General features: G+C 29.4%; 53 protein-coding genes and 1 tRNA gene (1 of these 54 running past the window's edge). 16 read left to right on the forward strand and 38 right to left on the reverse strand.

Going from position 1 to position 57,671, the window contains the following annotated elements; all coding sequences use genetic code 11:
- Positions 1–730 precede the first annotated feature (730 nt).
- Genes nuoF through ABIN73_02780 form a run of 14 tightly spaced genes read right to left on the reverse strand, consistent with a single transcriptional unit; the run spans position 731 to position 14,327 of the window.
- Positions 731–1,984, reverse strand: a complete 1,254-nt coding sequence (gene nuoF / locus ABIN73_02715) for an NADH-quinone oxidoreductase subunit NuoF (GenBank protein ID MEO0268633.1) — start codon at positions 1,982–1,984, stop codon at positions 731–733.
- Positions 1,971–2,408, reverse strand: coding sequence for an NAD(P)H-dependent oxidoreductase subunit E (locus ABIN73_02720; GenBank protein MEO0268634.1), 438 nt, complete (start codon positions 2,406–2,408; stop codon positions 1,971–1,973). The genes nuoF and ABIN73_02720 overlap by 14 nt, the downstream gene beginning before the upstream one ends.
- Entirely contained in the window at positions 2,401–3,516 is a 1,116-nt protein-coding gene (locus tag ABIN73_02725) for a PilT/PilU family type 4a pilus ATPase (GenBank protein MEO0268635.1), read from the reverse strand. The genes ABIN73_02720 and ABIN73_02725 overlap by 8 nt, the downstream gene beginning before the upstream one ends.
- Position 3,517: 1 nt before the next feature.
- Complete coding sequence (gene accB, locus ABIN73_02730; protein ID MEO0268636.1) at positions 3,518–3,988, reverse strand: acetyl-CoA carboxylase biotin carboxyl carrier protein; 471 nt, start codon at positions 3,986–3,988, stop codon at positions 3,518–3,520.
- On the reverse strand, positions 3,985–4,533 hold the full coding sequence (efp, locus tag ABIN73_02735; GenBank protein MEO0268637.1) for an elongation factor P: 549 nt from the start codon (positions 4,531–4,533) through the stop codon (positions 3,985–3,987). The genes accB and efp overlap by 4 nt, the downstream gene beginning before the upstream one ends.
- Before the next feature lie 47 nt (positions 4,534–4,580).
- Positions 4,581–5,696, reverse strand: coding sequence for an aminopeptidase P family protein (locus ABIN73_02740; GenBank protein MEO0268638.1), 1,116 nt, complete (start codon positions 5,694–5,696; stop codon positions 4,581–4,583).
- Positions 5,623–7,212 (reverse strand): tetratricopeptide repeat protein, encoded by a 1,590-nt coding sequence (locus ABIN73_02745; GenBank protein MEO0268639.1) that lies wholly within the window; start codon positions 7,210–7,212, stop codon positions 5,623–5,625. The genes ABIN73_02740 and ABIN73_02745 overlap by 74 nt, the downstream gene beginning before the upstream one ends.
- Before the next feature lie 36 nt (positions 7,213–7,248).
- A complete protein-coding gene (locus ABIN73_02750) occupies positions 7,249–9,018 on the reverse strand; it encodes an NADH-quinone oxidoreductase subunit L (protein MEO0268640.1) in 1,770 nt (589 codons plus the stop codon).
- Positions 9,008–9,280: an NADH-quinone oxidoreductase subunit K gene (locus ABIN73_02755; GenBank protein ID MEO0268641.1), complete on the reverse strand. Its 273-nt coding sequence runs from the start codon at positions 9,278–9,280 to the stop codon at positions 9,008–9,010. Before ABIN73_02755 ends, ABIN73_02750 begins: the two co-directional genes overlap by 11 nt.
- Positions 9,270–9,719 carry an NADH-quinone oxidoreductase subunit J gene (locus ABIN73_02760; GenBank protein ID MEO0268642.1) on the reverse strand — a complete coding sequence of 150 codons (450 nt, stop codon included), beginning with the start codon at positions 9,717–9,719 and terminating at the stop codon, positions 9,270–9,272. The genes ABIN73_02755 and ABIN73_02760 overlap by 11 nt, the downstream gene beginning before the upstream one ends.
- Positions 9,716–10,219, reverse strand: a complete 504-nt coding sequence (gene nuoI, locus ABIN73_02765) for an NADH-quinone oxidoreductase subunit NuoI (GenBank protein MEO0268643.1) — start codon at positions 10,217–10,219, stop codon at positions 9,716–9,718. The genes ABIN73_02760 and nuoI overlap by 4 nt, the downstream gene beginning before the upstream one ends.
- A gap of 1 nt (position 10,220) precedes the next feature.
- Positions 10,221–10,415, reverse strand: coding sequence for a hypothetical protein (locus ABIN73_02770; GenBank protein MEO0268644.1), 195 nt, complete (start codon positions 10,413–10,415; stop codon positions 10,221–10,223).
- 19 nt (positions 10,416–10,434) lie between these two features.
- Complete coding sequence (locus ABIN73_02775) at positions 10,435–14,157, reverse strand: C25 family cysteine peptidase (GenBank protein MEO0268645.1); 3,723 nt, start codon at positions 14,155–14,157, stop codon at positions 10,435–10,437.
- Entirely contained in the window at positions 14,154–14,327 is a 174-nt protein-coding gene (locus tag ABIN73_02780; protein ID MEO0268646.1) for a Trm112 family protein, read from the reverse strand. The genes ABIN73_02775 and ABIN73_02780 overlap by 4 nt, the downstream gene beginning before the upstream one ends.
- A 60-nt stretch (positions 14,328–14,387) precedes the next feature.
- Between ABIN73_02780 and ABIN73_02785 the strand changes: the two genes are divergently transcribed.
- The 6 genes from ABIN73_02785 to ABIN73_02810 all read left to right on the forward strand — a co-directional run bounded on the left by ABIN73_02785 (position 14,388) and on the right by ABIN73_02810 (position 21,761).
- Complete coding sequence (locus ABIN73_02785; GenBank protein ID MEO0268647.1) at positions 14,388–15,158, forward strand: hypothetical protein; 771 nt, start codon at positions 14,388–14,390, stop codon at positions 15,156–15,158.
- Positions 15,136–15,915, forward strand: coding sequence for a zinc ribbon domain-containing protein (locus ABIN73_02790; GenBank protein MEO0268648.1), 780 nt, complete (start codon positions 15,136–15,138; stop codon positions 15,913–15,915). The genes ABIN73_02785 and ABIN73_02790 overlap by 23 nt, the downstream gene beginning before the upstream one ends.
- A 12-nt stretch (positions 15,916–15,927) precedes the next feature.
- Positions 15,928–17,571 carry a tetratricopeptide repeat protein gene (locus ABIN73_02795; GenBank protein ID MEO0268649.1) on the forward strand — a complete coding sequence of 548 codons (1,644 nt, stop codon included), beginning with the start codon at positions 15,928–15,930 and terminating at the stop codon, positions 17,569–17,571.
- On the forward strand, positions 17,568–18,569 hold the full coding sequence (gene coaE / locus ABIN73_02800; protein ID MEO0268650.1) for a dephospho-CoA kinase: 1,002 nt from the start codon (positions 17,568–17,570) through the stop codon (positions 18,567–18,569). Before ABIN73_02795 ends, coaE begins: the two co-directional genes overlap by 4 nt.
- Positions 18,566–19,780, forward strand: coding sequence for a SpoIID/LytB domain-containing protein (locus ABIN73_02805; protein MEO0268651.1), 1,215 nt, complete (start codon positions 18,566–18,568; stop codon positions 19,778–19,780). Before coaE ends, ABIN73_02805 begins: the two co-directional genes overlap by 4 nt.
- 364 nt (positions 19,781–20,144) lie before the next feature.
- On the forward strand, positions 20,145–21,761 hold the full coding sequence (locus ABIN73_02810; GenBank protein MEO0268652.1) for a diguanylate cyclase: 1,617 nt from the start codon (positions 20,145–20,147) through the stop codon (positions 21,759–21,761).
- Here ABIN73_02810 and accC read toward each other — a convergent pair.
- Genes accC through ABIN73_02840 form a run of 6 tightly spaced genes read right to left on the reverse strand, consistent with a single transcriptional unit; the run spans position 21,758 to position 29,704 of the window.
- Positions 21,758–23,107 carry an acetyl-CoA carboxylase biotin carboxylase subunit gene (gene accC / locus ABIN73_02815; protein MEO0268653.1) on the reverse strand — a complete coding sequence of 450 codons (1,350 nt, stop codon included), beginning with the start codon at positions 23,105–23,107 and terminating at the stop codon, positions 21,758–21,760. The genes ABIN73_02810 and accC overlap by 4 nt on opposite strands.
- Entirely contained in the window at positions 23,104–25,620 is a 2,517-nt protein-coding gene (locus ABIN73_02820) for a S8 family serine peptidase (protein ID MEO0268654.1), read from the reverse strand. The genes accC and ABIN73_02820 overlap by 4 nt, the downstream gene beginning before the upstream one ends.
- Positions 25,617–26,723 (reverse strand): hypothetical protein, encoded by a 1,107-nt coding sequence (locus ABIN73_02825; protein ID MEO0268655.1) that lies wholly within the window; start codon positions 26,721–26,723, stop codon positions 25,617–25,619. Before ABIN73_02825 ends, ABIN73_02820 begins: the two co-directional genes overlap by 4 nt.
- A complete protein-coding gene (locus ABIN73_02830) occupies positions 26,720–27,703 on the reverse strand; it encodes a tetratricopeptide repeat protein (protein ID MEO0268656.1) in 984 nt (327 codons plus the stop codon). The genes ABIN73_02825 and ABIN73_02830 overlap by 4 nt, the downstream gene beginning before the upstream one ends.
- On the reverse strand, positions 27,700–29,139 hold the full coding sequence (locus ABIN73_02835) for a SpoIIE family protein phosphatase (GenBank protein MEO0268657.1): 1,440 nt from the start codon (positions 29,137–29,139) through the stop codon (positions 27,700–27,702). Before ABIN73_02835 ends, ABIN73_02830 begins: the two co-directional genes overlap by 4 nt.
- 1 nt (position 29,140) lies before the next feature.
- Entirely contained in the window at positions 29,141–29,704 is a 564-nt protein-coding gene (locus ABIN73_02840) for an STAS domain-containing protein (GenBank protein ID MEO0268658.1), read from the reverse strand.
- Between the two features lie 47 nt (positions 29,705–29,751).
- Between ABIN73_02840 and ABIN73_02845 the strand changes: the two genes are divergently transcribed.
- Positions 29,752–30,279 (forward strand): NTPase, encoded by a 528-nt coding sequence (locus ABIN73_02845; protein ID MEO0268659.1) that lies wholly within the window; start codon positions 29,752–29,754, stop codon positions 30,277–30,279.
- 18 nt (positions 30,280–30,297) lie between these two features.
- Here the strand turns inward: ABIN73_02845 and ABIN73_02850 are convergent, their stop codons facing one another.
- From ABIN73_02850 to ABIN73_02885, 8 genes are all read right to left on the reverse strand, one after another.
- Positions 30,298–30,624 (reverse strand): hypothetical protein, encoded by a 327-nt coding sequence (locus ABIN73_02850; protein MEO0268660.1) that lies wholly within the window; start codon positions 30,622–30,624, stop codon positions 30,298–30,300.
- 54 nt (positions 30,625–30,678) lie between these two features.
- Positions 30,679–31,935, reverse strand: coding sequence for an SBBP repeat-containing protein (locus ABIN73_02855; protein ID MEO0268661.1), 1,257 nt, complete (start codon positions 31,933–31,935; stop codon positions 30,679–30,681).
- Between the two features lie 182 nt (positions 31,936–32,117).
- Positions 32,118–32,193 (reverse strand) — tRNA-Pro (locus ABIN73_02860).
- A gap of 13 nt (positions 32,194–32,206) precedes the next feature.
- Positions 32,207–32,551, reverse strand: coding sequence for a hypothetical protein (locus ABIN73_02865; protein ID MEO0268662.1), 345 nt, complete (start codon positions 32,549–32,551; stop codon positions 32,207–32,209).
- 146 nt (positions 32,552–32,697) lie between these two features.
- The gene (locus tag ABIN73_02870; GenBank protein MEO0268663.1) at positions 32,698–33,624 is read right to left on the reverse strand and encodes a thiamine pyrophosphate-dependent enzyme; all 927 of its coding nucleotides are present in this window, start codon (positions 33,622–33,624) and stop codon (positions 32,698–32,700) included.
- A gap of 12 nt (positions 33,625–33,636) precedes the next feature.
- A complete protein-coding gene (gene porA / locus ABIN73_02875) occupies positions 33,637–34,836 on the reverse strand; it encodes a pyruvate ferredoxin oxidoreductase (GenBank protein ID MEO0268664.1) in 1,200 nt (399 codons plus the stop codon).
- 19 nt (positions 34,837–34,855) lie between these two features.
- Positions 34,856–36,520: an NAD(P)-binding protein gene (locus ABIN73_02880; protein ID MEO0268665.1), complete on the reverse strand. Its 1,665-nt coding sequence runs from the start codon at positions 36,518–36,520 to the stop codon at positions 34,856–34,858.
- 13 nt (positions 36,521–36,533) lie between these two features.
- Positions 36,534–37,091, reverse strand: a complete 558-nt coding sequence (locus ABIN73_02885) for a 2-oxoacid:acceptor oxidoreductase family protein (protein MEO0268666.1) — start codon at positions 37,089–37,091, stop codon at positions 36,534–36,536.
- Between the two features lie 198 nt (positions 37,092–37,289).
- Here ABIN73_02885 and secD point away from each other — a divergent pair, with 198 nt between their 5' ends.
- The 8 genes from secD to ABIN73_02925 are packed head-to-tail and all read left to right on the forward strand — an operon-like array spanning position 37,290 to position 48,109.
- Positions 37,290–38,828: a protein translocase subunit SecD gene (secD, locus tag ABIN73_02890; GenBank protein MEO0268667.1), complete on the forward strand. Its 1,539-nt coding sequence runs from the start codon at positions 37,290–37,292 to the stop codon at positions 38,826–38,828.
- Positions 38,829–38,839: 11 nt separating this feature from the next.
- The gene (secF, locus tag ABIN73_02895) at positions 38,840–39,721 is read left to right on the forward strand and encodes a protein translocase subunit SecF (GenBank protein ID MEO0268668.1); all 882 of its coding nucleotides are present in this window, start codon (positions 38,840–38,842) and stop codon (positions 39,719–39,721) included.
- Positions 39,722–39,724: 3 nt separating this feature from the next.
- A complete protein-coding gene (locus ABIN73_02900; protein ID MEO0268669.1) occupies positions 39,725–43,063 on the forward strand; it encodes a hypothetical protein in 3,339 nt (1,112 codons plus the stop codon).
- Positions 43,064–43,090: 27 nt separating this feature from the next.
- Positions 43,091–44,236 (forward strand): tetratricopeptide repeat protein, encoded by a 1,146-nt coding sequence (locus tag ABIN73_02905; GenBank protein ID MEO0268670.1) that lies wholly within the window; start codon positions 43,091–43,093, stop codon positions 44,234–44,236.
- Positions 44,237–44,243: 7 nt separating this feature from the next.
- Positions 44,244–44,729, forward strand: a complete 486-nt coding sequence (locus ABIN73_02910; protein ID MEO0268671.1) for a chemotaxis protein CheD — start codon at positions 44,244–44,246, stop codon at positions 44,727–44,729.
- Positions 44,716–45,741 carry a chemotaxis response regulator protein-glutamate methylesterase gene (locus ABIN73_02915; protein ID MEO0268672.1) on the forward strand — a complete coding sequence of 342 codons (1,026 nt, stop codon included), beginning with the start codon at positions 44,716–44,718 and terminating at the stop codon, positions 45,739–45,741. Before ABIN73_02910 ends, ABIN73_02915 begins: the two co-directional genes overlap by 14 nt.
- Positions 45,738–46,598, forward strand: coding sequence for a DUF58 domain-containing protein (locus tag ABIN73_02920; protein MEO0268673.1), 861 nt, complete (start codon positions 45,738–45,740; stop codon positions 46,596–46,598). Before ABIN73_02915 ends, ABIN73_02920 begins: the two co-directional genes overlap by 4 nt.
- On the forward strand, positions 46,595–48,109 hold the full coding sequence (locus ABIN73_02925; GenBank protein ID MEO0268674.1) for a BatA domain-containing protein: 1,515 nt from the start codon (positions 46,595–46,597) through the stop codon (positions 48,107–48,109). The genes ABIN73_02920 and ABIN73_02925 overlap by 4 nt, the downstream gene beginning before the upstream one ends.
- On the opposite strand, the gene ABIN73_02930 is transcribed toward ABIN73_02925, so the two are convergent.
- The 10 genes from ABIN73_02930 to ABIN73_02975 are packed head-to-tail and all read right to left on the reverse strand — an operon-like array spanning position 48,095 to position 57,524.
- Complete coding sequence (locus ABIN73_02930) at positions 48,095–49,441, reverse strand: acetyl ornithine aminotransferase family protein (GenBank protein ID MEO0268675.1); 1,347 nt, start codon at positions 49,439–49,441, stop codon at positions 48,095–48,097. The two genes, ABIN73_02925 and ABIN73_02930, sit on opposite strands and share 15 nt — an antisense overlap.
- 13 nt (positions 49,442–49,454) lie before the next feature.
- A complete protein-coding gene (ricT, locus tag ABIN73_02935; GenBank protein ID MEO0268676.1) occupies positions 49,455–50,237 on the reverse strand; it encodes a regulatory iron-sulfur-containing complex subunit RicT in 783 nt (260 codons plus the stop codon).
- Complete coding sequence (gene gcvT / locus ABIN73_02940; GenBank protein ID MEO0268677.1) at positions 50,234–51,346, reverse strand: glycine cleavage system aminomethyltransferase GcvT; 1,113 nt, start codon at positions 51,344–51,346, stop codon at positions 50,234–50,236. The genes ricT and gcvT overlap by 4 nt, the downstream gene beginning before the upstream one ends.
- Positions 51,328–51,930: a hypothetical protein gene (locus tag ABIN73_02945; protein ID MEO0268678.1), complete on the reverse strand. Its 603-nt coding sequence runs from the start codon at positions 51,928–51,930 to the stop codon at positions 51,328–51,330. The genes gcvT and ABIN73_02945 overlap by 19 nt, the downstream gene beginning before the upstream one ends.
- The gene (locus ABIN73_02950) at positions 51,893–53,569 is read right to left on the reverse strand and encodes a methyl-accepting chemotaxis protein (protein ID MEO0268679.1); all 1,677 of its coding nucleotides are present in this window, start codon (positions 53,567–53,569) and stop codon (positions 51,893–51,895) included. The genes ABIN73_02945 and ABIN73_02950 overlap by 38 nt, the downstream gene beginning before the upstream one ends.
- Positions 53,566–54,579 (reverse strand): Holliday junction branch migration DNA helicase RuvB, encoded by a 1,014-nt coding sequence (gene ruvB / locus ABIN73_02955; protein MEO0268680.1) that lies wholly within the window; start codon positions 54,577–54,579, stop codon positions 53,566–53,568. The genes ABIN73_02950 and ruvB overlap by 4 nt, the downstream gene beginning before the upstream one ends.
- Positions 54,570–55,142 (reverse strand): hypothetical protein, encoded by a 573-nt coding sequence (locus tag ABIN73_02960; GenBank protein MEO0268681.1) that lies wholly within the window; start codon positions 55,140–55,142, stop codon positions 54,570–54,572. Before ABIN73_02960 ends, ruvB begins: the two co-directional genes overlap by 10 nt.
- A complete protein-coding gene (locus ABIN73_02965) occupies positions 55,142–55,897 on the reverse strand; it encodes a hypothetical protein (protein ID MEO0268682.1) in 756 nt (251 codons plus the stop codon). The genes ABIN73_02960 and ABIN73_02965 overlap by 1 nt, the downstream gene beginning before the upstream one ends.
- On the reverse strand, positions 55,894–56,745 hold the full coding sequence (locus ABIN73_02970; protein MEO0268683.1) for a DUF4388 domain-containing protein: 852 nt from the start codon (positions 56,743–56,745) through the stop codon (positions 55,894–55,896). The genes ABIN73_02965 and ABIN73_02970 overlap by 4 nt, the downstream gene beginning before the upstream one ends.
- Positions 56,746–56,777: 32 nt before the next feature.
- Entirely contained in the window at positions 56,778–57,524 is a 747-nt protein-coding gene (locus ABIN73_02975; protein MEO0268684.1) for a ribonuclease Z, read from the reverse strand.
- A gap of 38 nt (positions 57,525–57,562) precedes the next feature.
- Between ABIN73_02975 and ABIN73_02980 the strand changes: the two genes are divergently transcribed.
- Positions 57,563–57,671, forward strand: the 5' end (the start) of a protein-coding gene (locus ABIN73_02980; protein ID MEO0268685.1) for a GntG family PLP-dependent aldolase. The gene runs 911 nt beyond the window's last position; only the first 109 of its 1,020 coding nucleotides appear in the window; the start codon lies at positions 57,563–57,565; its stop codon lies beyond the right edge, outside the window.

Here is a 57,671-nt window from a genome sequence, read left to right on the forward strand (position 1 = left end):
TGGTAATAAATGTTAAAAAATTTAAAAAAAATGGTAGGAATACAACCAGAGAATTAATTTAACGCACCCTAAAGGGTGCGGCCTACCATAAAATTATAGAATTTTTGCTGAAGGGCGGTTACCATAAGATTATAGAATATGGTAATAAATGTTAAAAAATTTAAAAAAAATGGTAGGAATACAACCAGAGAATTAATTTAACGCACCCTAAAGGGTGCGGCCTACCATAAAATTATAGAATTTTTGCTGAAGGGCGGTTACCATAAAATTATAGAATATGGTAATAAATGTTAAAAAATTTTCAAAAAATGGTAGAATTTTTATCTTTTCCCATTATCTAATATTTTATTTTAAATTTAAAACATCAGAATATTTTTTTTAAAAAGGATTCAATTATAATTGCGCAGGATTCACCTAAAGGGCAGGCAAATAGCCCCTTAGTTCTTTTATGAAGCAAAATATTTCGCACCCTAAAGGGTGCGGCTACCATAAAATTATAGAATTTTTACTAAAGGGCGGTTACCATAAAATTATAGAATATGGGAATAAATGTTAAAAAATTAAAAAAATGGTAGGCGCAGGCTTTAGTAAATTGGTAACAATTTTTTTACGCAACCTAAAGGTTGCGGCTACAATAAAATTATGGTAATAAATGTTAAAAAATTTAAAAAAAAATGGTAGGCGCAGGCTTTAGCCTGCGAATTTTTACCTTTTCCCATTATCTAATATTTTATTTTAAATTTAAAACATCAGAATATTTTTTTAAAAAGGATTCAGTTATAATTGCACAGGATTCACCTAAGGGACAAGCACATAAACCCTTCATTTTCTTATAAAGACCATCTATTATTTCAACCCCCTCTTCAATCTGAGTTTCTCTTTTTTCAATTTTTTCTAAAATATCATTTATTGCCCATGTTCCCTCACGACAGGGGGTGCATTTTCCACAAGATTCCTCCTTAAAAAAATTAACTGCACTTTTTAAAAATTTTAAAAGTTCATTTTTTTTATCTTCCTTAAATCCAAAAACAATTATTGCACCTGAACCTGACATAGAACCTTTTTCTATAATTGATTCAAAATCGTAGGTAATATCAATCTCATCAGGTAAAAGAGGAGGTGCAGATATTCCACCTGGTATAACCCCAAGAAGATGATAATTTTCTTTTACACCTTCACCTAAATCTTCAATTATTTCCCTTATTGTTATCTTGCCTTGCTCAATTTCAAAAACTCCTTTTTTTCTCACAATACCGCTGAGAGAAATAAGTCTTGTTCCAGTGCTTTTAGGAACTCCTATTTTTGCATAATTTTCTCCTCCCATCTCCATTATTATTGGAATATTAGCAAGAGTTTCAACATTGTTGATTACGGTTGGGTTACCAAAAAGACCCTTATCTGCTGGATAAGGAGGTTTTAACCTTGGAAAGCCCTTTTTACCTTCCATTGACTCAAGAAGTGCTGTTTCCTCACCACATATATAAGCACCTGCTCCAAGAAAAATTTTTATTCTATGATTGAAGGAACTTCCTAAAATATTTTTTCCAAGAAATCCTATTTCTTCTGTTTCTCTTATTGCCTTATAAATTCTATCATAAATCCACTTATATTCTTTTCTTAAATATATATATGAGACTTCAGCCTGAATTGCATAGGAGGAAATTATTATTCCCTCAATTAAAAGATAAGGTGCATAGAGTAAAATTTCTCTGTCCTTAAAAGTTCCTGGTTCTCCCTCATCAGCATTGCATATTAAAAATTTTTTTTCAGCATCCCTTGGAATAAAAGACCATTTTAAACCTGTAGGAAAACCAGCTCCACCCCTTCCCCTTAATCCACTTTTTTTAACTTCCTCAATAACTTTTTCAGGTGGAATTCCATCACCTAAAACTTTTTTAAGAGATAAAAATCCACCTTTTTGTATGTATTCATCAATATTTTCTGCATATTTTTTCTTTATCAAAAGAGTTTCAGATTTTTTCATTTAATTCCTTTATTTTTTCAATACTCAGATTTTTTAAGGGTTTAAAATCTAAAAGACCTGCGGGTGCAAAATCACATAAACCTATACATTCACATTCCTTGAAATCAAAGTTTAACTTATCCTTATTTTCCTTTAGATATTCAAGAATTTCTTCTGCACCTTCAAGTAAACAGGAAATATTTTTACAAATATAAAGAGTTTTTTTGTCCTTTTTTTCTAAACTTAAAAAATGATAGAAAGTTAATGTTTCATAAATTAAATTTTCTTTAATTCCAAGAAATTCTGATATTTCTTTTATTCTCTCCTCTGATATAAAGCCTTCTTCATCTTGAATAAAGTTTAAAATTGGAATTAAAGATAAAAAGGGATTATTATCGTAATATTCCAGAATTTCTTTAAACTTTTCCTTAATTTTTTCACTCAATTTTAAGCTCAGGTTCGTCCCAGGTTTCTGCAGCTGTTTTTATACCTTTAAGCTTGAGTTTGAATTCATCAGGGTTTGTTACATTTTCAAGAGCATCTTCAAGGGTTATAAGACCTTCTTTATATAACTTCATAATTGACTGGTCAAAAGTCTGCATTTTATATTCATAATGCCCTTCTTCAATTGCCTGGGGTATTTCCACTTGCCTTGTTTCATCCATTATGAGTTCTTTAATCCTCGGTGTGTTAATAAGAATTTCAACTGCAGGAACTCTACCTTTTCCATCTGCTCTTGGTATCAATCTCTGGGAAATTACAGCAACCAAGGTTGAGGCAAGCATAATTCTTATATGCTGATGCTGATGAGGAGGATAAAAGGAAATAATTCTGTTAATTGTTTCTGTTGCATTTAAAGTATGAAGGGTAGACATAACAAGGTGTCCTGTATCAGCTGCCTTTATAGCAGTATCCATTGTTGCCTTATCACGAATCTCCCCAATCAGTATAACATCAGGGTCCTGTCTTAATACATACTTTAAAGCAGACGCAAAAGAAGAAGTATCACTCCCTATTTCTCTCTGGGATATTACTGATTTTTCATCCTTGAATAAAAATTCAATTGGATCCTCAATTGTGATTATGTGTTTTGCTCTGTTCATATTTATGTAGTTAATCATTGCTGCAAGAGTTGTGGATTTTCCGCTTCCTGTTGTTCCTGTAACAAGAATGAGTCCCCTTGGATTTAAACAAATATCTTTTATAACTGGGGGTAAATTAAGTTCTTCAAAGGTTTTTATGTTTGTAGGAATAGCTCTCATTGCAATTGCTATACTTCCCCTCTGTATGAAACAATTAACTCTGAATCTTCCAAGTCCTGGAACACCTATTGCAAAATCAAGTTCCTTCCTTGATATGAACCTTTTCTGCTGTTCTTCTGTCATTATAACCTTCACTATTTCAGTTAAATCCTTGGGTGTTAGTGGTTCCATTTTTGTTCTTATAAGTCTTCCATGAATTCTATAAATAGGAGGAAGTCCTGCTTTTAAATGAAGATCTGAAGCTTCTTCTTCTATCATTTTTTTAAGTAAAAACTTTAAATCAACAGCCATTTTAAGTTAGTTCAATTTTAAATAATTTTTGCCCGTATTCCACGGGCTCACCGTTTTTAACCAAAATTTCTCTAACAATACCATCAACTTCTGATTCTATTTCATTCATAATTTTCATAGCTTCAATTATACAAACAACCTGTCCAGGTTTTATATGACTTCCAACTTCAACATAGGGCTCTGCATCAGGTGCAGGGGCTCTATAAAAAGTCCCCACTAAGGGTGCAGTTATATAATAAAATTTATCTTCCCTTTCTTTTATTTCTTCTTTTTCTTTTACTTCAACTTTCTCTTTTCTCAATTCAGTTGTTTCAGTTTCCTGAGATTTTAATTTTGGTTTTTCGTATTTAACTTTTTCTCCTCTTTTTAAATGGATTTTTAAAAAAGGTTTCTTTATTTCAATCTCAGTAAGACCCTTTTTGTCCATTAATTCTATTAATTTTTCTATCTTCTCTAAATCTTTATCCTTCATGCTCTTTCTATATATTCCCCGGTTCTTGTATCAACTTTTATTTTTTCACCAACCTTTATATAAAGGGGAACTTTTACAACAAGACCTGTTTCAAGCTTTGCAGGTTTTGAACCACCTGAAGCAGTATCTCCTCTCACACCAGGATCCGTTTCAACAACCTCAAGAACTACTGCACTCGGAAGAACTATTCCAACTGGTTTTTCATTAATATAATGAACCCTTACTTCCTGACCTTCTTTAAGATATAAAAGATAATTTTTTATCTGCTCCTTATTTAAAACAATTTCCTCATAGGTTTCAGAATCATAGAAAATGAAATTATCCCCCTCTGCATAAGAAAAAGTTGCTTCTCTTTCTCTCAATTCCACTTCTTCAAAATAATCTGCTTCTCTCAATGTTTTCTCAAGAACTTGCCCTGTTTCTATATTTTTTAATTTTGTCCTTATATGGGCATGACCTCTTCCCATCATTATATGTTGAAAATCTATTACCTCGTAAAATTTTCCTTCTAACTTTATAACCATTCCACGTCTGAATTCAGGCATTTTTTATTTTACTTTTTTTAAGGACTTGAACCCTTAAGGTTATTATTTTAAATTTTTTTAAGTCTTTTTTCAAAACCTGTTAGAATTTCAAGTTCTCCCTTTTTATTTATACAGGCTAAATCCTCAATCCTAACTCCACCTTTATTTTCAAGATATATTCCAGGCTCTATTGTGAAAACCATACCTTTATCAATTATTTCTTTTCCTCTTGGAGAAAGTGAAGGTTTTTCATGAATTTCAATTCCTACACCATGCCCTAAACCATGACCAAATTTTTCTCCATAACCTCTTTCGGTTATATAACTTCTTGCTATATTATCCACATCTCTGACGTGCATTCCTATTTTAATTTTTTCCTCAACCATAGAAAGGGCATTTAATGTAATTTCATAAATCTCCTTAAACCAGTCAGGAGGATTATTACCAACCCAGAAAGTTCTTGTCATATCCGAGTGATATCCCTTGTAAACACTTCCCATATCAATCAGGAGTATAGAATTGTTCTTAATTGTGACATTTCTTGGCTTTGCATGTGGCAAGGCTGAATGTTTACCTGAAGCAACTATTGTGGGAAAAGCAACTTGAAATCCATTTCTTTTCATCTCATATTCAATTTCCAAGGCAAGTTCAATTTCCTTTGTTTTATCTGGTTTTAAAATAGATAGTGCTTTTTTCAATACTTTCTCTGAAAATTTCTGTGCTTTTCTTATTTTTTCAATTTCTTCCTCATTTTTATAAACTCTCAAATCCAGAACAGGTGAACTTATGGGTTTTATTTTTAATTTTTTCTTTTTTAATTCTTCATATAAATCAAGGGTTAAACTTTCCTTTTCACAGAGCAGAGTTTTTCCCTCTTTTAAAAGGTCAAAAATTTCATCAAATTTCTTTATTATTACAATTTTAAAAAGATTTGAGACTTCTTTTTTTGACTGTAACATATACCTGAAATCAGTTAAAAAATAATTTTTATTCCTTGTTATAAGAACATATCCTGAAGAACCTGTAAAACCTGTGAGATAAAACACATTTTGCAAATTGTTAATAAAAAAACCGTCAGCTTCATTAACTTCTAATAAATTTTTTAAAAATTCAACTCGTTTTTTTAAGGAGGTTAATCCACTCAATGAAACTTCTGAAATTTTTTTCAGTGATTTCCTTTTCATCAGTTTTCTCCTTTATAGTTTTTTCCTCATATTTTTCTGGTTCAATTTCCTTTTTTTCTTCTTCAAATTCCTCAAAGAGTTCTGAAACTTCCTCTGGTAATTCTGCTTCTTCAATTTTTTCTTCTTTTATTTCAAGCTTTTGCTCTTTTTCTTCAATTTCTTTCTTTTCTTCAATAAATTTTACCTCTTCCTTTTTCTCTTCAATTAACTCTATAAGTCCCTTTTCTTCTGATTTTTCTATAATAATTTCCTCTATACTCTCAGAAGGTCTTTCAGGTTCTTTAAAAATTTCACTTAAGGGAACCTCTTCTTCAGTTCCAATTATTAATTCTTCTTTTTTTTCTATTTTTTCTTCCTTTTCAATTTCTTCTAAAAATTGAGAAGGATGTCCACTCAATTTTTCTTCTTTTTCTTCAAATATCTCCTTTATTTCAATAGTTTCAGCTTCTTTTATTATTTCTTCTACATCAGTAGTTTCAAACTCTGATTCTTCACTGCTTTTTTCTTCTTTCTTTATATCTTCTATACTAATAAACTTCTCTTCCTTCTTTTCAAGAATATCCTCGACAAACTTAAAATCTTTTAATTTTTCTTCTTCAATAGCTTCTGTTTCTTTTTCAATTTCTTTCAAAATTTCTTTCGCTTCTTCTGGAATTTCAGGTAATTCTAACTCTGTACCTAATACTTCTTTTTCTTCAAGAATATCAAGAAGTGGTTCATCAGGAGGAGTTAAAAGTTCTTCATTAGCTATAGTTTTTTCTTCAATCACAGGTATTTCTTCTTTTAATATTTCTTCACTTTCTAAAATTTTTTCCTCACTTAAAAGTACTTCTTCTTTCAAAATTTCTTCTTTCTCTTCGATGAGTTTTTCTTCTCCTAAAAGGGTTTCTTCCTTTAAAAATTCTTCCTCTATTAATAATTTTTCTTCACCTAAAATAGGTTCTTCTTCTAAGAATTTCTCAGTTAATTTTTCCTCGGTTATAGGGATTTCCTCCTTTAAAAGATCTTCTTCGTCAATTTTTTCTTTACTTAAAATAGGTTCTTCTTTTAAAAATTCCTCGGTTATTTCTACCTTTTCTTCAGAAAATTGAGCACTCTGAACTTTTAATTTCTCTTCAAGAGTCTTTATTTTATCTTCAACCTCTGAAGTTAAAGGGTCAAGGTCATAAAGTTTTTTATAATAATCTAAAGCCTCTTCTTCTCTTCCTAATTTTTCACAGGTTTCTGCTAAAAGTCTTAAAGCCACAAGATGATTCTCATCTATTTCTAAAACTCTTTTTAAACTTTCCCTTGCAAGTTCAAGCTCGTTTCTTTCAAGGTGAACCTTTGCTTTTATAAAATGTGCTACCTGATAATCAGGATGTATTTTTAATCCCTCCTCAAGAACAGCAAGCGCCTCATCATACATTTTTCTTTTTCTATAAGCATCAGCAAGTGCTGCAAAAGTCCTTGACTTTCTTCCTTCCTTTTCCCATTTACTAAATAGCTCTTCAATTTCTTTAAATTCACCGTTCATAATTTAATTTTAAATATAAAATATAAAAATTTCAAATCAAAGTGAAAAAATTATAATAAGGAAAAATACAAGAATTAAAAGGGTAATATAAAAGGAAGGTTTTCTTATGAAAAGATTAAATATAAGCTTTCCTGATAAAATAGTGAATCTGCCGCTTCCTTCTACAATCAAAAAGTCTATAATCCCCCTATCAAATATTTTTGAAATAAATTTTGAAAAGAAAATTATTATCCCATAAATAATTTTAGAAACAAGGAAATCATAAAAATTTAAAATTCTATAAATTCTTTCCTTAAATTGGATAGGCTTTTTCAAATAAACTTTAAGAGCAAGATAAATCCCTGTTATTGATAAAAACAAGGGAAAAAATTGATATAAAAGAGGATTATAAAAAGTAATTTCTTCTCCAAAATTTTTAAAATAAAATTCCTCAAAAATATTAAGACCTGTTAGAATAACAAAAATTGATAAAATTAAAAGAGATATATTCATTGTACCTTCAATTTTTTCGTGAAGTTTTTTTGAGGGTTCACCTTCAAAACATAAGGTATACCCCCTTATTATATAAAAGGATGTTAAAAAAGCACCTATTGAAGCAAGATAAAATAAAAATAAATTTTTAAAAGAAGCATTTATTATAAGTTCTTTACTTATAAATCCACCTGTTAAAGGAAAACCTGAAAGTGCAAGGGAACCTAAAAGAAAGGTATAGGAAGTAAAAGGATGAATTTTTCTAATTCCTCTTGTTTCAAATATATCTATTTTCTTATGAATAATATGCATAACATTTCCAGAGGATAAAAATAAAAGAGCTTTAAAAAAAGCATGGGTTAAAAGGTGAAGAAAGGCAAGAAGGGGATAGGATATACCTATTGCAAAAAACATATAACCAATCTGAGATATTGTAGAATAGGCTAAAATTCTTTTTAAATCCCTTTCAAAAATTGCTATAACTCCTGATAATAAAAAGGTTAAAGTAGATAAAAAAATTATTATATTTAAAATTTGTGGATACAAACTTAACAGTGGGAAAATTTTTATAAGAAGAAAAACTCCTGCTGTTACCATTGTAGCTGCATGAATAAGTGCAGAAACAGGAGTTGGACCTTCCATAGCATCAGGTAACCATACATAAAAGGGAAACTGAGCTGACTTTCCACAGGCTGCCAAAATTCCTGATATTAAAAGAAGGGGTATTAAAGGGTTAGAAGGTTTTTCTAAAAGTACACTTATCTCAAAGGTATTGAATATTTTGAAATAAATTAAAAGGAATAAAATGAAACCAAAATCCGCAAATCTTGTTATAAGAAAAGCCTTTGTTCCAGCATCCCTTGCCTCATTTCTCCAAGATTCATAGGAAATTAGTAAATAAGAGCAAAGTCCAACTCCTTCCCATCCTACAAACATTAGAAGAAAATTTCCTGAATAAACTATAAGGAGCATGAAAAAAACAAATAAATTTAAAAAGGCAAAATATCTGTAAGGGGAATCATCCTTTTTCATATAACCTGTTGAATAAAGGTGAATTAAACCTGAAACAAGTGTTACCATTAAACCCATTAAAAAATTTAGTCTATCAATTAAAAAAGAAAAATTAACCTCTATATCAGAAAAGGTGATAAAGGGAATGTAAAAGTATTCTCCTTCAACACCTCTGAATTTAAAATGAAAAAGGAGAGAAAGGAAAACAAAAAAGGTTGCTAAAAAACCACTTTTTTTAACGTCTTTAAACCCGAAGATACCCTGTAATACAGAACCAATAAGTGGAGAAATAATAAGGAAAAGGAAAATTATTTTATATGTCATAATTATCTTCTCCCCTTTCCTTTGTTAAATTAAGTAAAATAGAAAGTCCTATTGCTGTTTCACCTGCAATTATGGCAAGTATATAAAGGAAAAAGATAGCATTTTCAAAACCCTTTTTTGTTATATTCATAACAAAAAGAAGAAGAAGGGAGTTAAAAGCTATTTCAACTCCAATTAAAAAATAAACAAAACTTCTTTTGAATAGAATTATTAAAAGAGAAAGGAAAAAAGAAAAGATTACTGCAAAACTTTCAAGATTCATCCCTAATAAGCAAAAATGAACCTACAATAGTAACTAAAAGTAAAACTGAAACAAGCTCAAACCCTATGTAATCCTTTATAAGAAAATTGCTCAGTTTTTTGATGTTAAAATAAATTGTTTTTTTATCAAAATAATTTGAAATATTAAAGGAAATAAAAATAAGAATATAGGATAACATAAGATAAATAAAAAGATTAAATTTTTTTTCTTTTAAAGTTTTTTCAATTTTTATTAAGGGTAAAATAAAAACAAAAATTACAAGAATTGTCCCTATATAGAGAAAAATTATCAAAAGTCCAAATAGAGGATTATTCAAGTAAAAATATAGAATTCCTGTTATTAACGAATTTAGGAAAAAATAAAAAAGAAGACGGGATAATTTTTTAGAAATTAAAATTAAAAAGGTGGTAAGTGGTAAAAGTAAAAATAAAATTTTCATTTTTGTGGAGTTTCCTCTTTTGGAATAATAATAGCTCCACCCTTTGGATCACCCCTCCTTTCAAAAGATAGCCATGCTCTCTTTGCAGGAGTTTGGGGTGGATCCAAAAGTTCATCCTTTGTAAGGACCATCCCCCTTCTTGAAGTTCCAGCAAGTTCAAAAAATTTATCCATAACAAGAGCTTCTGTGGGACATGCTTCTACACAAAATCCACATAAAATACACCTTCCATAATCTATTTCGTAAACCTTTGCATATCTTTCAGCATGAGATATAGGATTTTCAGGATCATTTTCTTCAGCTTCAATATAAATGGCATCAGTAGGGCAAGCTCCTGCACATAACATACATCCTATGCATCTTTCAAGTCCATTTTCCCATCTCTGCAATCTGTGTTTCCATCTTGTTCTAAAATACATTTCCTTTTTCTTTTCGGGATACTCAACTGTTTTTTTCTTTTTAAATAAATGCTTAAAAACAAGGATTAAAGGTTTTAACATTTCAGTTTAATTTTATTCCCCTTAATAGATTATTTTCAAAAAGTGTATTTTCTCTTATTAAAAAAGTTTCCCTTTCTGTAAGAAGAATTGTCCCCTTTTTTTTCAATTTTCTATTTTTAATTCTCTTTAAAACTTTGGGTCTTTCAAATAAATTTTTTTCAGGAAATTTTACTGGTATTGATATGAAAAAAACCAAAAAAATAAATTTTAAAAATTTACCTAAAAACAATTATTTTCCCCCTCTTTCTTATTTTTTTAGCACCTTCAAGCTCCCTTGCTTCAAGAACAAAGAAATAAAGTCCATTTGTAAGTTTTTCATCTATTTTCCATTTTATTGAATTGAAACCCTCTGAAAAAAATAATTCTGAAGTTTCAAAAATTTTTACTCCTCTCATAGTATATATTTTTAATTTAAAAAGTCCCCTTTTATTGTTTTTAAATCCTATAAATACAAAATCTGAAGCAGGATTTGGATATGGAATAATATCACTAATTTTTAGCTCTGAAGTGCTTTCTGTTTCTATAAATATATTTCTTGATAAACTTTTCCTGTTATGAAAAAGGTCATAGGCTGAAAGAGTTAAAATTGTTTTACCACCTGGTAGGTTTTTAACTTGATAGTTTATAAAGCCTTCATTAAAGCTATTGGGTTTGTAATAAAAAAAGTCATTCAGTGCTTCCTTAAAGGAACCAATTCTTAAAGTTATTGTATCCACTGCTAAATTTATACCACTTTCATCCTTTATTTCTATAAATAGGCTAAAGTTTGGTGGAAGTGTATCCCCATCTTTAAGTTCCCTTCCATCAATAGAGATTTTAATTTCAGGTGGATTTAAATCAACTTTCTCTTTTTTAGAAATTTTTGCAGGTATTGAATCTCTGTAAGAAATTTCTCCCTGAGGAGAGGTATTTAAAACTGTAACTTTTAATAGATTAGAATTAACATAGGGAATTGCAAAATAAAATTTACTTTCAAGATTTTTGTTTCTTGATATTCCCTGGAAAAGAAGTTTTCCTTTTCTATAAAGAGGATATAAAATATTGTTATGAACATATAAACTTTCAATTTTTGCTGTCCCTTCTATTTTCATAATACTTATTTCAGAATTTTCTGTAAATCTAACTTTAAGAGAATCAGATTCCCCATAGAATTTAAATAGAGTATCAGAAAAATAGGAAAAGTGTATCGTATCAGGAATATAGAGGAAAGTTCCACTTTTTGGAGGTAAAGAATAAAAGGTAGAAGGGTCTCCAAGAAATACATAATCTTTATTTCCCATTGATACAAGGTATGAAATAAAACCAAAGGTATGTTTTTTATAATCAGATAATTTATTAAAAAAGTTGTCAATCACATACTCATTTTCACTGGGGAAAGTTAGATAGGTTGAACCAAGGGCACCTATTCCATTTTTCATGAGCCATTTTTCTCCAATTGCACCACTTGGTCTATCAAAATTCATTGTTTTACAGGAACCAAGAAGAATAAAAGAGGGCTTTTTGTTATAACTTATAAAATCAATATCATCAAGCTTTAATAATTCTTCATGAGCAAGCTGATTTGGGTTCCCATGTATAAAGAAAAAGAAAAATCCGGCTCCCTTTTCAATGTATTTAAGCAAGTCCTTTGTTGCAGATGGCTTTCTTCCCTGAACAAAGGGATAATCAATCATATAAAAGGCGATTTTATCAATAGAATTATTGAGTTTATTAAGAACTCTTGTCACCTGTCTTGTATGATTTATTGGATCAAAATTTCCACCTGCACCCGTTGTATCATCTGCAACACCAATTACAGTGTTTTTAAACATACTTTCAAAATTTCCGGTTTCATAGAAGATGATCCTTTCAAGAAATTCATAGATTTCAGAAGAGCTTTTTGCAGGTATTCTTCCAATAACCATATCAGGATCAAAGGCACCTCCATCAAATTCTACAAAAAAGTTATCATAGGTATAGGGTGGGTTATTTATATCAACTCCGTAACCCCATTCGTAAGGAGGAACTAAATTAAGGGAAGCTGAACCTTCATAGTTTTTATAATCGTATGTTCCCTTACCTGCTAAAAGGACATAAAAAGGACGTGGATTGTAATTTATATATGTATATTTCAGATAGTTTCTTATCGCTACAGGGTCTTTTATTCCAAATCCGAATTCTTCAAAAATATCATTTATGTTTACAAATTCAATTACTGGATTAAAAATTTTCAATGTATCAATGTAAAAGTTTTCTTTTCTGTGAAGGATAAATTTAGAAAAAATATTTTTAAATTCCTTAGGAGCTATAATAAGCATATCAGCACCTGAAATTTTTCTTAATTCTGTTCCTTCAAATTTTTTAATTAATGGATGAAAAGGAGTTTCAGAATACATAATCATAAAAGTATCATTTTCAATCCCTGGATTAAAAATTATTGAATTATTAGTAAAAGAAAAATTAGTAATATTATACCCATTAAAAGGATTTAAAATTTTAAATAATTTCCCTTTCTTTCTGAATGTTCCATTAAAGGAAATATCTTTTCCATTTGTGGGAGGAAAATAGAATTCAAAATAATCCTTTAAATTTTTAAGTTCTGAATTGTATTTAATTTCAAGATAATCAACATTTATTGTTCCCTGAATTTTAACTTTAAAGAGGGGATTTAGATTCAGAAGGGTTTTTATTTTTATCTCCTCTCCATAGGGTGCTGAGGGTGGATAATAATTTTTCTGGAATATTACATTATTATTCATAAAAAGTTTTAAAAGGTAAGGTGGCTGATTTATTTTTTCCCTTTCCCTTATCACAAGACTGAATTTTAAATTTGCAGTTTCAGGTAAGGGATTTTTAAATTTTAAAAGATTGAAAATTAAAGAATCATTTTTTAAAGTTTCCCCAACCCATCTTAAACCTGCCTTTGCAAGGTTTATAAAGTTATTTTCATGTCTTGTAACTTTAATTCCTTTTTCAATTTTTAAGTTATATAAGGGTGAACCATCAATTGATTCCATAAATTTTCCTGAATCACCTTCAAAGGAAATAAAATATATAGAGGCATCTTGATATGGATGAAAATAGTATTCAATTTTTCCATTATTTACTCTATAACCTGTTCCAGTAAAGGCAAAGAAAAATAGCGTGTCCTTTTCATCAAAAATATTTTCTTCAGCTCTATCTATAAATAAAATAGGAACTTTTTGGGGAGTTATTTCAGCTGAATCAGGTGAATCACTTAATGCTTTTAATCTTGTAAAGATTGCTATTTTTTTAATATCAAGATTTTCCGGAGAAATATTTAGATTATTTTTTATATCTTCGTAAGTTAGATAGTATATTCCATTTTGGTTTATAATAATTTTTAACCATAAGTTTGTTTTTTCAAAAAAATTGTTTATTTTACTTTGCAAGGGTAAAAATTCTTTTTCTGTTGTCTTAAAAAGAACTTTTTTATAAAAATCTTTTAATTTTTTATCTTCAGGAATTTCCCTTGTTTTTAATTTACTTTTATTCTTTTCTTTTAAAATAATCTCAATTTCCTTTATTATTTCTATACCTTCTTCTTTTATTCTTACAGGAAATAGTATAATTGAAAGGATAGGTTTATACCTTATAAAGGATAAACCCTTATTTAAAATTATGTTATCTGGGAAGGGAATTTTATAATCCTTTTTTACTTTTCTCAATGAAAGTCCATCATCCTCTATTTCTTTTACCCTCTCAATTTCGTAATTACCTTTTATTATTTCCTTACTTATTATTCTGTAATCCACTTCATATTCAAATTCGGGATTTACTTCAATAGGTATTAAGTAAGAGGGTAAATCAGGTAAGCCAGGTTCAAATTTTTCTACCCTTTTTCCACTAAATCTTATAATATTTTCTAATGTTTCAGCTTTAACTAAAGGATTAAAAGTTATCTTTATCTCTAAATTGAGTAAGAGAATAAAAATCATTCTTCAAGGGGAATAGCTTCTTCTATTAAAAGAATTGGAATATCATCTTCTATTTTGTATTTTAGTTTACAATTTTTGCATATTAAAACATTTTCCTCTTCTTTATAAATTAAATCACCTTTGCATTTTGGACAAGCAATTATATCAAGAAGTTCCTTATCCAGTGCCATATTTTTCCTCCTTTTACCTTTCTATTGTAAAGTAAATTTAGAATAATTTACAATATTTATATGTTTTTTATTGATGACTACAGAAGTTTTTTTAAGAATATTTTAAATTTTAAAAAAGAAAGATTTTTCTTTTTTACCTTTGAAGAACCTTTCCTTTTATCAAAAGCTATTCTTTCTCTTATGAGTATTATGGAAATTAAAAAAAAGAGGGTTTTTATTGGGCGAGAATTTAATATTAATGAGATTAAAAAAGAAGAGAAAAATATATCTATTTTTAAAAACGAAAAGTTTTTAAATGTTATTTACGATGCCGATGATATTAAATTTAATAAAAATTTCTTTGATATTGAAACTGATACTCCTTTTGTTTTTGTATTCAGTGATAGAAAGAATTTTGAAAGAAACAAAGTTTTAAATGAAGTTGAAAAAGGAATCTATGTTCATTTTCCGAAAGTTGACCTTGAGACTGCTTTTAAATGGTTTAAAAAGGAAATAAAATTGAGGAGTAAAAATGTTTCTGATTTATTATTAATGTCAATAGTGAAAGAAAAGGAGGGAGAACTTACAAAGCTTAATAATTTAGTTAATCTTATAGAACTTGGTGCAAATGTTGAAGAATTTTTGAAAAAAGAAGAAAGAGAGATAAGGGATTACGATTCTCAAGCAGTAATTAATATTTTTATTTCACTTATCAGAAAGGGTGTAGTTCCCCATGAATATATTTGGAAAGTTTATGAACCTTTGCTTTATAATAGAAGAGTAAACTATGACTTTGAACTGGAAATGAAACAAATTTTAAGGAGGATTTATGAAAAAAGAAATAAATATTGAAGAAATAAAAAAACTTGAAATAAAAAGAAGGGAATTTCTTGAGAAGATGCGAAAATTAAAGGAGAAGGAAAAGGAAACAAAACCCCATATATTCAAAAAGGTTTTTGGAGAATACGAAGAAAAATTAAAAAAAATTGAGGAGGAACTGGAAAAAAGAAAAGATACTATAAAAGAATACTTAGAATCACTATATACAACAAGAAAGGAAGTTGAAAAAGCCAAATTGAAAATAGAGGATGAAATTGAGGAGATTAAACTTAGATATTCCATAGGCGAATATGATGAGGGAAAATATAAGTCCTTGATGGATGAGAAAAATTCGGAATTAAAAAGGATTAAAGAAAAATTTATAGCAGTTGATAAAGAGATAAATGAAATTGCTTCTCTGCTTAAAAAAGAAGAAAAACCTAAAGAGAAAGTTGAAGAAGAAATTGAGCTGGAGCCGGAAATAGAAGAAATTAAAGAAATTGAGGAAGTTCTCGAAAATGAATTAAAAGTTGCTGAGGAAAAAGAAACTGATGTAGAAGAGGAATTAATGGAAATAGAAGAAATTCTTGAGGAAGTTGAGGCTGAAAAATCTGAGGAGAAAGAAGCTTATGAGGTAAGTGTTAATGAAAAATTGCTTGAAGATCTTGGTAAGGAAAGTAAAACTGAGGAAAGGGGGGAAGTTATATGTAAAAAATGCGGTCATAAGAATTCTCCTGATTCCTGGTTTTGTGAAAATTGTGGAGCCGAGCTTATAATTGAACTTGAATAAAAAATTTAAAGAATGAGAATATATTATTTTTTAATAACTTTTATTTTTATTTCCTGTTACTTTTCAAGGGAGAAAGAAGACCCTCTCTTTTTATACATGTTATATTCAAGTAAGGTTGAAAAGGGAGAATATAAAGAGGCACGGAAACTCATTGAAAGGCTTTTAAAGATAAAAAAAGACAGAGAATATTTTAGGGATTACATTTTTTTACTTTACAATATAAAGGATTTTAATAAACTAAAAAAAGTTTTCTTTGAATTTGAAAAAAATTTTGAGCTTGATTCTACCCTTACCTATCCTTTTCTTTCAGCCTGTATTTTTACAAGAGATTTCAAAAATTTTGAAAAATATCAAAAGAAATTCAGAGAGAAGTTTAAGAAGGATAAAGATCTTTTATATTTAATTTCTGTTTTATATCAAGCTTTAGGTGATTTTGATAGGGCAATATCCCTTTTAGATGAACTTATTAAAAATGATTCTTTAAACAGTAAAAAATATCTACTTGATAAGGCAAGAGTATTATCAATGAAAAAAGATTATATGTCTGCATTATCTATAATAAATAAATTGGAAGAAGATGAAATTTTTCCTGAACTTTTGATTGAAAAGGCAATCTGTTTGGAAGGTTTGAATGATTATAAAGAAGCTTTGAAAATTTATAGAAAATTACTTTTAAGTAAAAAAATAGCGAGTCAGAATTTATTGAGAAAGGTTTTGAATTTGTCAATTTTTTTAGGTAATTATGAACTGGCTGATACTCTCTTAAAAGGGAAAATAGATAGTTTTTTCTATGATGTTGATTTTATCCATCAGTATGGATTTATAAAATATATGAAAAATGAATTTAAAGAAGCTATGAAGTATTTTTCAATTGCCTTGAGTTTAAATCCTAAGGATGATTTAGCCCATTATTATCTTTCAAGAATATTTTACAGAGAAAAGTTAATGGATAGAGCTTTTTATCATATAAAAAAGGCAATAGAGATAAATCCTAAAAATTATGAATATTATATTTATTACTCATTTCTTTTAATAAGTGAAAGGAAGTTAAAAGAAGCAGAAGAATTACTTAAAGAAATACCTGATAAGAATAATGCCCCTTACTTTTATTTAACTGGATTTCTTGAAAAACAGAAGAGAAATTATAAAAGGGCTTTATTTTTTTATGAAAAATCATTAAAACTTGATTCTCTTGATGCAAGGAAGTGGTTTGAAGCAGGTGCTCTTTATGAGGAAATAAACGATATAAAAAAGGCTGAAAAAGCCTTCAGAAAATCTGTTAAACTTGATAGTACTCTTTCAGAATCCTACAATTACTGGGGATATATGTTAGCAGAAAGGGGTTTAAAGCTTGATACAGCAAAGATACTTATTGAGAAAGCATTAGAGTTTGAACCTGATAACGGTTACTATCTTGATTCAATGGGTTGGGTTTATTATATGATGGGGAAGTATGATTCTGCTTTTGTTTATTTAAAAAGGGCAGTGGAATCTGTTCCTGATGACCCTGTTATTGTTGAACATCTTGGAGATGTTTATCTAAAGTTAAATCAAATTGATAAAGCTTTAAATTACTGGCAGGAGGCTTTAAAACTTGAACCTCTTAATAAAAATCTCAAAAAAAAGATTGAAAAATATAAAAACTCAGGTATTTGAAGCTTTTAGTCGGTGTTACCGGTAATATATCATCAGGTAAAAGCACTTTCTGTGAACTTTTAAAGGAAAAGGGCGTTTATATTATTGATGCAGATAAAATTGGTCATAAAATAATTGAAGAAAAAAAAGAAAAAATAAAGAAAATTTTTGGTGATTATTTGGGAAGAAGAGAAATTGCAGAAATAATTTTTAAGGATGAGGAAAAAAAGAGAGAATATGAAAGGTGGATTCACAGGGAGATAATGAGAGAAGTGAAAAAAATAATAAATGAAGGAAAGGAAGGGTATTATTTTGTTGAAGGTGCCCTTATCTTTGAAGCAGGTGTTGATAAATTTATGGATTTTGTTATATATTTAAAGGCAAGGGAAGAGGTTTTAATTGAAAGGGCAAAGAAAAAGGGGATTAGTGAAGATATGATAAAAAAAATTATAGAATTTCAAAATATGTTAAAGGATAAAGAAGAAAGAGCTAATTTTGTTATTGAAAATGAAAATGATATTTTTGAACTTAAAAAAAGGGCAGAGGAAATTTTTATTAAAATTAAAAATTTTATTCCGAAATTTTTATGTGACTCAACCTGTTTAAGGGAAGCAAGATGGTTAAGACTATTGGGTTTTGATACAGTTAATGCTAAATTTTTAAAGGATTTTAAAAAGGGTATATTTGAAGAAAAAAGGTTTTTGCTTACAAGAAAAAAGGGGGGGTATCTTTTTCCTGAATGGAAAATTTTTAAAGTTTCAGAAGGAAAATTTTTTATAAGAATGAAAAGGATAATAGATTTTTTTGGTTTAAAGGATAAAATTTCTATTTTTTCAAGATGTCCTTTATGCAATAATCCTCTCGAAGAAATAGAAAAAACTAAAGTAAAAAACAGGGTTCCATACTATACTTATAAGACCCAGGAAAAATTTTATATATGTTCTAACTGTGATAAAATATACTGGAAGGGTTCCCATTATTTTTATTTTGAAAATCATATTAAAAAATTACTTGAATGAGAAAAATTTTAATTTTTTTAATTTTATTTTCCTGTGCTAAAAGAGAATACATTAAAAGGGAAGTTAAAAAATATTATATTCAAAAGAAAAAAAAGGTTGAAGCTTATGAACCTCTTTTAAGGGTGTTACTTTATGAGAATGAGAATCCCCTTTATATTTCAGGGACAGGTATTTATTATGCTATAGATTCTCAAGGTAAAAGATATAAATTTTTTGCAGATAATATTTTAAAAATTGAGAAAAAATTTGAAGATCCTATTTTATACCTTGATGGTAAAAAAACAAATCTTTCTCTTCCTCTTGTTTTTTATACAGATGAAAATTATTTTTTAAAGATTCAAGGAAAAAGGTATAGAGGTAAAATAGAAATTGACGAGTATTTAAGGGTTATAAATCTTGTTAAAGTGGAAGATTATCTAAGATCAGTTGTTCCTCTTGAAATAGGTAGTCCTTTTCTTTCAAATTTTGAAGCACTTAAAGCTCAAGCTGTTTGTGCAAGGAGTTATGCTTTGAGAAAATATTTAGAAAAAAGGGAGAGTTTTTTTCATCTTTACGCAGATATAAAGGATCAGGTATATGGTGGTAAAGATAAGGAAAATGAAATAACAGATCTTGCAATTCAAATGACAAAGGGTGAAGTCCTTATGTATGAAAATGAAGTTGCTTTAACTTTATTTCATTCTACCTGTGGGGGCACTACTTCTTATTATGATGAAGCTTTCCCTACTGAAAGTTTTATTCCCTATTTAAAATCAGTAAGATGTAACTTTCAGGGTAAGGACTTATGCTCTAATTCTCCTTATTACAGGTGGAAGAAGGAGTTTTCTATAAGTGAGTTTATGGAAAACCTCGCAGGGAATATTTCAAATCTTTTAGGAATTTCTCTTTCAGGAAGAGATATTGTTGATTTCAGTATTTCAGATAGATCTTCTACAGGAAGAGTAAGGGAAGTTAAGGTTAAAACTAAGAAAGGTACTTTTACCTTTAAAGGGTATGATATTAGAAAATTGTTGAAAAAGGATGGTTTTTTACCTTCAAATTTTTTCTTTTTAAAAAATCAGGGTGATAGAGTTATAATAATAGGTAGAGGTTTTGGACATGGAGTTGGATTGTGTCAATACGGTGCTTTATCACTTGCTAAAAAGGGAGTAAGTTATGACCGTATTCTCAAATTTTATTATCAGGGGACAAAAATTAAAAAGATTTATTAAAGAAAATAAAAAGGATTCTTTTTTAATAGCTCTTTCTTTTTTATTTTTATTTTTATCTTTGTTCACGTCTAAGATAAGGCTTGAGCTTTCAAATATTATTTCAATCATAATTCTTTTTCCGCTGTCTCTTCTTATTTTTTTGATATTTTCTCCTATTTCCTTTGGAATTAAAAGAATTACTTTTAAATTTTTTTTATTTTCCCTTTTTAATTTTTTTTCCTTCCTATATGCTTTTTATTTTTCTTATTTTTCTTTTTTGTTTATTCTTTTATTTTTTGATTCTCCCTATTCTATTCTGTTTTTTTCCTTATTCCCATCTTATATAATTTTTAATTACTCTCCGAATTTACTTATTATTTTTCCCTTGTATGTTCTTTTAATATTCTTTTTATCATTTTTTGAAAAAAGAAAAAGCAAGGAATTGTATGAAGAACTTGACAAAATTTCTTCAAAACTAAGGCTTTTTGAAATTGAAAAAGCTCCAAAAGAGAAAGTTATAAAAGAATTAAAATTTCCTCTGTATCCTGAAAAACCTGCCCCCCTCTTTAAATTTGCTTTAAATCATCTAAAGGAAGTATATAAGGATATTATTTTTCCGAATTCCTTAGCTTTTTTATTTTATGACTCTACAGCTCAAGGATTTAGGATTGAAGCTTCTTTTTCAAGAAAAAAATTTTTTAAAACTAAGGGAGTTATTCCCCTTTATTCACCTTTAATAAAACTTGCAACTCAAAGAAATGAAAGGTTGTATTTTCCAGAGTTTACAGGTTCTGGTTATGATACCTTATTTTATGAATCAGATATAAAACTTGGTTCTGTTTGTATTGTTCCTGTTTTTTCAGAGGGAGATCTTTATGGATTTATTTATGCTGATAAGGAGGAAATAAGAGGGTTTTCAGAGAAAGACCTTGATTTTCTTGATTATCTTTCAAAGGAGATAGGTCTCTTTTTGAAATTTTTTATTTCTCTAAAGGATGAACATTTACTTGCAACAAGATTTAGAGCCCTATTTGAACTTGCTAAGGATACAGCTGGAAAATTGCATTTAAAGGAAGTAGCAGAAAAGATTATTCATGTTGCTGAAATTCTAAAAAAGAGTGATATTATATGTCTTTTTGAAAAAAAATCAGAAGAAATAAGATGTATAGCAATAAACGAGGAGAAGGAATGGATAAAGGTTGGTTCAAAATTTGTTCATTCAGAGGATTCAATAATTTCCCTTTTATTTAAAAGTGGGTTCCCTGTTTATACAGGAAGGATAAAGAGTTCTGTTCCTGTGATTGGGAAAATTAATCCTGATATAAAGTCTATTCTTGCTTTTCCTATAAGGGTTGAGGGTAAGTTGAATTTTGCTCTTTCGCTTTTTTCAAAGTATCCTGATTATTATGATGATAAGGATAAGGAAATTTTTGAATTTTTAGTTCAACAGGCTCAGATTTCTCTTGAAAAGGCAATTTTATTTGAGAAAACTCTTGAACTTGCCATAAAAGATTCCTTAACAGGTCTCTTTAATCACAGAATTTTTCAGGAAAAAGTATCAGAATATGTTAAAAGAAATTTACCTTTTACTTTAATTCTTATTGATGTTGATCATTTTAAAAAAATAAATGATACCTATGGACACCCTTTTGGAGATAAAGTTCTTGTTAAAATCGCAGAAATTTTAAAGGAAGAATCTGAAAAGATAGGACTTGCAGCACGGTATGGAGGAGAGGAATTCGCTTTAATTATTGAGGGTTCAAAAGAATATGCCCAATACAGGGCAGAGGAAATAAGAAGAAAGATAGAAAAGGAAGAGTTTTATACTGATGATGGTGAAAGAGTTTCTGTTACAATAAGTCTTGGTCTTGCTTCTTTTCCACTTGATGCAAAGGAAAGGACTTCTTTAATTGAAAGGGCGGATAGAGCTCTATATATAGCAAAAAGAAGCGGGAGGAATAAAGTAATATCTTGGGCACAAGAAGAGATGGGACTATTTTAGATTTTTTTTATAAAATCTTCTAAAAAATGAGTATCAAAATTTCCCTCAATAAATTCTTTACTTTCAATTATTTTTTTGTGCAGGGGAATTGTAGTTTTAATTCCATCAATTATTGTTTCCTCAAGTGCCCTTTTTAGTCTTCTTATTGCATATTCCCTTGTTCTTTCATGTACTATGAGTTTTGCAATCAAAGAATCATAATAAGGCTTAACTTCATAACCTGCATATATAAAAGAATCCACTCTTACTCCAGGTCCACCTGGGAGGTGAAGAGTTTTTATTTTACCAGGTGAAGGCATAAATCCCCTTTCAGGATCTTCTGCATTAATTCTTACTTCAATAGCATGCCCTCTCATTTCAATATCTTTTTCATCAAAATTAAGATTTCCATTTTCTTCAAGTAAAATCTGTTCTTTTATTAAGTCAATTCCTGTTATGAATTCTGTTACAGGATGCTCTACCTGTATCCTTGTGTTCATTTCAATGAAATATAAATTTTTATCACTATCCATCAGAAATTCAAGAGTTCCTGCTGATTTATAATTTATAGCTTTTGCTCCCTTTTTAGCATACTCCATCAATTTTTTTCTTAATTTTTCATCAATTGAAGGGGAAGGTGCCTCTTCAAGAATTTTTTGATGTTTCCTCTGTATTGTGCATTCTCTTTCAAAAAGCGTTAAAATTTTTCCCTTTCCATCACCAAGAACCTGAACTTCAATGTGTTTCGGTTTTTCTATAAATTTTTCTATGTACAATCTTTTATCACCAAAAGCTGCCTGAGCCTCAGCCTGGGCTGTTTTAAAACTTATTTCAAAATCTCTTTCGCTTTTTACAATTCTCATTCCCTTTCCTCCTCCACCTGCTGCTGCTTTTAAAATGAGAGGGTAACCTATTTCTCTTGCTATCTCCAGTCCTTCATCAATATTTTCAATAACACCTTCTGAACCGGGAATTACAGGAACACCTGCTTCTTTCATTATTTTCCTTGCCATTGCTTTATCTCCCATTTTAGATATGTGTTCTGGTTCAGGACCTATAAATATAAAACCAGAAGATTTAACTATCTCTGCAAATTCAGCATTTTCTGCTAAAAATCCGTAACCAGGATGAATTGCATCACAACCTGTTATTTCTGCTGCTGAAATTATTCTTGGAATATTTAAATAACTCTCAGAAGATGGGGGAGGACCAATACAAACCGATTGATCTGCAAGGAAAACATGCAGTGAATCTTTATCTGCTTCTGAATAAACAGCAACTGATTCTATACCCAGTTCTTTACAGGCATAAATTATTCTAACTGCAATTTCACCTCTATTTGCTATTAAAATTCTTTTTATTTTCATTCCTCAATTATCAATTTCATATAATCCTTACTTTCCGATGTTTCAAGAACAAGTATGTAAAAACCTGGTTTTAATTTTTTACCCTTTTCATTTATTAAATCAATCTTTTCCTTGTATCTTCCAAGGGGTAAAGTAAAATAACTCTTTTCAAAAACTTTTTTTCCTGATGGAGTAAATATTTTAATGGAAAGAGGTGTTAAAGCTTCATTCACTATATATTCAATTTTAATTTCCTTTCCTTTTACAGGGTTTGGATAGAGAGAAATTATTCTTGATTTTTCCCCTTCTTTTGATGGAACTTTTATTTTTTCAAAATTAAGAGCTGAGAGGGCATTTGGTACACCATAACCATAAATATTATCAGGATTAAGATATTTGGAAGAAGTTTTAATAATTACCTCATAAAGTTTTTTTGCTGACCAGTCAGGATGAGCTGAGAGAATTGATGCAGCAAAACCTGACATTAAAGCTGTTGAAACAGATGTTCCCTGTGATTCAGAATAAGAATAAATTGAATCACCTTGAGATGTGATTTCTAAAAAAGGAGCAATACTTTTAAAAGGAGCAACAATATCAGGTTTAATTCTTCCATCAGCACTTGGTCCATAAGCAGAACCCCTCCATATTTTTCCATCCATTTTTATTCCTCCTACTGTTATCACTGAATCAGCGTCACCTGGAGCAACAATCGTTGTATCAGCTTTTGTTGTATCAGAATGTGAAACATTTCCAGCTGCTGTAAAAACAAGTATTCCCTTTGAAAGAGCTTTTGAAGCTGCTCTTGAAGATATTGCAGTTTTACCGTCCATATCCTTTTTTGAATACCAGTCAATATATCCAAGAGAAGAGGAAACAATTTTCGCACCAAATCTCTTTGAAAGTTCAAGGGCTTCTACCCAGAAATCTTCTTCAATTATATTTTCAAAATTACCTCCTTCAAGGGTGTTGGTTCTTTCTGTTTTAAAAAGTAAAAAATCTGCACCAGGTGCTGTTCCTATAAGTTTTCCGGGCGCAAAACCACCTATTATTCCAAGCATCCTTGTTCCATGATATATTCCAGAAAGTGGGTCAGTAAAATCTGTTAAAGGGTCAATATTTACATTTTTATCACCTCTTCTCCTGTAAACCAGGAAATTTTCATAACTATTTATATCATCAACAAAATATTCAAAGGTTGAATCAATGGCACCTTGAGAATAAAAATAAATTATTCCATTTTTTGAATAATAAATTTTATTCTGATGATAAATGGGAGACTTTATGAAAAAACCTGTATCAATTATTTTTCTTTCAATCAAATTTACATTTCTATCAAATTTCAATTCATAGAGTGTATCTTGTGTGTTACCTGATACAAGAATAATTTTTAATGTATCATTTTTTATAAAAAGAAAAGCCGAATGTCCCCTTGAGATTAATGTATCTTTAATAACATTATAAAGGGTATCCAAAAAAATTATTCCTGTTAGAGGATTTTCGAGTCCTGTTTCATATAAAACTAAAAGAATATCATTTATTTTATTAATAGAAAAATTAAGTATTTCCTTGTTTCTTGAAAAAATTATGTTGCCATTAAGATCAGTGATATTTATTGAATAGGAATCAGTGTATATGACATTTATCTTATTTTTTAAATTGAAGATTTCAAGATCATAAATAAATGGATTCTGTAAAAGAATTTTTGTTGAATCTATGTTTAACAATTTATTTAAAAATTTTATGTAAATTGCATCATAATTTTGAAAGGATAATTTACTTGCAAGATAGATTTTACCATTTAAAAAAAGTGATGAAGGTAAAAGATTTATAGTGTCAGGACTTAAAAGTTTTGGCTCATTTGAAGGTATAAAGAAACCCTTTGTGAATAAACATCCATATATTTTCCATTTATTTTTTATGTTATCTCTTTCATTAAGAAAATTATAAAAAATATATACAGTATCAGGATTTCCTGTTAATGTAGTTTTACCAATATACCCAATTGCTCTTATATGAGGGATTCTGTATCTTTGACTATTATATAAAAGAAAAAGAGAATCACCGCTATTAAAATCATAGGAAAATTTAACCCTTTTACCTTCCCTTATATGAAGAAGAGCTGGATGATTGAGATCAAAACCTGTATCAAATAAGCTTATTGTTACATTCTGTCCTATAAAACCTTTTTTGTGAACTTCTGGAATTTTTAAAAAACTTAAGGTTTCATAAGAATCTCCGTAATCTGAGGGAGAGAAAGACATAGGTTTAATTTCAGTAAATTTTTTCCCTTTAAGAACAATTTTATGATCCTTTATAAGGTTCAAAAGTTTTTTAGATTTAGTTAAATAATTTGGAAAGTAACCTGATATATAATTTTCCCATCTTGAAATTGCTCTTAATCTAAATCCTTGATTTTCAAATAAGCTAGTTATTCTTGAAAGGCTTTTTGAGTTTATCCAGAGATTCAGGTATCCTTTACTTTTTAGGTTTTCTCTTATATTCTGATTTAAAAAAAAGATTAAAAGAAAAATCATTTTAACCTCCCTATGGTTTTTAAAAATAGTGCATAACCTTCAGTTTCATTTTTTAAAAGTTCAAGAACTTTTTTTGCATTTTCATAATCTGGGTTAATTGAAAGGGCATTTTCAAGTTCTATTTGGGCTTCCTCAAATAGTGTTTTAATTTTAAAAAAAATCGCAAGAGCAAGATTGAATCTAACATCTGCATATTCAGGGTGTTCCTCTCTTATTTCCTTTAATTTTAAAATATAGTCATCAATTATCTGTTTTAAATTTTTCTTATCAGAGTATTTTGAAAGAATAGTAAATTCTTCAAGAATTTCATGAACATCATGGGGCTTTAAAATGTTAAAAAATTCACCAAAAAGTTTTTTAGCTTCAATTACTTCGCCTCTTTCAAGTAAATTTAAAGCTTCTTTAAATTTTTCATTTTTAAATCTCGGGTCAAGAATTTCAGCACTTTTAAAGGAAAGAATTATTGTTTTAAAAGGGATTGTGGTCCCAGAATTTAAAACAAGCTCTAAAAGGGAAAGACCCATCTCAAAATGGGCTTCAGCATAAGAGGGATTCTGTTCCAAGGCTCTTTTTAAATAGGATACACTTCTTGTATATTCTTTCATGAATCTATAAGTTCTTGCAGCCCATAGTAAGTAATTGGGATATTCTCTATCCTGTAAAGCCTTTTCAAAAAATAGACTTGATTTTTCGTATTCCTTTAAATAAAAATAAATTTTGCCAAGAACAAAATTTAAGGGAGCATAATTTTCATTTATTTTTATTTTATCCTCAAGAATTTCTCTTGCTTCTTCTAAAAGTCCCATTTTTAACATTTTTTCAGCTAAATTAATGTAAATATCAAGAGGTTCATCTTTTACTTTTTCCTTTAAACTAAGCCATGTCTTTATTTCATTCACTACACTCTCGTGGAAATTTTTTAAAGTTTCAAAAATTTCCTTTTCTCCTATTTCTTCATGTATCTCTATCCTTTTTACTAAAACTATTTTCCCTTCTCTTGTTACTTTTGTTAATATTTCCCTCTGAGCAGAAAGAAGACTTGTTTCTATATAGTATGTTTTTTCTCCAGCTTTTATATGTGAAGATGTTCCAAAACCTTTCATTCTGATATCCTTTTGAGTTTTTCGTATCTATCTTTGGCTACTTCATACAATTTTTTTGTGTCCTTGTAATCAGGTTTAACTTTTATTATGAATTCCCAGGATTTTATTGCCTCTTCAAGCATTTCCATTTTGTAAAATTCAATACCCTTTTTATAATAGTATTCCAGTTCTTCCTCTGAGACAGCTAAAGTTTCCTCCTTAGGTTTTTCCTCTTTCTTTTTAACAGGTTGTTTTATTTCTTTTTTTTCTTCTTTTTTTTCTACATAAACAGGCACCTCAACTTCTTTTACTATCTCTTTTATAACAACTCTTTTTTTAAAGTCAAGAACAAATCCAAAGTAAAATTTTTTGTTATAGCTCCCTATTAGAAATTTCATATTGTCCTTGGTGAGTCCTATACCAAATGAAAAAATTTTATTTTTGAAAATCTGTAAACCTGTATAAAATTTTACTGAATTAAAGAAGGAATTTTTTAAGTTAAAAATGTAAGTGGCTCCTCCTTTAAAACCTATTGAATCTGTTGTAAAGGATGGTTCAAGATTAATTGCAAATCCTTTTCTATGAAAAGAAATCCCGGATTGAGCAAATACGCTTGTTTTATTCTCCATACTATTATAAATTCCTTCTGCAAAAAAGCCAATAGATAAGAAATTAAGGGGTGCCTGGAGATAACCGATACCAGTTCCAAATCCCTCATAAGTCTTATTTAAGAATATTAATTTCCCCCTTAAAGAAAGAGAAGCTTTTTCAGCATATGTTCCTGAAGAAAAGCCTAAGAAGGTATTTCCATCAGATTCAAAGGAAAAATTTCTGTAAACAAGGGAAATAAATTTTAGCTGTGTAGGAATTTCATAAAAGAATCCAAATTTTTCTTCAGGTTGTGTAAAGGAAGAAGTAATGTATCGGTCAAGAAAGTCAACAGGGTAAGAAACCCCTGTGGATCCTTTTAAAAGAGGTAATACAAATAAAAAATTTATCATTTCTTTTTAATAATTAAAAAGGTTATGTCATCTTCAGGTTCGGCTCCACCCCTATATTCTTTTAATTTTTTAATTAACTCTTCTTTAATTCTTTCCACTTCTTTTTCCCTTTTTAATATTTCTGAAAGTAATCCGAAAAGTTTTTCTTCACCCAGAATTTCACCTTTTTCATTTCTAATATCCAAAAGACCGTCAGTGTAAAGGAAAAGAATATCACCACTTTCCAGTTTACCGTTTCCTTTTTGAATGAGTGATGGATACTCATCAGATGGAATGAAGGAAAAACCAATTGGAACACCGTTTGTTTTGAATCTTTCCAGCCTTTTTAAATTTGAGAGAAAAATAAAGGGTGGTGTATGTCCACAGGAAGAATAAAAATAATTGCCCCTTTCTTCTAAATAAAGAAGAAAAAGTGTCAAAAACATATCATCGGGTATTTTATCCCTTAAAAAAGTATGAATATTGGAAGCAAAAGCTGAGGGGCTCCGTGATGTTTTGTAATTGGAGTATATAAATGATTTTGTTAATGCCATGATAAGAGAAGAAGAAGCCCCTTTTCCAGAAACATCACCAATTACACATATAACATGACTTATTGTTTTGAGAACATCCACATAATCTCCTCCTACATAAAAAGCCGGTTCGTAATAGTAAGTTATATCATATTCATTAATCTCAGGTAATTTTTCAGGTAAAAGCATTTTTTGTATTTCCTGTGCCAGTTCAGCATCTCTTTTAAGTCTTTCCTTTTCTGTTAATTCCTTTCTGTATTCAATAAGTTTAATTCTCATTTCTTCTGCAGCTTTTGCAATTTTACCGAATTCATCCTTTGATATAATTTTAATATTTTCATCAAGTCTTCCTTCTCCAATTTTTCTTAAGGCTTCTATTATATAGTTTAAAGGTTTCAGTGATAAATGGGAAAACAGGAATATCAAAAAGGTTCCTAAAATTAAAGATAAAGAGAAAATTAAAAAAGCAGATTTTCTAAAATCACTTTTAGCTTTTTCGAGAACTGAAAGAGAAAGTCCAAGATAAACTTTTCCTATATTTATACCCCCCATTATTATATCTTTTTCAAATATAAGTAGATTTTCTCTTGCTTCATAAAAAGGTAATATTTCTTTTATATTTTTATCAATATCTTCATAATCTGGAGAACCCTTTATTTTACCCTGTTTATCTACTATGTAAACAAAGGAAAGGTTTTCTTCTTTTTTTAAAGAGTAAGTTAATCTTGAAAGTTCAGCAAGATTGTTATCAAGAAGAGGTTCCTTTGCAAATCTTGCAAGAGATAAAGATAAGGAATTTCCCCTTTCTTTTATTTCTTCAATTATATATTTTTCGCCCCTTTGAGTTAGATTATCGTATATTAAATAGGAAAAGAATATGAATAAAAGAGAAAAGAGAATACTTATTTTTACTTTAAAACTCATTTTACTTAAGTTTTTCCTTCAATTTCTTATAGGCAAAGAAGAGTCTTTCTTCTCTTGTTAAAAGGTTCTTTTTTTTGAGTATTTCTTTAAATTCTTTTTCGGATATTTTATTTTTTGAGGGACACTCCTTTATTAATTCGCTGGGTTCAATTAATGGATTTTCAATTATTTTTTCCTCAATCCAATTTTCAAGGTTAAAGGTTTCCTCAGCTTTTTCTTCTATTTTTTCTTCAAATACTGGAATATCATATTTTTCCCTATAATCAATAAATCTGTATAGTTCCATTATATCAAAAATGCTTTTTATTTCAGGTTTCATACCTGTAACAATTACATTTATGTTATCTTTTTTTGAGTACACACAGAATTTTAAAAGGGCTCCGTAACCTGCACTGGAAACATAGTCTACATCTCTATAATTTATAACTATTTCTTTTTCACCTTCCCTTTTTGCTTTTTCAAGAACTTCTTTGAATTCGTTAACTGTTCTTGTATCTATTTTGCCTTTTAAGTTTACATAAACTCTTTTATTTTCCTTAAATATTTTTGCTTCAAAAATTTTCATATCATATTATAAATGAAAATTTTAATTTTTTTCTCTTAAATTTTATTATGAAGATACTGATCACAGGAAAACCTGGTTCAGGTAAAACAACTCTTTTAAAAAGAATTTATGAAGAGCTTAAAAATTATGTTAAAGTGAGAGGTTTTTTTACAGGTGAGATAAGAGAAAAGGGTGAAAGAATCGGTTTTTTTATAGAAAACTTTGAAGGTAAAAGGAAAATTTTTGCCCATAAGGATTTTGATTTTCCTTTAAAAGTTTCAAAATATGGAGTTAATATTAATGCACTTCTTGAAATAGGTCTTCCTGAGATAATTAAGGCTATAGATGAAAAATCTTTTCTTATGATAGATGAGATAGGGAAAATGGAACTTCTTTCAGAAAATTTTCAGGAACTTGTTGAAAAGGCTTTTAATTCAGGTATAGATATAATTGCCACAATTTCAATTTCTCCTCATCCCTTTATAAAGGAAATCAAAAAAAGAGAGGATGTTAAGATTTTTGAAATTAATGAAAATAAAAGGGAATATCTTTTTAAAAGGATAAAAGAAATTTGTTTCGCGGAATTAAAAATTTAAAGTATATAGATATTAGAATTAAACTCTTTTAATAACTTCTGATAGAAGTATTTCAAGTCTTTTATTTCCTTCGTCAATCATTCTCTGTGTTTCCATTATAAATTTTTCAAGTCTTTTATTTCCTTCTTCAATCATTTTTTCTGTATCTTTTTTGCTTTCTTCAATCATTTTTTCTGTGTCTTTTTTGCTTTCTTCAATCATCCTTTGAGTTGCTTCAATCATCTTTTTTGCTCTTTCATCCTCTTTTTGTATGAGTTTATTTGTAAAATAAGATAGGATAAGGGGTTGAATTAAAGCAAGAACTCCTAAAATAAGTGCAAGAATATTTACTGTTTCAGTTGTCATATTTTAATTTTAAAATGAAAATTTAAATAAAATCAAATTAAAGGAAGCTGAGTTTTATAATCCCTTTTCCTGATTAATATTTAAAATCTTAATAGTTTCTGTATATTTTCCCATTTTAACCTTTATAAAATATGTATTTTTATTTATCTCATTTAAGTTTATTTCAAGGCGATATTTTCCTTTTTGAGCATAACCATAGTTCCTCTTTTCAATTAATGAATCATTTGTGTTATAAAAATCTAATTCTATTTGAGAGGGTTCTTTTATATCAAAAACTAAAACAAGGGATTTTGAGTTCCTTAATACATAAAGATTGTTTTTTTGCTCAGAGACTTCTGGTTTAGAAGGCTTAAAATCATCTTCACCTAAAAGACCACCTTCAAACTTTAAAATAAATGCATCACTACCTCCTGCATTTGTTCCCTGATAATATGCACCACCACCTGGATCTTGTGTTGGAAAATCAGTTGAAGAAGTCCTTCCTGTTACAAAAACATTACCATTTGCATCCGTTGTAATTGAATAGCCATAATCATAATCACTTCCTCCATAATAAGTAGCCCATAAAAGTGCAAGTGGTGGATCTATTATTAAATTATTTTCTCTTGAATAATTTGCAGTAAATGTAATATAACCTTCTTTAAAATCATAAAGAACTTCTGCTTCTTTTGAGCCTTGATATGCAAAAATCTCTCCATCCTCTATTTGAGAAATAGGAGTTTTAAGTATAAGTTTCTTACCATCTTTAATCTCAACATCAGCATACTTTATATCCATCTTTATTTTTGATATATCAGCAAATGGCTTTAACTCAAACTGATGATGAACCTTACCATCCTCATATCTCCATACCCAGTCAATCCCTGGATAAATTTCCTTTATCCTCACCTTTCTATAAGTTATAACTCCAAGAATCCCATCAGGACAAGAAGAAAGATAATAGTTTGTATACCCAGATAAAGGCTCCTCAAACTCTATATTTTCCTCTTTTATATTTGCATCTATAAGGTCAACATCAATCCTTGAATATTGTATTTTTTCCAGATTTTTTTCTGAATCTTCTTTTTTCATTCCATAAATAACATAAGAAACTCCTTTTTCAGTTATAAATATTCCAAAACCAGGAAGTTTTGCCCTTATAAGAACATCTTTTACAGGTTTTCCTTCAAAATCTCCTACTTGTCCGAAATTCTTTTCAAATCCAATATAATCATTTATCCAGCTTTTAGTAACTCCTTCCTTCACTGTTTGATTCACTTCAAGAGCATATAGTGCTATCAGTGTTAAAAACATAAAAATTACTTTTTTCATTTTTATTTTAAGAGTTTTAAAGGATTTGCACCTTATCTATTATTATAACATAAAAAAAATTCAAGGTTTTTAAATATATTGGATTTTTCTGGCTCAATAAGAGTGTTATAAATATACAAATACAGAATGAAAATAAAAGGCTACTTTATAAATTTTAAAAAAGTAAAAATTCTATTACACAATCGGGGAGAGGGGATTTGAACCCCTGACCTCCTGGTCCCGAACCAGGCGCGCTAAACCGGACTGCGCTACTCCCCGTATTTATATTTTATTATATCCTGGATAATAAATTCTCTATTTGCTCCTGTAAGGAAAATGAATTATTTTCAAGTTCAAGAAATATACTGAAACCTTTCAGTTTTTCCTTTAAATTTTTATTAGCCTTTGTCACAATAACCACAAAGGGAAAATCATATTCACTAATATTTAAACTAAAAATTTTTTCACCTATTTTACCAGGATCAAGAATAAAACACTTTACATCTGAAGGATTAAATTTTCCTAAATCGCCAAAATCTTCAAGATTTATAATCTCATAGCCTTCAAGAACGAAATAAGGCTCTATCTTTTTAAACTCTTCCTCGTAAACCATAGCTAGAATCAAATTTTTTTCCATCAATTAAAAATAATGCAATAACCATTCCTTTTTTTCTTTTGGAGTCCTGTGTAAGAAAATTTTTCTCTTATAAGTACTTTTTAAATACATCTAATTAAAATAATTTGAATTTTGCAAAATCTTGTATATTTTAAGTTACATTAAATTTATCTATAAACTCCCCTTTTTATATTATCTGTTGTTCCAAAAGTTTTTTTGTGTTCTTCAAGCAATTTTTCAAAATATGAATCTACCATTTTCTGGATTTCATTTATCTCTTCTTCCTTTAAATGTTTGAATCTTCCCTGAATCTGAAAGTATTCCTTTAAGGGGAGTCCCTTTGGCATATAATTTATTTTAATTTTATCACCATCTTCTACTTCATATAAGGGGAAAAATTTTGTTTCAACTGCAAGTCTTGATGCCTTTATTGTAAGTTCAGAATCCATTCTCCATCCAGGGGGGCATGGAGCAAGAACATGTATGAATCTTGTTCCTTTTATTTCTTTAGCTTTTTTTACCTTATTATAAAGATCAAGGGGAAAGGCAACTGTTGCTGTCGCAATATAGGGAATTCTATGTGCCCTCATAATTTCAACTATATTCTTTTTAGGTCTTGGATTAGGACTTTCAAAAGGTGTTGTGGTTGTCCAGGCTTTATAAGGAGTTGCCCCTGACCTCTGAATACCTGTATTCATATAAGCCTCATTGTCATAACATATATATAGAATGTCTTCATTTCTCTCAGCTGCTCCGGATAATGCCTGAAGTCCAATATCAAAGGTTCCTCCATCACCTGCGAAGGCAAGGACATTTATGTCTCTCTTACCTTTTATATTCAGTCCTGCTCTTATTCCAGTTGCAGTTGCTGCTGCTGTTTCAAAGGCAGTATGGAAAACTGGAACTTTAAGGGAGTGGTATGGATAGGGTCCATCAATTATTGTCCAACAGCAGGCTGGAATAGTAGTAATAGTATTTTTACCAAGGGCTTTTAAAACATGCTTCATTGTTATAACTGCACCACAGCCCTGGCATGATAAAACACCGGGATTTAAAACTTCTTCCTGTAAAAGTTCTCCCCATTCAAAAACCATTTTTTTCCCTCCTTATAAGTTTATATTTTCTTCCTTTAATCCCCAGAAAATAATATCCTCGGAAGTTTTTCTTTTTTCTGCATCTTTTATTATCCCATAAACATCAGAAGGTGTTATATCCCTTCCACCAAGACCTACAATATATCCAATAAGTTTTGGTTTTTTTCTTGATGTGTAAAGGGAAGATCTTATTTCGTTAAAGAAAACACCACCAAGCCCAAAGGATATATTTCTATCCATAACAATAACTTTTTTTCTTCCTTCAAGGAGTTCTCTTACTTTATTGAAGGGGAAGGGTCTTAAAACTCTTATTCTCAACACACCGATTTTTTTATTTTCATTTTTTCTTATTTTATTTACAGTATATTTAACAGTTGAGGAAATTGCTCCTGAACTTACAATCACGGTTTCAGCATCATCCATCATAAATTCCTCAACAAGTCCCCATCTCCTTCCGAATTTTTTCTCAAATTCTTCACCAGCTTTTTCAATTTCATAAAGTGCCGTTTCCATTGCCTTTTGAATTTTATAGCGAAATTCCATATAAGGACCTGAAGGAGAAACAACCGCACCTATTGCAAAGGGATTTTCAGGAGAAAGTGCCCAGGGCAAATCAAGGGGTGGCAAAAATTCATCTACCTCTTCCTGATCAGGTATTTCAACTGGTTCAGCAGTATGGGACAAAATAAAGGCATCAAGAACAATCATTGTAGGAAGAAAAACTCTTTCTGAAACCTTGTAGGCAAGTATAACAGAGTCAAGAACTTCCTGATTGGATTCACAGTAAATCTGCATCCAACCTGTATCTCTCTGTGAGATTGTATCATTTTGATCAGACCATATTGACCATGGAGCTCCAACAGCTCTATTAATTGCTGCCATGACAATAGGCAATCTATCACCTGCTGCCCAGTGTAAAAGTTCATGCATTAAAAGCAATCCCTGTGATGATGTTGCTGTAAAGGTTCTTGCACCAGTTATACTTGCACCGATGCAAACAGCCATTGCTGAATGTTCTGATTCAACATTTACAAAAGTTGCATTTAATTCCTTTTTACCGCACATTTCTGATAGAAGTTCAACAACCTGAGTTTGTGGTGTTATTGGATAGGCTGATATAACCTCTACCCTTGATAACTTAACTCCATAAGAAACTGCGTGATTGCCATATAAAACTTTTTTTGTTTTCTTTTCAATTTTTAATTTTTCCATTTTTAATCCTCCTTTTGTTTTAAACCATCTGAATTATTCCCCTTGGACACTCTTTCGCACAAATACCACAACCTTTGCAAAAATCGTAGTCTACAGAGGGTCTATTATCCTTCCATAATATTGACATATCAGGACAATAAACAAAACAATTTCCGCAGGAATTACAATAACCACAGGAAAAACACCTTTTTGCTTCTTTTATAGCCATTTCTTCTTGTAAAGTTTTTACCTCCTCATCAAAGGTTTGTATTCTTTCTTCTACAGATAGCTCAAAAGGATGAACTGCTTTTTCTTTATTAAAATAATCAGTATTTATAAGCATAAAGGAAACAGTTTTTGGTGGAGCTTCCCTTACATTTATATCTTCACCTTTTAGAAATCTATCAATACTTTCAGCAGCTTTTTGAGCCCAAGATTCAGCCTCAACAACTGTTGAAGGACCCTGAATAAAATCTCCGCCAGCAAAAACACCTTTAACTTTCATAGCTCCTGTCTTTTTATCAGCAAAAGGCCATCCATCATCACCAAGATATTCGGAAGGTAAAGCGCTTCTATCAGCCTCTTCACCTATTGCCTTTATTACAAAATCATACTCCTCTTCATAAACTGCACCCTCAATAGGAATTGGTCTTCTTCTTCCTGAAGAATCAGGTTCTCCAAGTTGCATTTTCTGTAGAGTTAAAACAATTTTATCATTTTTCTTCTGAGCTTTTATCGGAAGAACTAAAAGATGAAATGGAATCCCATCGCTTTTTGCTTTTTCTCTTTCTTCTTCAAGAGCAGGCATTTCTGCTTCAGTTCTCCTGTAAAGTATTTCTGGATTTGCTTTAATTCTTTTGAGTGTTCTCACAACATCCATTGCTACATTACCTCCTCCTATACAGGCTACCTTTTTACCTATGAATTTTGAGATATCTTTTCCTTCATTAACTTCCTTTAAAAAATGTAATCCTGAGAGCATTAAATCTTCACCCTCAATTTTCATTTTCTTTTCAACCCATGCTCCAATAGCAATAAAGATAGCATCAAATTTATCCCTAAGTTCATCTATGGAAAAGTCTTTTCCGAGTGCTTTATTTGTTTCAATTTTTATTCCCATTTTATAAAGCATATCAAACTCTCTATCCAGAATATCCTTGGGTAATCTGTAGGAAGGAATTCCATACCTTAATACTCCACCAGGAAGAGATTCTCTTTCATAAATTGTAACAGAGTGTCCTTTTATCCTTAAAAAGTAAGAAGCAGCCATTCCAGCTGGTCCAGAACCTATTACTAATATTTTTTTACCTGTATCCGAAGGGATTTCCTTTATTTTATATCCCCTATTAAGAATATAATCACCTACGAATCTTTCGAGTTCTCTTATTGAAATTCTTTCATCGAACCTTTTTCTGTTACATCCGATCTGGCAAAAGGCAGGACAAACTCTTCCTGTTATTGCTGGAAAGGGATTTTTTTCAAGTAAAATATCAGCTGCTCTATCAAGGTTTTTTTCAATAATATAAAAAAAATACTGTGGAATTTTTGTCCCTAAAGGACATGCTTTTGAACAGGGTGCAGCTTTATCTTCTATTACAGGTTTTAAATTTTTCCATGAACCTGTTTTTAAAACTTTTGTTGAACCCGTCGAAAGAGCAACTTCTGGTAATTCATTGATATCTTTATAAGAAATTCTTTTATCCATTTTTTTTCCTCCTTTATAATCCTTTTACACTTTGAAATGCCTCTTCAGCTGCTTTTATATTTTCTTCTTTTTTAACAGAAACTTCTTCCTCTATTGCATATTTTAATTCTTCAAGTCCAAAAATCTTGCTTACCTTTGCAAGGGCTCCTAAAATTGAGGTATTCACAATTGGTTGAGTTCTTGAACCGAGCTTATACTTGACAGCAATTTCTGTTGCATCAACTGTGTAAACTTTAAATTTTCCTTTAAAATTAAAGTCTTCTGGATTTTTAGGTGAATTTATTATTATTTTTCCATTTTCTTTAAGACCTTCTGTAACATCTATCATTTCAAGAAGTGATGTATCAAGAATTACAATAATATCAGGGTTATATATATTACATCTTAAAAAAAGTTTTTCATCAGGACTAAAGATTCTCAAAAAAGCTGTTACAGGTGCCCCTCTTCTTTCAACTCCAAACTGAGGAAAGGCAAGGGGATAGTAGCCACTTTTAAAAGCTGCTATTGCACTTACCTTTGAAGCTACTACTGCCCCCTGACCTCCCCTCCCATGGAATCTAATTTCAATCATTTTAAAATCCCTCCTTTTTTTCAAATTTAGAGCCGGATTTGAACCCTCCGCGGAAAGATTTTTTAAAATTATATGATTTTATTTAATTTTTTTCAAGTTTAAATGTTGATAAAGCATTATCTTTTTTATTATAATTTTATTCTTAATCATACACTATATTCTTAAGGGTTCCATTCCCAAAAAATAATTTTAAAAAAAGTGAAAACTATTAGGTTTAAATTTTTAATTATTTTGGGTGTTCTTCTTTTTTCCATTATTTCTCTTTTCCCTACAATACAATATTATTCAATACCCAAATCCGAACTTGAAAAAAAGCCAAAAGAAGAGATAAGAAAACTTTTAAGAAGAACTCTTTCACTTGGTCTTGACCTTATAGGAGGTATGTATCTTGTTTTGAAAGTTAACCCACCGGAAAAGGAAAAAGTTAAAGAAGCAAGGGATAGGGTCCTTGAAATAATAAGAAACAGAATAGACCAGTGGGGTGTTTTTGAACCAGTTATTCAGCCTATAGGTGAAGATAGGATTATGGTTCAGTTGCCTGGTGTTATGGACAGAGAAAGAGCAAGGGAAATAATCGGAAAAACAGCAGTTTTAACTTTTCATTTAGTTGAGGATATTGAAAGTGCTAAGAGAGTTCTTGATAATATTGATAAATCTCTTTTAGAAATAGAAGGGGGTAATAAAAATTCACCTTTAAAACCACTTTTATTTTTATACAGGGGGGATATAGTTTTTGAAGAAATTTATCTTGATTCAATTAAAAAAATAATAAAAAGGGAGGAAGTTAAAAAATTAATTCCAAAGGATAAAATTTTTCTCTTTGGTAAATCTTTTGAAGTTGAAGGGAAAAAGTTAAGGTCAATTTTTTTGTTAAATAAAAATCCAGATGTAAAGGGTGAGTATATAAAAGATGCAAGGCAATCAGTTTATCAGGGAACTGACCCGGCTCTTCAGAATACACCAGTTGTAAATATTTCCTTTGATAGAAGGGGCACAATAGATTTTGCAAGAGTTACGGGTGAGAATGTAGGAAGGAGGCTTGCGATAGTTCTTGATTCAATTGTTCAATCTGCTCCAAGAATTGCCCAGAAAATACCAACAGGTAATGCCCAGATTACAGGAATTGAGTCAATGGATGAAGCAAGAGACCTGGCAGTTATTTTAAGGGCAGGTGCCTTACCAGCTCCTGTGGACATAGAAGAGGAAAGGTCAGTTGGTCCATTACTTGGAAAGGATTCAATAAGAAGGGGTATTCAGAGTGCTATTCTTGGTGGTCTACTTGTTATGATTTTTATGGCTATTTATTACCTATTTGCAGGAGCTGTTGCTGATTTTGCTCTTATATTGAATTTAATAATAATCCTCTCTCTTCTTTCCCTTTTTAAAGGGACCCTTACTTTACCGGGTATAGCAGGTCTCATTCTTACAATTGGTATGTCAGTTGATGCAAATGTTTTAATCTATGAAAGGATTAGGGAAGAATTGAGACTTGGTAAATCCTTTAAAGCTGCAGTTGATGCAGGTTTTTCAAGGGCACTTATTACAATACTTGACTCAAACCTTACAACAATCTTTTCAGCACTTGTGCTTATATGGTTTGGAACAGGTCCAATAAGAGGATTTGGTCTTGTTCTTGCCCTTGGGATTGCAACTTCTTTCTTTACAGCTGTTTTTGTTGTAAGAACAATTTTTGATTACTTTGTTATTGTTAAAAAAGTAAAAAGTTTACCTATATAAGGAGGTTATAAATGGAATTATTTAAAACACCCAATATAGATTTTCTTTCAAAAAGAAGAATATTTCTTGCAATTTCAGGTTTTCTTGTTCTTTTATCTATTTTACTTCTTTTTATTAAAGGACCCAAATACGGTATAGATTTTCTCGGTGGAACTTTACTACATATTCATACTGATAGAGATATAAAGACTTCTGATTTGAGAAATGCTCTTTCAGAGATAAAGCTTGCAAGAGCTGAAATACAGGAAATAACTTTAAGGGAGCATATAATTAAATATTATGAAAATATAGAAGCAGATTCACTTGTTAAGTTTTTAAATAAAAAACTTAAGCTTAATATAGAAATAGAAAGAGCAGAAAAAGTAGGTCCGAGAGTTGGATTTGAATTAAGATTAAGAGCAATTTATGCTGTTTTAATAGGAATGGTTTTAATGCTTATCTATATAGCTTTCCGATTTAATCTTCCCTTTGGAGTAAGTTCTATTATAGCTCTTTTCCATGATGTAATGATAACTCTCGGTGTTTTTGTTTTATTTTCAAGAGAAATAACTGTTCCTGTAATAGCTGCCTTTTTAACAATTGTTGGTTATTCTATAAATGATTCAATTGTAATTTCTGATAGAATAAGGGAGAATTTGAAGAAAAGACAGGGTAAATTTATTGATATTGCAAATAGAAGTTTAAATGAAACGTTATCAAGAACAATTATAACAGGGGGAACTACACTTCTTGTTTTGATTGTCCTTTTATTTCTTGGTGGTCCACTTCTTTTTGATTTTGCTCTTGCTCTTTTGATAGGTATAATTGTTGGAACTTATTCATCAATTTTTATTGTTGCTGCACTTGTTGTAGAATACGAGGAAATAAAGATGAAAAGAATGAGAAGAAGATAAGGTATGCTTCCCTTTTTTGCTTTAGACCCTAAGAAAACAGCTTCTGAAGCGAAAAGATTGATGGAAGAGGGTAAATGGGAGAGGGGCTATTCTTTGTGTAAAAAGGCTTTAAAAACTTCACCAAGAGACCCTGATCTTCTTGAAGTAAGTCTTGAACTTGCTCTTCTTTTGAAAAATTATAAAGAAGCAGTGGGTCATTTTTTACTTATAAAAAATTTCCCTGATAGGAAAAAAAGAGTTCTTGAACATATGGTTTCTCATTTTGGTGGTGAGGAAAAGGATAAAATATTATTAAGGGAGCAAGTTTTACTTGAATTTATTTCAGAGGGTGAGCTTGAAAGGATTGAAAATTTATTCCCCCTTATCCCGGAAAGAGAGAAAAAGCATTTTTTTGAAAAACATTCTGAAAAAGATGAATTTGTATCTCAAATGTTTATTTATTCTCTTTTATTTTATTCAAAAAAATACATTGAAGCTTCTTTAAAACTTTTTGAAATATATGAAAAATTTAAAGATAAAGAAGATTTTTTAAGAAAAGAAATTTTGAGGATTCAGAATATGGGCTTTATTAGAAAGTATGCCAGTTTCACAAATTTTCTTATAAATTATTCTGAAGGAGATGAAGATAAAGCATTAGAATACATTGATGACCTTTTGGAGGACGAATCCTTTTTCCCTTATTTAATTAGCGAATTTGAAAAAAGAAATCCCAAAAACCCTTATTTTAAACTTCTCTTTTCTAACCTTTTAATTCTTAAAGGGGAAAGGAAAAGAGGACTTATTTTTTTAAGAGAATCACTTAAAAATAAAGAGAACTTAGATTTAAATTATGCCTATAACATTGTTAAGGATATAAAAAGGGAAAACTTAGATGATGAGGAAGTTTCTATTGTTTCTGATATTTTAAAAGAACTTGGTAAGACTGAAGATGCAGCAGAATTTCTTAAGATAAGAGTTAAAAAAGGTGAAAGCATCATAACTTTAAGGGAAACCCTTTTAAAATCCTTTTCAGCAAGAGCCTTTAGAATTTTACTTGAGATGGAGGAAGAGAAAATTGAAGAGAATTTAAAATTTTTATACGAAAATAACCCTGATTATTTAAGTGACATTGATGTTTTGAATATATTAAAGGATTTTTCTGAAGAGAGAAATATAAAATCAGAGTTTTTTCTTTTTTCCCTTGGCTCTTCTCTTGTTAGAAATGGTGAGTATAAAGATGGAATTAATATTTTAAGGTATCTTTTGAGAAAAAATTTTAATAGAGAATTAATTTTAAAAGAATTTAAGAGGAAAAGGGACTCTCTTTTAAATATTCCAGAAGGCTTACTCTTTGATGCTGAAATAAAAATTCAAGAAAAAAATGAAGAATTTTTTGATTCAATAAAAAATCTTTTGGAAAAATTTCCAAATTATTCAGATTATGCTTTACTTTTACTTGATGAGTTTGGAGAAATACATAAAGATTTTAATGATAAAATAATTGATTTCTTAAATAAAGAAAAGGATAAATTTTCAAAAAAATATCTTGTTGTTGAGGGATTATCCCTGATTAGAAAGAAAAATTTAAAAGAAGGAGCAATAAAACTTTATAAAGCCTATGTAGAAGGAGAAAAATTTGTAAAGGATATAGTTGAAAGAATATTTAGAGAGGATATACCTGAATACAATTTTTTAAAGGGAGCAATACTTCTTGAAATGGGTAAATTTGAAGAGAGTTCAAAATATTTAAAAAAGGCAATGATTGATAAAAAACTTCTCCCTGAAATTTCCAAAGTTGTTACAGAAAAGATGAAAGAAAAGAAAGACCCCACCTTAATTTTTATATATGTAAATACCCTTTTATTCTGGAACAAATTTGAGGAGGCTATAAGGTTTATAAGTATTTTAAAAGAAGAAATAAAGGATGAGAAGATGTTGAATAATGTTATTTCTCTTGAATCCATTATACTTTATAAAAGGGGTGAAAAAGATAAAGCAAGGGAAATTATTAAAATTTTATTAAAGGAAAAGAAAAAATTTGACCCCTATTTTCTTTATGAATTTCTCAAGGAGGAGGAAAAAAATGATAAGTCCCCTTTTATTTATCAAACTCTCGGTTCACTTGCTCTTTTACTTTCAAAGCCTCTTGAAGCAGTAAGATACTATTTTATGCTTGCTTTGAGTTCTCCAAAACTAATAAGTAAAATAAAAGATATATATTTAACAATTGAGACAAAATTTCCCTATTTTCCTGAAATTGACCTTTATAAATTTTCATTAAATTTACTGGAAAAAGAGAAAAATAGAGATTTACTCCTTAAATTTTTTGAAGATAACCCTGAGTTAAAGGATGAATTTAAGTTTTTCTTGAACATTTATCCTGATACACAGAAAGACCCCTATCTATTATATTATTTAGCAAAACTTAATTATGAAGAGGGGAAAGAATTTGAAGAAGAATTAATAAAAAGTTATGAACTTGCATTGAATGAGAGACTTTATGATCTTTTGGAAGATATAAAAAATTTCTCCTATGAAAGAATTAGAAAAGATGAAGCAAAGGCGAAACTTTTATTTTTTATTCTTAAAAGGGAATTTAGAGATTTTAATAAATTTTTTAAACTACTTAAAGAGAAAGAGTTTATTGAAAAGTTCCCAAAGGAATCTTATGATGTTATGCGTGATGCTTTTTTAAAAGGAGTAAGGGAAAAGGATTTTATTTTTACCTATGCAGATTTTCTCGCTGAAAGAGATGATAAAGGCTCAATATACCTTTATCAGGAGGCACTCGAAAAATATCCTGAAGAAGTAGAAAAAAGAAGAAATAAATGGGAGAAATTTATACCTGAGGGAAAAGGGTTATCCCTTATTCTTTCAATAAAGTTTAGAGATGTAGAAAAATTTAAGAAAGAATTGAAAAATATAATGGAACTTAAACTGGAGGGAACTTTTTATGCAATAATAAAGGAGGGAATAAAGGCTTTTGATTACGATAGAGAGCTTTATGAACTTATAAATACCTGTGCGCAGAGGATAAAGGATATTGATACAGAAATTTTTGTTTTAAAAGAGCTTTCAATGAAAGAAAAAAATCTTGATTACTTTAAGAATTTAATTGAAAAATTGATTGTTTTTAAAAAAGAGGAGCTCTCTTTTATATGGAAGGAGTTTGTTAAGGTTATTTCTGAAAATAAAAGGTTTGATATTCTTGATAATTTATGGAATAAATACTTTAAAGATAAAAAGAAAAAAGAAACTTTAGGTGAATCTTATTTTAATTTGATTTTTTTAAGAGACCCGAAAATATTTTTTAGATTTTTAAAAAGTAGGAGAAATTTTCCCTTGCCCCTTTTAGAGCCTTAAAATTATACCTATGGAAGGAGGAAAGTAATGGAAATATGTCCCTTTTTGTCAAATTCAATCTGGGAAAAAAAGGAAAATGGTGAAGAAATTTTAATATTAAAGGAAGTTCCTTGTCAGAAGGAAAAGTGTTTCCTTTTCAGGGATGGAAGGTGTGGTGTTGCTTTTGATTTTAATTATACAGTCTTAAAAGAAAATATTAATGAATTTACTTTTAATTTAAATGAGAATATGAAGGCTTTATATGATCTTATAAAAGAAACAAGGGAAGAAGGAATTAAAAGGGTGTCTTCAATTGAAGAGAAATTTAACACTATGCAGGTCTCCCTTGCAAAAATTTTATATAAATTTTCAGAGGATATAGTTAATTACATTAAAAGTTCAAAAGAGGAAGAAAGTAAAAGGTTAGAGGAATTTAAGGCTTATTTTCAGGAAATTTTAAATAATAACTATGAAAATTTTAAAAAAATTTTAGAAGAATTTGTTAAGGAAAGGAATGAATTTATGAAATATTTTGAATCAGCCTTAACAAAAATTCTTGATTCTGAAAAACAAAAATTTGAAGAAATAACTAAATTGTCTGAAAGTAAAATATCTGAATTAATGAGTAATTTAGATAGGGAACGAGAAGTGCTTAATGAACTCTTTTTAAAGATGAAAGAATTTACTGAGGGATTAGTTTCTTATAAAGAAAAAATGGAAGAGGTGGTTAAAAGGGAGGAGAATTTGAGAAAATTTGAAACTGCAAAATCCTTTTATTTAAGGGGGGAATATAAAGAGGCGGAGAAGATATTGAAAGAAGTGTTAAAATCTTATGAGCTGGAGGAAGGCTATCTTTTGCTCGGTTTAACTCTTATTGGTAACAAAAATTTTGAAGAGGCAGAAATTTATTTAAAAAAATATATGGAAACTCACCCTGAAGTTCCTGAAGTCTTATCAGGTATGGCGAGAATTCTATTTGAAAGAGGAGAATATGAAAGTGCTATTTCTTTGTTAGAAAAAGCCAAAGAAAAATCACCTGATTCAGAAGATATTCTTTATCTTTATGGCTTAGCTCTTATAAGAAAGGGTGAAATTGATGAAGCTAAAAAAGTATTTGAAAGAATAATAGAAATAAATCCTTACTTTGAACCAGCAAGGGAGGCTATTAAAAAGTATATAAATCCTTTAAGTTAGAAAAAATATGAAACCCGAATATTTTATTGGGATAGGTGAAGGGAAGGTTTTAAAAGGTGAGGGTGTGCTTAAAGCAATAGGAGTTGGTTCCTGTATAGTACTAATACTTTTTGATAGAGAAAACAAAATTGGAGGATTTGTGCATTCCATGCTTCCTGCTCCAAAAAGATTAGATGATAATACGCCTGGTTACAGGTATGTTAATAAGGCAATTCCCCAGATTGTTAAAGAAATGGAGCATATAGGGGCAAAAAAAGAAAATCTTGAAGCCTATTTAATAGGTGGTGCAACGATATTTGATTCTCCTATTTCCACTTCTCCCTGGTCAATTGGTGCCAGAAATGTTCTGGAGGCAAGAAATGTTCTTATGAGACTTGATATAAAAATCGTAAAAGAAGATGTTGGTGGAAATGAAGGAAGATCTGTTATATTTGATGTAAGCGAGGGAAAAATTGTTGTGAAAAGGAAGGATAAGGAACTTGTCCTCAGATAAGATAAAGGTTCTTGTTGTTGATGATTCCTATTTAATGCGAATACTTATAAGTGATATTTTATCTTCCTTCAGTGATATAGAAGTTGTTGGAACTGCGAAGGACGGAAAAGAAGCAATTGAACTTGTTAAAAAATTAAAACCCGATGTTGTTACTCTTGATTATGAGATGCCAGGTTTAAGTGGAATTGAAGTTCTTGAACATATAATGAGTGAAAACCCTGTTCCCTGTATAATGCTTTCTGCCTATACAAAAGAAGGTGCAGAGGTAACACTTTCTGCATTGAGTAAGGGTGCCTTTGATTTTGTGACAAAACCTTCTGGTTCTATTTCAATGGATATTGAAAAGATAAAAATTGAGCTTTATGAAAAAATTAAACTTGCTAAAAATGTCAATCCAGAAATACTAAAATTTAAGTTTAAAAAAGTTGAAATAAAAGAAAAAGTAAAAGTTAAAAAGGTTAATGCAATTGGAATAGTTTCTTCAACAGGTGGTCCTCCTGTTATTGAATTTATTTTAAAAAATATTCCCAAGGTTAAAATTCCAATTTTTATTGTCCAGCACATGCCAAAAAGTTTTACATCCCTTTTTGCTGAAAGACTTAAAATTGTCACAGGAAAAAAAGTTTTTGAAGCAAGGGATAAAGAAAAAGTAAAAGAGGGATACATTTATATTGCACCAGGTGGAATTCATATGAGTTTAAAAAAGATAAAAGAAGAAATATTTATAGATTTAATTGATGAAGAACCTAAGTGGGGAGTAAAACCGAGTGGTGATTATATTCTTTCAGCTATTGCAGAAATTTACGGAGAAAATTCAATTGGAATAATTTTAACAGGAATGGGAAAGGATGGAAGTGAGGGTGCAAAAAAAATTAAAGAAAAGGGAGGAATAATAATTTCTCAGAATAAAGAAACCTCTCTCATTTATGGAATGCCATGTGCAGTGAAGGATATATCTGATTTTATTTTATCTCCTGAAGAGATTGTTGAAAAAATTACTGAATTTTTATGATAGAAGAGCTAAAGAGGATTGAAAATTTAAAAGGCTTGAGATTAAAGGTAAAAGCTCTTTTAGAAGGAATTTTACTTGGTGTTCACAAAAGTCCCCTGCATGGATATTCCTCAGAATTTGTTGAACATAGAGAATATTCTCTGGGTGATGACTTAAGGATGGTTGACTGGAAGGTTTTTGCAAGGAAAGAAAGATTATATACAAAGAAATTTTCTGAGGAAACAAATTCAAATGTTTATTTTTTGCTCGATTCTTCTAAATCAATGGATTATGGAGCGCCACCTAAAATTGAATATGCAAAGGTTTTAATTTTGTCCCTTTCATATCTTTTTCATCTTCAAAGGGATGCACCTTCCCTTTTTGTTTTTTCTGATAGAGAGAAATTTTTTATACCTCCTTCAACAAAAAGAGGGAATTTAGAAAAAATTAGAGATGTTCTTGAAAAATTGAAAGCAGAGGGTAAAACAGAACCAGATGAAATTTTTCCTTATCTTATTGAGATAATTAAAAAGAGAAGTATTATTTTTCTTTTTACTGACTATTACCACAAACCCTATGAATTTGTGAAAGGATTAAAATACTTAAAAGCAAAGAATAACAAGGTTTACTCAATAAGACTTGTTTCAGAGGAAGAATTTAATCTTTATAAAAATCCCCCCTTTATTTTAAAAGATTTAGAAACAGAAAATGAACTTGTTATTGATGAAAGAAAATTATGGGAAGATTTTAAAAAAAAATTATCTGAATTTGAAAAAAATCTAAATGAAGAAATTTTAAAGAGAGGTATAAAGAATTTTAATATAAATACCTTTGAGTCCTATGAGAAGAATTTATTAATGATTATTAAATCTTTATGATATTTTTAAAACCTCTTTTACTTTTACTCTTACCTTTTTCCTTAATTCCCCTTGTAATTCATCTTCTTTTACAGTTAAGAATAACAAAAATTTTATATCCCTGGGTTTTTATTTTTGAAAAAGAAAAGGAAATAAGAAAAAAAAGAAAAATAAAGGATATTTTAGTTCTTATCCTAAGAATTCTTGTAATTTTTTTTGTTATACTCTCTTTTAGTGAGCCTATTATTAAATCAAAATACGGAATTTTTGATCATATTGTTTATTTTGAACATCCCTTTTATAAAAAAAAGTTAAAGGATTATAATGTTAAAAAAATTCCCTTTTCTAAAATTGATTCTCTTTTAAATGATAAAAAAGTAAAAAATATTTATTTTTTAGGACCTCTCCCTGATACTGCTTTAATTAAACTTTCAATTTTAGAGGATAAAAGAATTTATCTGATTGGAGAAAAAAAGGTTAAAAACATAAAAATAAAAGATATAATTGATGACTATGAAGGTATGTATATTGTAATTTCTTCTGATTTTGATACTTCAAATATTCCACTTGAAATTTATCACGAAAGGGATATGATTTTAAGAGAAGAACTTAATATAAAAAAGGGAGATAATTTGTTTAGATTCAATTTGACCTCAGACTGGAATCCAGTTTTTATAAAAATTGATGTTAAAGATGATTATCCTGATGATAACGAAAAATTTTTTTACGTTAAAAAAAATAAAGGAGCAAAAATAAAAATTATAGGTAATAATAAATACATAACTGCATTTTCTGAGGCAATGAAAAAAGGAGAAGAAGAAGTTTTTATTGTGATTGGAATTAAAGATATAAAACTTATTGAAAAACTCATTTCAGAAAATAAAAACCTAATAATTTTCCCTGATACTTTAATTGATGAATTGAAGTTATTATTGAAAAAGAAAGGAATAATTTTAGGGGGTAAATTAAATAATGTTACAAGTTTAAATCAAAAAATATATTTCAAAAAATTTTTTGTTATCTCAGGTGATAAAAATTTTAAGATAAAGGATTTTAATTATAATATTTTTTCCCTTACTCATAATCTGTGTTTAGCAGGATTTTATCCTGATGAAAATTATACAAATTTTGTATATTATCCGGATTTTGCCACACTTCTTTATGAGGTTGTAAATTTTTTTGTAACAAAAAAATTTTCAATTCCTGAAAGTAGTTTTTTAGTTTTAAATTTAGATGAAGATAAATATTCCCTTTATACTTCAAAGGAAGAAAAAATTTTTGATTATGAGGGTAGAGAAATTTTTTTAAAACCTCTATCAAGGGGAATTTATTATCTTAGAGGTAAAAACAAAGAGATTATACTTGAGGTAAATCCACCTTCACTTCCTTCAATTTCAGAAATTAATGAATTGAGTAGTAATTTTATTTTTATAAAGGATAAAAAAGAGCTTTTTTCAATAAATCTTAAAAAAAATTTCCTTTTTATTTCTATTTTTCTTTTTTTATTAGAGGTTTTCCTATGTCTTATTTAACTTTTTTGGTTTATACGATACTTCCTTAATAACATTTTCAAGTATTTCAATTCCGGTATATAGCTCTTCTTCTTTTATTATAAGGGGTGGGCATATTCTTAAAACATTTTCACCAGCTGGTAAGATTAAAAGTCCCTTTTTAAAACATTCCTGAACTATAAGGTCTCTTTTTGTTTTGTCCTTTTTAAGTGTTTTTTTATCACTTACAATTTCAAGACCTATCATTAATCCCTTTCCTCTCACATCTCCGATAATTTCGTATTTTTCCTTCCATTTTTCAAGGTCTTTTAAAACTTTATCTCCAAGGGAGCTCACATGTTCCATTAGGCCATTTTCAAGTTTTTCAATAACTTTTAAAGCTACTTCACAGGATACAGGGTTACCACCAAAGGTTGAGGCATGAGTTCCTGGTGGCCAGTTCATAATGCCACTTTTTGCAATACAGGCTCCAAGTGGGAATCCTGAAGCTATTCCTTTTGCAAGGGTTATAATATCGGGTATTACATCATAGTGCTCTATGGCAAAAAATCTACCTGTTCTTCCCATTCCACTTTGAACCTCATCAACAATTAGGAGTATTCCGTATTTATCAATTAATTTTTTTAGTTCTTTAAAATAGTTCTCTGGAGCAGGAATATAACCACCTTCTCCCTGAATTGGTTCAATAATAAAAGCAGCAACTTCTTCAGGGTCTACAAGTCTTGAAAAAATGTTTTCTTCAATAAAACTTATACATGCAAAATTGCAATCCGGGTATTTAAGGTTAAAGGGGCATCTGAAACAATAAGGATAAGGTGCGTGAACTGTTCCATAGAAAAGGGTGAAAAATCTTTTTCTATGTATTGTTTTACTTGCAGTTGCAGAGAGAGCTCCCATTGTTCTTCCATGAAATCCACCGTAAAAGGCAAGTATATAGGGTCTATTTGTATAGTATCTTGCAAGTTTAATTGCAGCCTCCACTGATTCTGCACCTGAATTAGAAAAGAATATTTTCCTATTTTTAGCTCCTGGTGTAATTTCAGCGAGTTTTTCAGCAAGTTTAATTTCAGAAGAATAGTAAAAATCTGTTCCAGAATAGTGTATAAGTTTTTTCATCTGATTAAGTGCAGTTTCTATAACCTCAGGATGGGAATGCCCAAGCGTTAAAACCGCAACTCCTGCGTTAAAGTCTAAAAATTTATTCCCATCAACATCATAGACCCATACCCCTTCTCCCCTTTCAACAACTAATGGATAAACTCTTGTATAAGAAGGGGAGATAAATTTTTTATCCTTTGTAAGCCATTTTTTTGCATTTTTACCTGGCAGCTCATTTTTTATTTCTGGTTTCATTTTTCCCTCCTTTTTAAGGTTCTTCAATTTTAACCCATTCCTCAGATCCATCTTCAAAGCTTAGTTTATACTCTCTTTTAAAAATATTAATATCTGAAACCCTTGCCATACCTTTTTCTGTAAAGATTTCTCTTCCTATTTCTGGCATTCCCTTTGAAAGTTCCTCATATACATTAAGTTCAAATCTAAGACAGCACAGAAGCCTACCACAGATTCCAGTTAAATTTTCAGGTGCAGTGAAAATATACTGTTTCCTCGCCATATCAATTGTTATTGGAGGTATATCCTTAAGCCATGTTTCACAACATAAAATTCTTCCGCACCTTCCTATTCCTCCAAGTTCCCTTGCATAATCCCTTGTTCCCTTCTGTTTGAATTCAGTATGTAAATGTAATTTTTTTGCTATAATTGGAGCAATTTTAGATAGGTCATATCTTTTATCAGCTGTGAAGGTAAATTTTATAATACCTTTTTCTCTATCCAGTTCAATATCAACTATTCTTATGTCTCTTATTTTTTCTTCAAATAGAATTCCGTAAACCATATTTCTAAAAAGTTTAATTAATTCTTTATCTTCACAGGGAGAAATGTGTACCAATCTAATTTTTGATTCCTTTTCTGAAATTCCTCTTACTTTTACATAAATTGGTTTTTCTTCTCCCTCAATTTTTATAAGAGCAAATTTTAAATTTTTATCTATTTCCATATCCTTTGGAATACTGTATCTTGCTAAAGGACCCCCTATTATTGATACTTCAAGTGATTTTATATCTTCTTTCTTTTTAAAAAATTTCATCTTTTGATTGAAGTAATTTTTACAAAGGGAAAACTTTCTTTTACAAATCTTATTTTTTTATCTCTTATCAAAACATCAAACTCTGAAAAATTTAAAAACTCTTTTTTAATATAAGATAGTGCTATATTTTTATCTAAGAATGGGGAATAAGCTCCTGAGGTTATAAAACCAGCTTTTTCAGATTTATAAAATACCTCAGCACCTTTTCGTGGAACACCTTTCATCTCATCAGAAACAAGACCTATTAATTTTTTCTCAATATTACCCTGCATTTGATTTACAAGAATTTCTTTTCCAAGGAATTTTTCCTTTTCAATTTTTACGAATTTTTCAAGACCTGCTTCTATTGGTGTTATATCTTCTGTTAACTCATTTCCATATAAAGGATAACCCATTTCCAATCTCAATATATCTCTCGCTCCAAGTCCTGCTGGTTTTAAGTTAAACTTTGCTCCCTTTTTTAATATTTCGTTTAAAAAATCAAGAGCAAATTTTTTTTCACCGTATATCTCAAAACCATCCTCACCTGTATAACCTGTTCTTGATAAAATCAGTTTTTTATTCATAAAATTTATTTCAAGGAAAGTATAAAATTTAACATCAGAAAAGGACCTATCAAAAAATTCTTCAACAAAGGGTTGAGCTCTTGGACCCTGAATTGCAAGTTGAAAAATTTCATCTGATCTATCCTTTATTAAAACATCTTTAAAATTCTTACTCATTTCTTTCATATACTCAAAATCTTTAAATCTATTTGCTGCATTTACCACACATAGAAATTTATCCTCCATCCTGTAAATTAAAAGGTCATCTACACAGGTTCCCCTTTCAGTTAAAAGTATGGAATACTGGACTTTTCCGTATTTTAATTTTGAGGGATCATTTGAGGTTATATAGGATAAAAAATTAAGTGCATCTTTTCCCTCAACTTCAATTTCTCCCATATGAGATACATCAAATATTGATAAAACTCTTCTTGTATGGATTGCTTCTTTTATTATTCCCTCATACTGAAGCGGCATCTCGTATCCTGCAAAGGGAATCATTTTTGCTTTACTTTCTATATGAAATTCATAGAAGGGAGTTTTTCTTAATTTTTTCTCTTCCATGTTTTCCCTCCTTTTTTTATTGTTTTAGGAAGTTTTTGAGCTTCAAGTGTGAGAGAAAAAGAGTCCTTTTTTATTGTGGTGTTATTTTCAAAAATACTTATTTCAGTATCAAAAAGATATGCTGTAAAATTTTCTTCTTCTTTTTCTATTCTTATTAACCTGTCAAATTTATATATAAGTGTATCACTTCCCATTAAATATTTTTTGCTGAAATTAAAATTAATTTTTTCTCCTTCAATCGGTAAAATATCAAGAAATGGGACCATAAATTCATCAACTACAATATCCTGAAAATAGAATTTTACTTTTTTTAATTCATATAATAAATTTCCCTTCCTTTTTAAAATTTTTGTTTCATCAAGAAAAATAAATTTTTTAAACTTTTCCTCTTCTTTTAATGTGTCCTTTATTGGGTAAATTAATCCAATTTCTCCCCTTTCATTTAAATACTCAGCTTTACCTTCAAGGTCATAATATTCAAAATAAAAATTCTCTAATATTCCTTTTTTACATGAAATAAAAATAGTAAAAAGAAAAAGGATTTTTTTAAACTTTGAATTTACCGAGAAGAAGTTTAAGTTCATCACCGAGTTTCCCGAGTTCCGAAACTGTTGCAGTTATTTCTTCCATTGATGCAAGTTGTTCTTCCATACTTGCAGCTATCTGCTCAGAGGATACAGATACACTTTCTGACATTTCACCCACTCTATCCATAAATTTAGCAAGTTTCTCAATCTCTTCCCTTTCCTTTTGTGAGAGTTTAGCAATTTTACTTGTTCTTTCCATTGCTTCCTCAGTCTGGTCAGCTATTTTTTTAAGTTGAGAAACTGCATCAAATATAATATCTCTTGAACTTAAAAGGGTTTCATTTACCTTTTTCATTGCATTCAAAGTTTCTTGCATACCCTGATTTATGTTTTCCACTATTTCCTGAATTTTTATAGAAGAAATTCTTGAATCTTCGGCCAATTTTCTTATTTCCTGTGCCACTATGGCAAAACCTTTACCATATTCTCCAGCCCTTGCAGCTTCTATGTAAGCATTCAAAGATAAGAGATTAGTCCTTTTCATAAACCCTTGAATACTTTCAGTTATTTCTCTTACTCCCCTCAACATTTGCGATAAGGTTTCAATATTATTTCTTAAAGATGTTATATCATTTTGCATTTCAGTTAATTTCTGCATAACCATTTCTGAAACTTCTCTTCCCTTTCTTGTAAAAAGAAGTGCGTCTTTTTCCAATTCCTCCATTTCCCTTGATTCTTCAGATGTTGAAAGAGAAAGCTCTAAAATTTCTTTAACTGATTTTGAAGCATCTATAACACTTGATGCAGTTTCTGAGGCGAGGGAGGCCATTTTTTGAACTGTATCTGTTACTTCATTTGATGATGCTGTCAATTCTTGAGTTGCACTTGAAATGTTTTCTGAAAATTCTCTAATCTTTTCTGATGTTTCAAGGGTTTTTGATACATTAATCCTTAATTTGTTTATGAATTCATTGAAGAAAATTGCCATTTCAGAAAATTCATCTTTCCCGTCAAGTTTAATTGTAACTCTTAAGTCCGCTTCACCTTCAGCAATTTCTTTTAATTTGTTTTTAAATATGTTGATTGGATTTATAAGTATCATTGAAAGGATAAAGGAAATTAATCCGCCAACCATGAGGAAAATGATTGAAAAGATAAAAGCTGCGAAACTAGCTCTTTTTTCTGCTTCTACAATATCTTTTTTGCTTGTTACAAGTCTTAAAAATCCTATAGGAGATTTATCCTCAGGTGGAACTATTGGATATATCATATCAAGATATTTTTCTTTTTCTGAGAATACATTTTTTTCTTTTTTTCTGTGACAGGTGATGCAATCCTTACCTGTTTGCTTTTCAAAATGTGCTTTTTTAGGTTCTTCTCCTACTTCATAAAATTTTTTTAAAGAATCTCCTGAATAAACTGCTATGTATATTATATTTTCATTTTTAATGAGTTCCTTTAAAATGTTTTTTATAAGAAGTGAATCTTCAAATAAAAGGGAGAGTTTTATTCTTTCAATTGTAATTTTTGCAAGGGTGTCAGAATAACTTATAATATTTTTTCTTGCTGTATCCCGCATATAAAATAGGAAAAACAGAGCAAAGGAAATTATTATAATAAGGGTGTATGGGAAAAAGGTTAAAAATAATTTTTTTCTAAATCCATAAAAAAAGTTTTTTAAAATTTTTTCCTTCATAATCTTTCAAATATTGTATTTTCTTTTATATTTAAGTGTTTTAATGCTCTTTTTGTTAATTTTCTACCTCTTGGAGTTCTTTCTATTAATCCCTCTCTTAAAAGAAAAGGTTCATAAACCTCTTCAATTGTTCCTACATCTTCTCCTACAGCTTGAGATATTGTTTTAAGGCCAACAGGTCCACCACCAAATTTTTCATAAATACAGAATAAGATTTTTTTATCCATTTCATTAAGTCCGAGTTCATCAACTTCAAGTTTTTGTAAAGCATATTTTGTAATTTCGAGATCAATTTTTTCCTTTAATTTATAATCAGCAAAATCTCTAACTCTTTTCAAAAGTCTATTAACAATTCTTGGTGTTCCCCTTCCTCTCCTTGCAATTTCAAAGGCAGCATCTTCTTCAATTTTTATATTTAAAATTTTAGCAGATCTTTTAACTATCTCCTTTAATTCTTCCACCTCATAGTAATCAATCCTTATCTGAATTCCAAATCTTGATTGTAAGGGACTTGTTAAGAGCCCCATTCTTGTTGTTGCCCCTATAAGAGTAAAGGGTTTTAATTTTAATTTTATTGATTTTGCTTTTGGTCCCTTATCAACCATTATTTCAATTTCATAGTTTTCCATAGCAGAATAAAGATACTCCTCAACATTTCTTGGTAATCTGTGAATCTCATCTATAAAGAGAATATCACCTTTATTTAAATTTGTTAAAATTCCTGCAAGGTCAAAAGGTCTTTCAATAACAGGTCCTGATACGAGCTTTATATTTGTTCCCATTTCATAAGATATTATATGAGATAAAGTTGTTTTTCCGAGTCCTGGAGGACCGGTAAAAATAACATGGTCAAGTGGTTCATTTCTTTTTTTTGCTGCCTCAATAAATACTTTTAAATTTTCTTTAATTTTTTCTTTCCCTATAAATTCCTTTAGTTTCCTTGGCCTTAAAAGTTCGCTTAGGGAAATATCCTCTTCAATTAAATTTGGGTTAAGAATTTTCATTTTAATAGAGACTCAATTTCCTTTGACATTTCCTTAGCCTTTGAAGGACCAACAATCATCTGAGCTGACTCTTCAAGCTTTTTTAAAAACCTTCTGAATAATCTCGGGGGACAGTTTTTCTTATCTATCTTCATTTCCTTAATTATATTATCAAATACCATTTCGCCAAATAAGGATAAATGTTTGACTGTAATTTCAAAAGCATTGTCGAAAATTTCTTCATCAAGTGGTTTTTCAATAATCTCTACTTCCTTTTTCTCAGGAGCTTTTTCGGGAACTTCTTTTGCTATAAATTTTTGTTCCTTTACCTTCTCCATTAGTTCTTTTTCTACACTTTCCACATCAATCTCTCCTTTACCGGAAAGAATAAGAATTTTATCCATATTTTCTTCCTTAAAAATTAATGTTTCATCATTGAAAACTATTTTTAAATTCTGGATTGTAAGTCCTGAAAAATCCCAGGCTTCTTTTAATGCAATTATAATTCTTCTATATTCTTCTTTTAATTCTCCTTTTAAAAGGGTTAAATTACCTTTTTCAAGGATTGAAGCAAATTTTAAATTTTCCATTATATTAATTTTAATTTTTCAGCCACTTTTTTTACCTTTTTTCTTGCTTCTTCAACACCGTATTTAGATACAGCCATTTTCCATATTATATCAATTACAGCCCTGAAAGCCTTATTAATTTCCTCTTCATTTATTTTTTCTTTAAAGGGGAGATTTATTTTAATTTCTTTCTCCTCCTGAGAAATAACACGGGCAAGTTCAGGGGAAGTATCTTTTATTTTAGCAATTGCCACTTTTGCCCACCTTATTTCATCACCAGGAGCAAATTCTTTTATTAATTCATTTATCTGCTCCACTTTATTTAAGGCTATTTTTTCCTCAGGTGTGGGAATATATTCTTTAATTTCCTCCTTTCTTTCTGTTTCTGGAACTTTTTCTTCCGGTTTTTCTTCTCTTATTTCCTCTTCAGGTTTTTTCTCCTCCTTTATTTCTTTAAGGGGTTCAAATTTTGTAATCACTTCTTTTATTTTATTTAAATCAAGTTCTTCACCAATAACACCTGTTAAAAGGTTTTCCTTCATAAATAAGTTAATTTTTTCTCCTGTTTTAAGTTCTATTTCAATTATATCAAACTTATTCATTCCTATGTTTTTCTCAAGCGCAAGTTTTGCAGTTGAACCTATCAAAAGTATTCCATCCTCAAAGAGTTCTGTTCTTCCTTCTCTTTCAATAATTTCTTCTTTATTAAGATCACATATTACAATTCCTTTTAAATTATTAACTTCTTTTTTCAATTTTTCAATTAATTCCTTCATAATTTTTTCTTTAATGTTTCATATTTTTTTCTTGCAAGGATTTTACCAAATATTTCTTCAAGTTTTCCCAAAAATATCTCATCAAGTTTTCTTTTTATTTCCTCTATATCTTTAAAGGATAAATTAATATTTTCTGATATTTTAAATTCCTTTTTGAAGCTTATTGAATTTCCTATTTCAGGATTTGTTTTTTTAATTGTTTCGATTATAAATTCACTCTGTTTATTAATTTCACTTTCTATTTCTCCTGACAATTCTTTTAACCATTCATTTAGAAATTTTGTTAAATTTTCTCTTGCTTTTTTACTTTCTTCTGGATCAACAATAAGTCCCTTTTCCTTTAGATAAACTAAGCTTTTGTAACTTTCAAGCAAACCAAGGGAGCTTTGTTCAATTATTTCCCTTAAAGTTTTTTTCCCGTCCATTAATGTTAGTATTTTCCAATCAGTTTTTCTCAGTGTAAGTTCTGGAGAAGGAGATTTATCACTTTTTACCATACGAGTATCAAGATCCGGTAATTTTTCTTTTAAACCCTTTATTTCGTAACTTCTTTTTTCAATTTCATCCCTTAATACTGTAAAAGGTGCTGATATTGTTTTTTTATCTGAAAGTAGAGATGGGATAAATATCAATTTACCTTCAATAAATTGAGCCATTTCATAAAGGGCATCAATACCCTCCTTATTACTAAAATGGGAGTGCACACATCTTCCTTCTTCTAAAAATATTTCTCCTTTTTTATCCCTGTAAGATATCTCTATCTTGCCTGTTTTTTTAAATTTTTCCATTAATTGTAAAATTTCACTTAATGAAAAATATTTTAAATCACACTCTAATGCCTTTTCCATATTTTAAGAATATGTAAAAAACCTTTAAAAAATCAAATTTTTATTTCATGAAATAAAGGCGGGATAATTACCTTTTTATCTATTTTATTGTGAAAGTATTTTTTTAATTTTTTTCTATCCATAACAGGATAAAGATGAATTAAGTATGTTTCATGAGGATAAATATCTTTTATTAATTTTAAAACTTTTTGAGGATTCATGTGATTTTCAATATCAATGGGTACAGAGCATTCTGTTATTAAAATATCAACTTTTTTCATAATATCCCTATAGGTTTCATCATAATCAGTATCACCAGTATAAGCAATTCTTTTACCCTTTACATTTAAAATATAACCAATACTTTCATTTCTGTGTTTTGTTTTGAAAGTTTCTATTTTTATGTTTTTAAATTTAACTTCTTTTCCAGGTTTTAACTCCTCAATTTTTAATTTATAGCTTTTGGGTTCAAGTTGTTTTTCAAATAATTTAAAAATATCTTCCATTAATCCTTTAAGTCCAGATGGTCCAAAAATAAAAAATTCTTTTTTTCTTGGGTCTGCTTCGTACCTGAAGGCAAATAAAAGAGGAATAATACCTATAATGTGGTCTATATGAAAATGGGTGAGGAAAATTGCATCTATATCATTTATCCTTATATTTTTTCTTATGAGATTTTTCATTATTCCTTCACCAAAATCAAAAATAATTTTTGTATTTTTATATTCAACAAATAAAGAACTTGGAGAGTTATTTTTTTCTGGAATACCCGTTCCAGTTCCAAGAAATATTATTCTCATTTATTTATGATACTTGAATACCTTATTATTTTTAAACTATGAATAAAATAGTTGATTTAAGAAGCGATACTGTTACAAAGCCAACCCCTGAAATGTATGAGGCAATTAAGAATGCTCCACTTGGAGATGATGTTTTATCAGATGACC

It is taken from the genome of candidate division WOR-3 bacterium, assembly GCA_039804025.1.
Taxonomy (GTDB): domain Bacteria; phylum Hydrothermota; class Hydrothermia; order Hydrothermales; family JAJRUZ01; genus JBCNVI01.

Excerpts from the sequence above, each read along its gene's own strand:
- ABIN73_02840 (MEO0268658.1), bottom strand. The coding sequence starts at position 29,704 with ATGAAAATTTTTGAAGCAAAAATATTTAAGGAAAATAAAAGAGTTTAT.
- ABIN73_02790 (MEO0268648.1), top strand. The coding sequence starts at position 15,136 with ATGAAAAAAGAAATAAATATTGAAGAAATAAAAAAACTTGAAATAAAA.
- ABIN73_02970 (MEO0268683.1), bottom strand. The coding sequence starts at position 56,745 with ATGGAAAAGGCATTAGAGTGTGATTTAAAATATTTTTCATTAAGTGAA.
- ABIN73_02850 (MEO0268660.1), bottom strand. The coding sequence starts at position 30,624 with ATGACAACTGAAACAGTAAATATTCTTGCACTTATTTTAGGAGTTCTT.
- ABIN73_02965 (MEO0268682.1), bottom strand. The coding sequence starts at position 55,897 with ATGAAGGAATTAATTGAAAAATTGAAAAAAGAAGTTAATAATTTAAAA.
- ABIN73_02835 (MEO0268657.1), bottom strand. The coding sequence starts at position 29,139 with ATGAGTTTTAAAGTAAAAATAAGTATTCTCTTTTCTCTTTTATTCATA.
- ABIN73_02820 (MEO0268654.1), bottom strand. The coding sequence starts at position 25,620 with ATGATTTTTCTTTTAATCTTTTTTTTAAATCAGAATATAAGAGAAAAC.
- porA (MEO0268664.1), bottom strand. The coding sequence starts at position 34,836 with ATGGAAAAATTAAAAATTGAAAAGAAAACAAAAAAAGTTTTATATGGC.
- ABIN73_02745 (MEO0268639.1), bottom strand. The coding sequence starts at position 7,212 with ATGAACGGTGAATTTAAAGAAATTGAAGAGCTATTTAGTAAATGGGAA.
- accC (MEO0268653.1), bottom strand. The coding sequence starts at position 23,107 with ATGAAAATAAAAAGAATTTTAATAGCAAATAGAGGTGAAATTGCAGTT.
- ABIN73_02750 (MEO0268640.1), bottom strand. The coding sequence starts at position 9,018 with ATGACATATAAAATAATTTTCCTTTTCCTTATTATTTCTCCACTTATT.
- ABIN73_02775 (MEO0268645.1), bottom strand. The coding sequence starts at position 14,157 with ATGATTTTTATTCTCTTACTCAATTTAGAGATAAAGATAACTTTTAAT.
- ABIN73_02740 (MEO0268638.1), bottom strand. The coding sequence starts at position 5,696 with ATGAAAAGGAAATCACTGAAAAAAATTTCAGAAGTTTCATTGAGTGGA.
- nuoI (MEO0268643.1), bottom strand. The coding sequence starts at position 10,219 with ATGTTAAAACCTTTAATCCTTGTTTTTAAGCATTTATTTAAAAAGAAA.
- ABIN73_02900 (MEO0268669.1), top strand. The coding sequence starts at position 39,725 with ATGCTTCCCTTTTTTGCTTTAGACCCTAAGAAAACAGCTTCTGAAGCG.
- ABIN73_02825 (MEO0268655.1), bottom strand. The coding sequence starts at position 26,723 with ATGAAAGGTTTTGGAACATCTTCACATATAAAAGCTGGAGAAAAAACA.
- ABIN73_02725 (MEO0268635.1), bottom strand. The coding sequence starts at position 3,516 with ATGGCTGTTGATTTAAAGTTTTTACTTAAAAAAATGATAGAAGAAGAA.
- ABIN73_02960 (MEO0268681.1), bottom strand. The coding sequence starts at position 55,142 with ATGGAAAATTTAAAATTTGCTTCAATCCTTGAAAAAGGTAATTTAACC.
- ABIN73_02855 (MEO0268661.1), bottom strand. The coding sequence starts at position 31,935 with ATGAAAAAAGTAATTTTTATGTTTTTAACACTGATAGCACTATATGCT.
- ABIN73_02845 (MEO0268659.1), top strand. The coding sequence starts at position 29,752 with ATGAAGATACTGATCACAGGAAAACCTGGTTCAGGTAAAACAACTCTT.
- ABIN73_02950 (MEO0268679.1), bottom strand. The coding sequence starts at position 53,569 with ATGAAGGAAAAAATTTTAAAAAACTTTTTTTATGGATTTAGAAAAAAA.
- ABIN73_02930 (MEO0268675.1), bottom strand. The coding sequence starts at position 49,441 with ATGAAACCAGAAATAAAAAATGAGCTGCCAGGTAAAAATGCAAAAAAA.
- ABIN73_02755 (MEO0268641.1), bottom strand. The coding sequence starts at position 9,280 with ATGAATCTTGAAAGTTTTGCAGTAATCTTTTCTTTTTTCCTTTCTCTT.
- ABIN73_02785 (MEO0268647.1), top strand. The coding sequence starts at position 14,388 with ATGTTTTTTATTGATGACTACAGAAGTTTTTTTAAGAATATTTTAAAT.
- ABIN73_02885 (MEO0268666.1), bottom strand. The coding sequence starts at position 37,091 with ATGATTGAAATTAGATTCCATGGGAGGGGAGGTCAGGGGGCAGTAGTA.
- ABIN73_02780 (MEO0268646.1), bottom strand. The coding sequence starts at position 14,327 with ATGGCACTGGATAAGGAACTTCTTGATATAATTGCTTGTCCAAAATGC.
- ABIN73_02805 (MEO0268651.1), top strand. The coding sequence starts at position 18,566 with ATGAGAAAAATTTTAATTTTTTTAATTTTATTTTCCTGTGCTAAAAGA.
- secF (MEO0268668.1), top strand. The coding sequence starts at position 38,840 with ATGGAATTATTTAAAACACCCAATATAGATTTTCTTTCAAAAAGAAGA.
- ABIN73_02830 (MEO0268656.1), bottom strand. The coding sequence starts at position 27,703 with ATGATAAATTTTTTATTTGTATTACCTCTTTTAAAAGGATCCACAGGG.
- efp (MEO0268637.1), bottom strand. The coding sequence starts at position 4,533 with ATGCCTGAATTCAGACGTGGAATGGTTATAAAGTTAGAAGGAAAATTT.
- ABIN73_02795 (MEO0268649.1), top strand. The coding sequence starts at position 15,928 with ATGAGAATATATTATTTTTTAATAACTTTTATTTTTATTTCCTGTTAC.
- accB (MEO0268636.1), bottom strand. The coding sequence starts at position 3,988 with ATGAAGGATAAAGATTTAGAGAAGATAGAAAAATTAATAGAATTAATG.
- gcvT (MEO0268677.1), bottom strand. The coding sequence starts at position 51,346 with ATGGAAGAGAAAAAATTAAGAAAAACTCCCTTCTATGAATTTCATATA.
- ABIN73_02880 (MEO0268665.1), bottom strand. The coding sequence starts at position 36,520 with ATGGATAAAAGAATTTCTTATAAAGATATCAATGAATTACCAGAAGTT.
- ABIN73_02975 (MEO0268684.1), bottom strand. The coding sequence starts at position 57,524 with ATGAGAATAATATTTCTTGGAACTGGAACGGGTATTCCAGAAAAAAAT.
- ABIN73_02920 (MEO0268673.1), top strand. The coding sequence starts at position 45,738 with ATGATAGAAGAGCTAAAGAGGATTGAAAATTTAAAAGGCTTGAGATTA.
- ricT (MEO0268676.1), bottom strand. The coding sequence starts at position 50,237 with ATGAAATTTTTTAAAAAGAAAGAAGATATAAAATCACTTGAAGTATCA.
- ABIN73_02910 (MEO0268671.1), top strand. The coding sequence starts at position 44,244 with ATGAAACCCGAATATTTTATTGGGATAGGTGAAGGGAAGGTTTTAAAA.
- ABIN73_02905 (MEO0268670.1), top strand. The coding sequence starts at position 43,091 with ATGGAAATATGTCCCTTTTTGTCAAATTCAATCTGGGAAAAAAAGGAA.
- ABIN73_02925 (MEO0268674.1), top strand. The coding sequence starts at position 46,595 with ATGATATTTTTAAAACCTCTTTTACTTTTACTCTTACCTTTTTCCTTA.
- ABIN73_02760 (MEO0268642.1), bottom strand. The coding sequence starts at position 9,719 with ATGAAAATTTTATTTTTACTTTTACCACTTACCACCTTTTTAATTTTA.
- ABIN73_02870 (MEO0268663.1), bottom strand. The coding sequence starts at position 33,624 with ATGGTTTTTGAATGGGGAGAACTTTTACAGGAAGAAGTTTTAAATCCC.
- ABIN73_02945 (MEO0268678.1), bottom strand. The coding sequence starts at position 51,930 with ATGAACTTAAACTTCTTCTCGGTAAATTCAAAGTTTAAAAAAATCCTT.
- ABIN73_02865 (MEO0268662.1), bottom strand. The coding sequence starts at position 32,551 with ATGGAAAAAAATTTGATTCTAGCTATGGTTTACGAGGAAGAGTTTAAA.
- nuoF (MEO0268633.1), bottom strand. The coding sequence starts at position 1,984 with ATGAAAAAATCTGAAACTCTTTTGATAAAGAAAAAATATGCAGAAAAT.